At 64.4% G+C, this 57,671-nt stretch carries 41 protein-coding genes, 3 pseudogenes and 1 riboswitch (2 of these 45 cut by a window edge); of the genes and pseudogenes, 22 read left to right on the forward strand and 22 right to left on the reverse strand.

Annotated elements, in window-relative coordinates; genetic code table 11:
• On the reverse strand, nucleotides 1-1,114 hold the 5' portion of the coding sequence (gene pdhA / locus DX923_RS13930) for a pyruvate dehydrogenase (acetyl-transferring) E1 component subunit alpha (RefSeq protein ID WP_205413051.1). It extends 101 nt beyond the left edge of the window; only the first 1,114 of its 1,215 coding nucleotides appear in the window; its start codon is at nucleotides 1,112-1,114; the stop codon falls past the left edge of the window.
• Between the two features lie 314 nt (nucleotides 1,115-1,428).
• Between pdhA and DX923_RS13940 the strand changes: the two genes are divergently transcribed.
• Nucleotides 1,429-2,004: a hypothetical protein gene (locus DX923_RS13940; protein WP_162873012.1), complete on the forward strand. Its 576-nt coding sequence runs from the start codon at nucleotides 1,429-1,431 to the stop codon at nucleotides 2,002-2,004.
• A 62-nt stretch (nucleotides 2,005-2,066) separates the two neighbouring features.
• On the opposite strand, the gene hisC is transcribed toward DX923_RS13940, so the two are convergent.
• Entirely contained in the window at nucleotides 2,067-3,182 is a 1,116-nt protein-coding gene (hisC, locus tag DX923_RS13945; protein ID WP_116115716.1) for a histidinol-phosphate transaminase, read from the reverse strand.
• Between the two features lie 228 nt (nucleotides 3,183-3,410).
• Between hisC and DX923_RS13950 the strand changes: the two genes are divergently transcribed.
• Entirely contained in the window at nucleotides 3,411-5,042 is a 1,632-nt protein-coding gene (locus tag DX923_RS13950) for a methyl-accepting chemotaxis protein (protein WP_116115717.1), read from the forward strand.
• Between the two features lie 17 nt (nucleotides 5,043-5,059).
• On the opposite strand, the gene DX923_RS13955 is transcribed toward DX923_RS13950, so the two are convergent.
• The 5 genes from DX923_RS13955 to DX923_RS13975 form a co-directional block, all read right to left on the reverse strand.
• Nucleotides 5,060-6,850, reverse strand: coding sequence for an ABC transporter permease subunit (locus DX923_RS13955; protein ID WP_162873013.1), 1,791 nt, complete (start codon nucleotides 6,848-6,850; stop codon nucleotides 5,060-5,062).
• On the reverse strand, nucleotides 6,847-8,346 hold the full coding sequence (locus DX923_RS13960; protein WP_116115719.1) for an ABC transporter substrate-binding protein: 1,500 nt from the start codon (nucleotides 8,344-8,346) through the stop codon (nucleotides 6,847-6,849). The genes DX923_RS13955 and DX923_RS13960 overlap by 4 nt, the downstream gene beginning before the upstream one ends.
• A 130-nt stretch (nucleotides 8,347-8,476) precedes the next feature.
• Nucleotides 8,477-9,301: an ABC transporter ATP-binding protein gene (locus tag DX923_RS13965; RefSeq protein ID WP_116115720.1), complete on the reverse strand. Its 825-nt coding sequence runs from the start codon at nucleotides 9,299-9,301 to the stop codon at nucleotides 8,477-8,479.
• Nucleotides 9,298-10,143 carry an ABC transporter ATP-binding protein gene (locus DX923_RS13970; protein WP_116115721.1) on the reverse strand — a complete coding sequence of 282 codons (846 nt, stop codon included), beginning with the start codon at nucleotides 10,141-10,143 and terminating at the stop codon, nucleotides 9,298-9,300. The genes DX923_RS13965 and DX923_RS13970 overlap by 4 nt, the downstream gene beginning before the upstream one ends.
• A gap of 227 nt (nucleotides 10,144-10,370) precedes the next feature.
• Nucleotides 10,371-13,391, reverse strand: a complete 3,021-nt coding sequence (locus tag DX923_RS13975) for a glycine--tRNA ligase (protein ID WP_240322847.1) — start codon at nucleotides 13,389-13,391, stop codon at nucleotides 10,371-10,373.
• A 216-nt stretch (nucleotides 13,392-13,607) separates the two neighbouring features.
• Between DX923_RS13975 and def the strand changes: the two genes are divergently transcribed.
• Nucleotides 13,608-14,369 (forward strand): peptide deformylase, encoded by a 762-nt coding sequence (def, locus tag DX923_RS13980; RefSeq protein ID WP_116116354.1) that lies wholly within the window; start codon nucleotides 13,608-13,610, stop codon nucleotides 14,367-14,369.
• Between the two features lie 40 nt (nucleotides 14,370-14,409).
• Here the strand turns inward: def and DX923_RS13985 are convergent, their stop codons facing one another.
• On the reverse strand, nucleotides 14,410-14,700 hold the full coding sequence (locus DX923_RS13985) for a YciI family protein (RefSeq protein WP_116115723.1): 291 nt from the start codon (nucleotides 14,698-14,700) through the stop codon (nucleotides 14,410-14,412).
• 315 nt (nucleotides 14,701-15,015) lie between these two features.
• Here DX923_RS13985 and DX923_RS13990 point away from each other — a divergent pair, with 315 nt between their 5' ends.
• The 11 genes and pseudogenes from DX923_RS13990 to DX923_RS17215 all read left to right on the forward strand — a co-directional run bounded on the left by DX923_RS13990 (nucleotide 15,016) and on the right by DX923_RS17215 (nucleotide 26,556).
• Nucleotides 15,016-15,939, forward strand: coding sequence for a polyprenyl synthetase family protein (locus DX923_RS13990; RefSeq protein ID WP_205413052.1), 924 nt, complete (start codon nucleotides 15,016-15,018; stop codon nucleotides 15,937-15,939).
• Between the two features lie 110 nt (nucleotides 15,940-16,049).
• Complete coding sequence (locus tag DX923_RS13995) at nucleotides 16,050-17,051, forward strand: Rieske 2Fe-2S domain-containing protein (protein WP_240322848.1); 1,002 nt, start codon at nucleotides 16,050-16,052, stop codon at nucleotides 17,049-17,051.
• Nucleotides 17,051-17,368, forward strand: a pseudogene (locus DX923_RS17205) (Rieske 2Fe-2S domain-containing protein); the annotation flags it as partial. The gene DX923_RS13995 and the pseudogene DX923_RS17205, both read left to right, overlap by 1 nt.
• A gap of 189 nt (nucleotides 17,369-17,557) precedes the next feature.
• Nucleotides 17,558-18,094 (forward strand): hypothetical protein, encoded by a 537-nt coding sequence (locus tag DX923_RS16870; RefSeq protein ID WP_240322648.1) that lies wholly within the window; start codon nucleotides 17,558-17,560, stop codon nucleotides 18,092-18,094.
• Nucleotides 18,075-18,332, forward strand: a pseudogene (locus tag DX923_RS17210) (Rieske 2Fe-2S domain-containing protein); the annotation flags it as partial. The gene DX923_RS16870 and the pseudogene DX923_RS17210, both read left to right, overlap by 20 nt.
• Nucleotides 18,333-18,383: 51 nt before the next feature.
• The gene (locus tag DX923_RS14005; protein ID WP_240322649.1) at nucleotides 18,384-19,148 is read left to right on the forward strand and encodes a hypothetical protein; all 765 of its coding nucleotides are present in this window, start codon (nucleotides 18,384-18,386) and stop codon (nucleotides 19,146-19,148) included.
• Nucleotides 19,141-21,597 (forward strand): PEP/pyruvate-binding domain-containing protein, encoded by a 2,457-nt coding sequence (locus DX923_RS14010; RefSeq protein WP_116115727.1) that lies wholly within the window; start codon nucleotides 19,141-19,143, stop codon nucleotides 21,595-21,597. The genes DX923_RS14005 and DX923_RS14010 overlap by 8 nt, the downstream gene beginning before the upstream one ends.
• Entirely contained in the window at nucleotides 21,594-22,574 is a 981-nt protein-coding gene (locus tag DX923_RS14015) for a lysylphosphatidylglycerol synthase transmembrane domain-containing protein (protein WP_162873015.1), read from the forward strand. Before DX923_RS14010 ends, DX923_RS14015 begins: the two co-directional genes overlap by 4 nt.
• Nucleotides 22,571-23,029, forward strand: coding sequence for a protein-tyrosine phosphatase family protein (locus DX923_RS14020; RefSeq protein ID WP_116115729.1), 459 nt, complete (start codon nucleotides 22,571-22,573; stop codon nucleotides 23,027-23,029). Before DX923_RS14015 ends, DX923_RS14020 begins: the two co-directional genes overlap by 4 nt.
• 924 nt (nucleotides 23,030-23,953) lie before the next feature.
• The gene (locus tag DX923_RS16495) at nucleotides 23,954-25,423 is read left to right on the forward strand and encodes a hypothetical protein (RefSeq protein WP_205413054.1); all 1,470 of its coding nucleotides are present in this window, start codon (nucleotides 23,954-23,956) and stop codon (nucleotides 25,421-25,423) included.
• A gap of 878 nt (nucleotides 25,424-26,301) precedes the next feature.
• A complete protein-coding gene (locus DX923_RS17215; protein WP_162873016.1) occupies nucleotides 26,302-26,556 on the forward strand; it encodes a helix-turn-helix domain-containing protein in 255 nt (84 codons plus the stop codon).
• Here DX923_RS17215 and DX923_RS14050 read toward each other — a convergent pair.
• A complete protein-coding gene (locus tag DX923_RS14050) occupies nucleotides 26,485-27,309 on the reverse strand; it encodes a transposase family protein (protein WP_116115733.1) in 825 nt (274 codons plus the stop codon). The genes DX923_RS17215 and DX923_RS14050 overlap by 72 nt on opposite strands.
• A gap of 973 nt (nucleotides 27,310-28,282) precedes the next feature.
• Here DX923_RS14050 and DX923_RS14055 point away from each other — a divergent pair.
• The 6 genes from DX923_RS14055 (at nucleotide 28,283) to DX923_RS14080 (ending at nucleotide 36,037) form a co-directional block, all read left to right on the forward strand.
• Nucleotides 28,283-30,094, forward strand: coding sequence for a toxin (locus DX923_RS14055; protein ID WP_162873017.1), 1,812 nt, complete (start codon nucleotides 28,283-28,285; stop codon nucleotides 30,092-30,094).
• Nucleotides 30,095-30,786: 692 nt separating this feature from the next.
• Nucleotides 30,787-31,575, forward strand: a complete 789-nt coding sequence (locus DX923_RS14060) for a S1 family peptidase (protein ID WP_162873018.1) — start codon at nucleotides 30,787-30,789, stop codon at nucleotides 31,573-31,575.
• A gap of 134 nt (nucleotides 31,576-31,709) precedes the next feature.
• Nucleotides 31,710-31,908, forward strand: a riboswitch (cobalamin riboswitch).
• Between the two features lie 140 nt (nucleotides 31,909-32,048).
• Entirely contained in the window at nucleotides 32,049-33,098 is a 1,050-nt protein-coding gene (locus tag DX923_RS14065) for a homocysteine S-methyltransferase family protein (RefSeq protein ID WP_116115736.1), read from the forward strand.
• Nucleotides 33,099-33,319: 221 nt separating this feature from the next.
• Nucleotides 33,320-33,880 (forward strand): hypothetical protein, encoded by a 561-nt coding sequence (locus tag DX923_RS14070; RefSeq protein ID WP_116115737.1) that lies wholly within the window; start codon nucleotides 33,320-33,322, stop codon nucleotides 33,878-33,880.
• Nucleotides 33,877-35,010, forward strand: coding sequence for a PrsW family intramembrane metalloprotease (locus DX923_RS14075; protein ID WP_116115738.1), 1,134 nt, complete (start codon nucleotides 33,877-33,879; stop codon nucleotides 35,008-35,010). The genes DX923_RS14070 and DX923_RS14075 overlap by 4 nt, the downstream gene beginning before the upstream one ends.
• Nucleotides 35,011-35,200: 190 nt before the next feature.
• Complete coding sequence (locus DX923_RS14080) at nucleotides 35,201-36,037, forward strand: S1 family peptidase (RefSeq protein ID WP_162873019.1); 837 nt, start codon at nucleotides 35,201-35,203, stop codon at nucleotides 36,035-36,037.
• 73 nt (nucleotides 36,038-36,110) lie between these two features.
• Here DX923_RS14080 and DX923_RS14085 read toward each other — a convergent pair whose 3' ends face one another.
• The 4 genes from DX923_RS14085 to DX923_RS14100 all read right to left on the reverse strand — a co-directional run bounded on the left by DX923_RS14085 (nucleotide 36,111) and on the right by DX923_RS14100 (nucleotide 41,712).
• Nucleotides 36,111-37,493, reverse strand: coding sequence for a tyrosine phenol-lyase (locus DX923_RS14085; RefSeq protein WP_116115740.1), 1,383 nt, complete (start codon nucleotides 37,491-37,493; stop codon nucleotides 36,111-36,113).
• A gap of 219 nt (nucleotides 37,494-37,712) precedes the next feature.
• Nucleotides 37,713-38,999, reverse strand: coding sequence for an MFS transporter (locus tag DX923_RS14090; protein WP_116115741.1), 1,287 nt, complete (start codon nucleotides 38,997-38,999; stop codon nucleotides 37,713-37,715).
• Between the two features lie 64 nt (nucleotides 39,000-39,063).
• Nucleotides 39,064-40,437 (reverse strand): D-arabinono-1,4-lactone oxidase, encoded by a 1,374-nt coding sequence (locus DX923_RS14095; protein ID WP_240322650.1) that lies wholly within the window; start codon nucleotides 40,435-40,437, stop codon nucleotides 39,064-39,066.
• 63 nt (nucleotides 40,438-40,500) lie between these two features.
• The gene (locus tag DX923_RS14100) at nucleotides 40,501-41,712 is read right to left on the reverse strand and encodes an alanine racemase (RefSeq protein ID WP_240322651.1); all 1,212 of its coding nucleotides are present in this window, start codon (nucleotides 41,710-41,712) and stop codon (nucleotides 40,501-40,503) included.
• 229 nt (nucleotides 41,713-41,941) lie between these two features.
• Between DX923_RS14100 and map the strand changes: the two genes are divergently transcribed.
• Nucleotides 41,942-42,715 (forward strand): type I methionyl aminopeptidase, encoded by a 774-nt coding sequence (gene map, locus DX923_RS14105; protein ID WP_116115742.1) that lies wholly within the window; start codon nucleotides 41,942-41,944, stop codon nucleotides 42,713-42,715.
• Between the two features lie 48 nt (nucleotides 42,716-42,763).
• Here map and DX923_RS16345 read toward each other — a convergent pair whose 3' ends face one another.
• On the reverse strand, nucleotides 42,764-43,459 hold the full coding sequence (locus DX923_RS16345) for an AMIN-like domain-containing (lipo)protein (protein ID WP_162873020.1): 696 nt from the start codon (nucleotides 43,457-43,459) through the stop codon (nucleotides 42,764-42,766).
• A gap of 229 nt (nucleotides 43,460-43,688) precedes the next feature.
• On the opposite strand from DX923_RS16345, the gene DX923_RS14120 reads away from it, so the two are divergent.
• Nucleotides 43,689-45,107 (forward strand): glycoside hydrolase family 1 protein, encoded by a 1,419-nt coding sequence (locus DX923_RS14120; protein WP_116115744.1) that lies wholly within the window; start codon nucleotides 43,689-43,691, stop codon nucleotides 45,105-45,107.
• 451 nt (nucleotides 45,108-45,558) lie between these two features.
• On the opposite strand, the gene drmB is transcribed toward DX923_RS14120, so the two are convergent.
• The 8 genes and pseudogenes from drmB to DX923_RS14160 all read right to left on the reverse strand — a co-directional run.
• Nucleotides 45,559-47,469, reverse strand: coding sequence for a DUF1998 domain-containing protein (drmB, locus tag DX923_RS14125; protein WP_162873021.1), 1,911 nt, complete (start codon nucleotides 47,467-47,469; stop codon nucleotides 45,559-45,561).
• The gene (locus DX923_RS14130) at nucleotides 47,466-50,966 is read right to left on the reverse strand and encodes a helicase-related protein (RefSeq protein ID WP_116115745.1); all 3,501 of its coding nucleotides are present in this window, start codon (nucleotides 50,964-50,966) and stop codon (nucleotides 47,466-47,468) included. The genes drmB and DX923_RS14130 overlap by 4 nt, the downstream gene beginning before the upstream one ends.
• Nucleotides 50,963-52,675, reverse strand: coding sequence for a nuclease-related domain-containing DEAD/DEAH box helicase (locus tag DX923_RS14135; protein ID WP_240322652.1), 1,713 nt, complete (start codon nucleotides 52,673-52,675; stop codon nucleotides 50,963-50,965). Before DX923_RS14135 ends, DX923_RS14130 begins: the two co-directional genes overlap by 4 nt.
• On the reverse strand, nucleotides 52,663-54,174 hold the full coding sequence (locus tag DX923_RS14140) for a hypothetical protein (protein WP_162873022.1): 1,512 nt from the start codon (nucleotides 54,172-54,174) through the stop codon (nucleotides 52,663-52,665). Before DX923_RS14140 ends, DX923_RS14135 begins: the two co-directional genes overlap by 13 nt.
• Nucleotides 54,171-55,103: a hypothetical protein gene (locus DX923_RS16875; RefSeq protein ID WP_240322653.1), complete on the reverse strand. Its 933-nt coding sequence runs from the start codon at nucleotides 55,101-55,103 to the stop codon at nucleotides 54,171-54,173. Before DX923_RS16875 ends, DX923_RS14140 begins: the two co-directional genes overlap by 4 nt.
• A 121-nt stretch (nucleotides 55,104-55,224) precedes the next feature.
• Nucleotides 55,225-56,256: a DNA cytosine methyltransferase gene (locus DX923_RS14150; RefSeq protein WP_116116362.1), complete on the reverse strand. Its 1,032-nt coding sequence runs from the start codon at nucleotides 56,254-56,256 to the stop codon at nucleotides 55,225-55,227.
• An 89-nt stretch (nucleotides 56,257-56,345) separates the two neighbouring features.
• The gene (locus DX923_RS14155; RefSeq protein WP_116115747.1) at nucleotides 56,346-56,543 is read right to left on the reverse strand and encodes a helix-turn-helix domain-containing protein; all 198 of its coding nucleotides are present in this window, start codon (nucleotides 56,541-56,543) and stop codon (nucleotides 56,346-56,348) included.
• A gap of 301 nt (nucleotides 56,544-56,844) precedes the next feature.
• Nucleotides 56,845-57,671 (reverse strand): annotated as a pseudogene (locus tag DX923_RS14160) (IS481 family transposase); its annotated part runs 159 nt beyond the window's last position; the annotation flags it as partial.

A 57,671-nucleotide genomic window follows, 5' to 3' on the forward strand; every position in this document is an offset into this window, starting at 1 on the left:
ACATGTCGGTGACCGGCGGATCAGGTAGCTCCTGCACCTTCCGGCGGATCGTCCGAGCCAGCTCGTCCGCTTCGGCGTCGACCTCGGCGAAGAAGGACTCCTCGGTGGCTCCGCGTGCCAACAGGAAGGTCTTGATCCGTTGGATCGGATCACGTTCCCGCCACAGGTCGACCTCGGCGGAGTCGCGGTACTTCGTCGGGTCGTCGCTGGTGGTGTGCGCACCCATCCGATAGGTGAAGGCCTCGATCAGGAAAGGCCCTTGCCCGGTACGTGCGTGCTCCAACGCCATCTTCCCCACGGCGTAGCAAGCCAGGACGTCATTGCCGTCGACCCGCACACCGGGGAAGCCAAAGCCACGGGCCCGCTGGTACAACGGGATCCGGGTCTGCCGTTCGTTCGGCTCCGAGATGGCCCATTGGTTGTTCTGGCAGAAGAAGACGATCGGGCACTGGTTCACGGCGGCGAAGACGAAGGATTCGTTGATGTCTCCTTGGCTGGTCGCTCCGTCCCCGAAGAAGGTCACCACTGCGGTGTCCCGGCCGGGGTCGCCGGTGCCGACCTGACCGTCGCGTTGCACCCCCATCGCGTATCCGACGGCGTGCAGGGCCTGGTTGCCGATGACGATCGTGTACAGGTGGAAATGGTGTTCGTTCGGGTCCCAGCCGCCCAGGCTGGTGCCCCGGAACATCCCGAAGATCGCCAACGGGTCCACGTCCCGGCAGTAAGCGACGCCGTGTTCCCGGTAGCTGGGGAAGGCGTAATCCTGCGCGGCCATCGCCCGCCCGATCCCGACCTGAGCCGCCTCCTGACCCACCAGTCCAGGCCACAGGCCGAGTTCGCCCTGCCGTTGCAGAGCCGTCCCTTCCGCGTCGAGCCGTCGGATCAACACCATGTCCCGGTAGAGGTCACGGCCGTCCTGATCCGTGAGGGCGTCGACGATCGGGTCGTACTCGATGTTGACCTCGTTACGTATCCGGTGCCCGTCCTTGTCGATGAACCGGATCGTCTCCGGCCCACCATCAGTGGACAAATGGGGCGTCCCGACCGTGGAAACGTGATGGTCGACGCCGGAGAACTCACCACCGAACGCCCGGTGAACAGCAGAATCGCTCACTGGTACTCCTTCGTACCTATCGGGGCCCAGGGTCGCCGGGCCCACAGCCTCCCACCGGCCTTGTCACTGCCTGCGGGTGCGCGCCCGCCCTGGTGCGGGCGAGGTGCTCGCTTCCCCGCCACGCTACCCGACCGACCCCACCCAGAGGTCCTGATCCGCAGGGCTGTCCGAAGCGAAGAGTTCCCCAGCACGACGCCCTCCCCAGGAGGGCCGACGACTTCGCAGGTGAGCGCCCACTGACGAAGATGAAGATCGCCCGTCCACAACAACGAGCCCTCTGGTCAGGTGACCTACCGAGCCGCCGATAGAAGAGCATGGATCAGCACACGCCGTACGGCACCCGTCGTCCACGGTCGTCTGCTCACAGTGGACCGGGGCACGCCATCGCCTTGGCCGTGGTCGCCGCACTATGTCTTCTTCTGTGGGCCGCCACCGTCCCGAGGATCGGTGCCGCCATCACACAGACCGGCCGTCCCGGGTACGACGCGCAAGTCGTGTCCTGCCCACAGCCGGGGGGATTCGTCGGGCGATGCGAGATCAGCGTCACCCGGGACGGCCAAGACGTCCGCACGAGGCTGGCCGACCCAGGGCTCATGATCCCGGAAACCGGTGACCGGCTGACCGTCACCCTCGACCAGGACGGCACCGCCCGCCCCGGAGGATGGCGGCCATGGGTGACCGTCGCCCTCTTGACCGGGCTGAGCCTCTTCATGACCCGCGCCACGATCACCCGGATGAAGGAAGCGATGCTCGCCTACGCCGTCGACGACGACTCCGACGACCTCGGCCTCCGCCAGGAGTTCGACGCGCAGACCGCGCAGACCAGCACCGGACGTGCGGCGAACGAACCGGGCTCACCACGCTCCCGATCGGACCAGGACGCCGCCTGACCTGCGGGGATCAGCCGACCAGCACCACCGGGCGCACCCACCGCTTACTCACGGTCATCGATTCATCGATGCTGACCACCGCGGGAGGTGAAGGGCGCCAATGCTTCAAGAAGCGCGTCATTGGCCTCAGTGCTGTCGATCGAACACCGAAGCCCCTCACCGGAGAAAGCACGGACCGACAGACCCGACTGCCCCAGAGCAGCGGCCACCGTGTCCGTGCGCTCACCGGTGTGCAGCCACACGAAATTCCCTTCCGTCTGCGGCGGATCCCACCCCTGCGCAACCAGCGCCGCCACCACCCGGGAACGCTCAGCCACGATCCGTTCGACCCGTTCGATCAAGGCTGCCTCCTCGTCGAGGCTGAACAGCGCGGCTTCCTCAGCAACCGCACTTACCCCGAAAGGAACCCCCGTCTTACGGATGGCGGTCGACACCGGGGCGTGGGCGATGCCGTACCCGACACGCAGCCCAGCCAAGCCGTACGCCTTGCTGAACGTACGCAACACCATCACATTGGGGTACTCCCGGTAGAGCTCGATCCCCTGGGCGGCCTGCCCGTCGCGAACGAACTCGACATAGGCCTCGTCCATGACGACCAACACGTGCTTGGGCACCTTGGCAAGGAAGTCACGCATCTCCGCGCCGGTGACGACCGGCCCGGTGGGATTGTTCGGGCTACAGACGAAGATGACCCTGGTACGAGGGCCGACCGCCGCAGCCATCGCCGTGAGATCGTGATGTCCCCGCTCATCGAGCGGAACCTGCACGGAACGTGCACCGGCCAGGCCGACCATGATCGGATAGGCCTCGAAACTCCGCCATGCGTAGACGACTTCGTCGCCCGCCTCGCACAAGGCGAGCACCGTCTGCTGCAGCACCCCGGAAGAACCGGTGCCGATGATCACGTCCTCCTCAGGAACCTGACATTCATCGGCGAGCCGCTGGGTGAGCTTGGTGCAGAACATGTCCGGATAGCGATTCATCCGCCCGGCCACCTGAGCCACCCGCTCGACCACCCCAGGTAGCGGCGGATAGGGGTTCTCGTTGCTGCTCATCTTGTGCGGAGTGACGCCGTCTCGAGCTGTCGGCTGCCGTCCGGGACGATAAGCAGGGATGCTCTTCAACGCCGCGCGAGTGGGAACGCTCGTCGGCGTTCGGGACTGATCGGCATCGCTCATGAGACAACTCTAGGCGTAGCCAGGAGAATTCCCGGCACGACCCGGTGAATCTCGCCCCGTCACCCTGAACACACCTTCTCCGCCCAGGACCGACCGACGCACCTGCGACACCGAACGGTGATCGAGATGCCCGCCGTACGGACAGTGTGCGGGCGAGGCTCAGCCGCGCTCTCCCCCGGCCGATAAGGGCTCTGCCCTTCTCGCCGTCCACGTTCCAGAGGAATACAGATGCACCTCCCTCCTGTTCTTCAACGCCTCTCGACCGTGCGCAACCAAGTAGCAGGGGTGGGAGCGATCGGGCTCCTCGGTGCTTGTGCCCTCGGCGGGCTGGCCCTGAGCAGCGTCTCTGAGATGCGGGAGGCGAACACCGAGCTGGGCCGCTTGCAGTCCTTGTCCTACGCCGTGGAGGAATTGCGTTTCAGCAATGCCGACACCAACGGCTGGCAAGGTTTCTACGCGTGGAGCACCCGCTTGGAGGACCAGGTGGAGGCGGTGAAACCGACCCCGAAGTCCAACCGCGCAGGTTTCGAGAAGGCTGCCAAGGAGACCCAGCAAAAAATCGACAAGATGGACACCTCCGCGATGACGACCGCGGAGAAGACCCAGTTCGAGATCATGAAGAAGAGTTGGAAGAGCTTCATGGACGGGGACACCGCTGCGGTGAAGGCCTTCGCCACCGGCACCCCTGAAGGTTTGGAACGAGGCACCAAGATCATCAACGAGGAGGTCTGTGTCACGGCCTACGAGGACCTGGACAAGGCCGGGCGTGACCTGAACGACTCCGTCCTCAAAAGGGTGAGCGCTCAACGGGCCACTGCTGATCAAGCCGCCGACCGGACGACCAAAACGTTGTGGTTCGCCCTTCCGGTGCTGGCCGTGGCCATCCTCGGCATAGCCTTCCTGACCGCGAACCGGATGGTCCGCGGGATCCACAGCGTGCACCGCAGCATCAATGCCCTCGGCCAGGGCGATCTGACCGTCCCCGCAGTGGCCTTCTCCCACGACGAGGTCGCCGAGATGGCACGGGACACCGAACGTGCCCGGCTCTCGATGCGAGAGGTCATCGGTTCGGTGCGGGAGGCCTCCACCCATGTGGCGCACTCCTCGGCATCACTCTCAGAAGTGTCCTTGCAGCTCAACACGTCGGCCGATGCCACCCGAAACCGCTTGGAAGAAGTGAGCACCGCTTCGGACAAGGTCAATTCGACGGTCGACACGGTCGCGTCCGGCACCGAGGAGATGACTGCCTCGATCCGTGCCATCGCCGACAATGCGAACAATGCCGCCGCCGTGGCCAGTCAGGCAGTCACCGCGACGGCCCGAACCAATGAGACGGTCAGCAGGTTGGGTGCTTCCAGCGCAGAGATCGGCGATGTCATCAAGGTGATCGGTCAGATCGCCGGGCAGACCAACCTCCTGGCGTTGAATGCCACCATCGAAGCAGCCCGGGCCGGGGAATCCGGAAAGGGCTTCGCCGTCGTCGCCAACGAGGTCAAGGAACTTGCCCGGGAGACCAGCGAAGCCACCGAGAGCATCTCGGAGAAGATCACCGCGATCCAGACCGAGACCCAGGAAGCCGTGTCCGCGATCAGCGCGATCAGCGCGATCATCTCGACGATCAATGACACTCAGAGCACCATCGCAGCAGCGGTGGAGGAGCAGACCGCGACGACGAACGAGATGGGCGGCAATGCTACGGTCGCCGCCCAGCAGACCGCCCAGATCTCCGAACGGGTCCGCGATGCGGTGATGACCGCAGCCGATGCCACTTCCGCAGCCACGACCACGTCATCGGCTTCCCAGGAGCTGGCTGACAGCGCAGCAGAATTGCACGAGCTGGTCGGCCGGTTCCGGCTATGAGGACCAGCTGACCCGGTTCAGTCCTCCCCGGCCAGGTTGGCGACGAGACCCAGCAGCACCAGCCCGACGGCGGGGGCAGCCATCGCCCACGGGGCTCGTTCCAGATGGACGACGGAATCAGCGAGGAGCTTCCCCCATTCCGCGGAGTCGTGGCCTGCGCCCAGGCCGAGGAACCCCAGACCCGTCAAGGCGAGCGCGAGACGGGCCAGTCGGACGACGGCGTGGCCGGTGACCGGGCGGATGACGCCGGGCAGCAGGTGCCGGATCATGATTCTTCCGCGGGTCGCTCCGGCGACGAGTGCGGCCTGGTGGAATCCGGTGGCTCGGGCTTCGGCGGCGAGGGTGCGGGTGTGGACGGCCAGGGGGATCCAGCCGACCAGGCAGATGGCCAAGGATGCGCTGAGCAGCCCTGGCCCGAGGACGGCGGCGACGACCAGGCCGAGGAAGACCGAGGGGATGGCGTTGAGTACGTCGGTGATCCCGGCGGAGGCGTGTGTGGCGACCAGTCCGACGGTGAGCCCGATGACCAGGCAGATCAGGCTGACCAGGATCGCGGGTCCGATGGTGAGCAGTGCGCCTTGGCCAACGCGTCCCCAGACGTCTCGGCCGACGTGGTCGGTGCCGAGGGGGTGGAGGAGGGATGGCGCGAGGTGGCGTTGGTCGGGGTGGATCTCGACGGTGCGGAAGAGGCCGCCCACGATCAGTGCGGTCAGTGTGATGGCGCTGATCAGCCAGGGCGGTGACGGGGTGAATCGTCCTTCGCGGCGGGTCGGTGTGCTGCCGTGGCCGTCGGTCAGTGCCGGGCTCATCAGGGTCCGGTGCAGTGCGGCCCCCAGGAGGCCGACCGTCGTTCCGAGGACGACGAGGGCGGCGACGGCCCCTTGTACCACGGGGAGGTCTTGGGCGAGTGAGGCTTCGAGGGTCACTCTGCCCAAGCCGGGGATGGCGTAGACCTCTTCCACGATGACGGCGGCGCCGACGATCCCGGCGAAGATCAGCATGACTTGGGGGAGTGCCACGGCGATGGCGCGTCGAGCTATCGAGCGGGCGATCCGGGTCGGTCGGGCGCCGTTGGCGCGCCAGGTGTGGACCCAGTCCTCGTCGGCGACGGCGGTCACTGCGGACATGAGGATGCGGATCAGGACTCCGGTGGCGCCCAGGGACAGCGCGGTCACCGGCAGGATCATGTCGCGTGGTTCTCGCCATCCGCTGGAGGGCAGCCAGCCCAATTGGACCGCGAAGACCGAGACGAGAAGGACGGCGACCACGAATCCGGGTGCGGCGGCAAGGATCGCGGCCAGTGCGCGCAGCCTGGTGGAGGTGGCGGGCCGGCCGAGCCCGGCGCCGATGACTCGGGGAGCGACCAGCAGGACCGCGACGACCAGTGAGGTGAGTGCGGCGAATCCGGCGAGGTTCAGGGAGACGGCGAGTGCCGAGCCGAGCGTGTCGGCGACGGCGCGTCCGCTGACCCAGGAGACGCCGAGGTCGCCTCCTGCTGCGCGGCTCGACCATCGGAGCGCGCCGACCAGGGGTGAGCTCGGCAGGTCGAGGTCTGCGCGGATCGCGGCCAGGGCGGCCGGGTCGGCGTCTCGTTCGACCTGCCGGGCACGCAGGACCGTCCGGGCCGGGTCTGATCCGGTGAGCCAGGGCAGGCTTCCGGCCAGGAGGACCACGGCGACGACCGATGTCCCGACCAGGGCGAGTGGTCGCAGCAGTGTGCGGACTTGTGCTGCGCCCCACCGGCTGAGGTGGGTGATCCCTGTTCCGGGGTCGGTGGGGCGGGTGGCCTGGGCGGGTGACGTGTTCATCCGGCGAGGGTGGTCCGGTGGGTGATCCAGGTCCATTCCAGCGGGTCGGCGGTCAGGCCGTCGACCTTCTTGGTGCGTCCGATGCGGACCACTTCGTGGACGAGGGGGACGTAGGCGCCGGAGCCGAGGACGGTCGCTTCGATGGCGGCGGCCCGGGTGCGGCGTTGGGTGACGTCGGTGATCTCGGCGGCTTCGGTGAGTTCTTTGTCGAGGGCTTCGTCGCAGTAGAAGGCGAGGTTGTAGCTGCCCTTGCAGCCGAAGTCGGACTGGAGGACGGAGATCGGGTCGTTGGCCTTGGACATGTACATGCGGGAGCCGATGACGGCGTCGTACTTGCCGGCCATGATCTCGGGTTCGAGCACGTTGTATGCCTTCACGACGGGGGTGGCGACGGTGAATCCGGCCTTGCGGAGTTGGTCGGCGACCAGGGTGAGTGCTTCGGGGAGTTCGGGCCGGTCGTCGTAGGTGGCCAGGGTGATGGTGCTGCCCTTGGGGTCGGCGGGGGCAGGGAACTGTGGTGCGGGGCGGTCCTTCGTCCAGACGGTGTCGCCGCGGAAGTATCCGGTGGCCGGGTCTGCTTGGCCTTCGAAGACGCTGTTGGCGACGGCTTTTCCGTCGATCGCTTTGGCGAAGGCCGCGCGCATGGCCGGGTCGGTGAAGGGGCCGCTGCGGGTGTTCAGGGAGATCCCGGTGGTGCGTGGGACGGGCCGGGTGTCGACGGTCTGGTCCTTGATGTTGCCGACCTGGGCGATGGGGACGTTCTGGATGACGTCGAGTTCCCCGGCGCGCAGACCGGCGACACGGCTGTCGGCCTTGCTGATGAATTTCACGTCCAGACCGCCGAGTCGGGGTTTTCCGCCCCAGTAGGACGGGTTGGCGTCGGCTTTGACGGCGGTCGCCCCGGTGACCTCTTTGAGGACGAAGGGGCCGGTCCCTGCCCCGAGGGTGTCGGGTTTGGACGGGTTCTTCTCGTAGGCCTTGGCGGCCAGGATCGACATGTCGGGGTTGCCGAAGCGTTGCATGAGGATCGGGTCGGGGGTCTCCGAGACGACCTTGACGGTGTCCTCGCCTTCGGCGGTGATGGTGAGTTTGCGTCCGCTGACGGTGGCCGGGGCCGGGGTGGCGCCGAGGGCGTGGTTGAGGCTGGCGGCGGCGGCTTTGGCGTCGACCTTGCTGCCGTCGTGGAAGGTCACCCCTTTGCGCAGGGTGAAGGTGGCGGTCGAGGCGTCGTCCATCGTGAATTTCTCGGCGAGCCCGGGCTGGGGGGTGCCGTCCTTGTCGAAGGTGATCAGGGGTTCGATGACCCCCAACCGGGTGAGGCTGACGGCGTCGTCGGTGTAGGGCGAGAGCTCGGCGCGGGGGGTGAAGTTGAGGGCGACACGCAGTCGGGCTGTGCCGTCGGCGGAGTTTCCGCTGTTCCCTTGGACCATGCATCCGCTCGCGGTGAGGGTGAGGGTGGTGGCGGCGGCGAGGGCAGCGAGTGTGCGGCGGTTCATGGTTCTCCTTGACGGCTGTGCCGGACCGGCGGCGGTGGTGAGGTGGGCGGTCCGGACTTCGTCGTCGTGGACCGTGGTCGATGTCGTGTGGTCGGCGGGATGGCCGACAGGTGGGCTCTGCGCGGGGTGTTCATGCAGCGGGTGCTGGAGGCAGCGTCGGTACGGCGCGGAGCAGGGCTTCGGTGCGCGGGTGCTGCGGGGTGCTGAGGACGTCGGCGACGGGTCCTTGTTCGACGATGCGTCCGGCGTCGAGGACGACGACGGTGTCGCACAGGTGGTGGACGATGCCCAGGTCGTGGGAGACGAAGACGAGGGCGGGGCCGTCGCCGGTGCAGGTCTCGCGCAGTGTGCGGGTGACGTGCAGCCGCGCGGAGGCGTCGAGCGCGCTGACGGCTTCGTCGGCGATGACGACTTCCGGCGAGGGCGCGAGAGCACGGGCCAGAGCCACTCGTTGGCGTTGCCCGCCGGAGAGCTGGGCGGGATATCTGCTGGCCAGACCAGGGTCGAGGCCGACCTGGTGAAGGCATTCGCGTACTCGGCTGTCGTGGTCGCCGGGGACGGCGAGACACTGGAGGGGTTCGGCGATGCTGTCAGCGATGCGCAGGTGCGGGTCGAGCGAGTTGGACGGGTCCTGAGGGACGAATTGCACGAGTTTGCGGTACCAGGTCAGGTTGCTGCGGGGATGTACGGCCCGACCGCGGTAGGTGACCTGCCCGGAGTCGGGGGTCTCCAGGCCGAGGAGCAGCCGCATGAGGGTCGATTTCCCGCAGCCGGAGCCACCGACGACGCCCAGGCGTGTACCGGTGGTGACAGTCAGGTCGATGCCGTCGACGGCGTGGACGACGCCTCGTCCGCGGAGACGGTCCGGCCAGTGCGGGGCAGGGTAGGAGCGGTGGAGCGCGCGTGCGGCGAGCAGCACGGTGGTTTCGTCCTCACGAGGCCGGCCGGCGGTCATCCGAGCCCTCCGACAGGTTCGAGTTCGCAGGGTTCGGTTGCGGGCTGCGGAATTTTCGTGGGGAGCTCGGTGGGAAGCGCCGTGGCCCGGGAGGCCTCGAGGAGCTCGGCGACATAAGGGTGTGCCGGTGCGTGGAGGACGCGGTGGAGGGGACCGGAGTCGACGACCTCTCCGTGGCGCAGGACGACGAGGTCGTCACAGACGGTGGCCGCGACCGCGATGTCGTGGGTGATGAAGAGCAGAGCCCGTTCCTGGCTGATCTCGGCGAGCAGGGGCAGGATCTCGGCCTGGACGCAGACGTCGAGGGCGGAGGTGGGTTCATCGGCGATGAGCAGGTCCGGCCCAGCCGCGAGGGCCATGGCGATCCCGACCCGTTGCCGTTGCCCGCCGGAGAGACTTCCGGGGTGCCTTCTGGCCAGTCGCGACGCTTCAGGAAGTTTCACCTGTTCGAGGAGTTCGACGGCGCGGGACCACGCTTCGGCGCGCCCCAGACCTCGGGCCCGCAACGGTTCGGCGACCTGGTCTCCGACGCGGACGAGAGGGTTCAGTGCGGTGCGGGGGTCCTGGGCGATCAGCCCGACGGTGTGCCCGCGTTCTTGACGCCATTGGCGTTCGGGCGCACCGAGCATTTCTTGACCGTGCAGGAGAATTGATCCGGTGGCAGTGGCTTTCTCAGGGAGGAGGCCGAGAAGTGCGCGCGCGGTGAGGGTTTTCCCGGAGCCGGATTCGCCGAGGAGGCCGAGCCGTTGCCCTGCGGTCAGTTCGAGATCGACTCCGTGAAGAATTTCTTGCTCTCCGAAGCAAATTCGCAGGTCACAGACGCGGGCGACCTGCTTGTTCATGGTTTCTCCTGGGTGACCGGCACGGCGCAAGGATACTGATAGCCGTTATCACCAATCAAGCCGAGCGCGGCGATGACCACGGAGAACACTTTCTCGTCCACCCACCAACTCGCACCACGAAGTCAAAAGCCGAGGCACGCCAGGCCTTCCGCCGAAAATCACACCGGATACGCCGTCGGGGGCTCCTGAACGAATCCAGAAACCCCCGACAGTATTTCGCAGAAGACTCAGCCCAGCGCGATGTCCAGCGCCCGCCAGTCGACCCCGTCGGGCGCGGTCGCCCGCACCGTCGCCAGCAACCCCAGACGGGATGCCTTGACGTCCTCCTCCTTGGCCATGACGAGGATGTCGTCGAAGAACCGGGCCACCGGAGCGATCAAGGCGTCGGCTTCGACCGCATAGGCGGCGACGGAGCGACCGGGCCGATGCCCGACAGCCTCCACCGCGGCCCGCAGCTCGACCTCGGCCGGTTCTCCGAGCAGTTCGGCCCGGTAGGTGGCCTCGGTACCCGCGGGGACGATCCGGTCGATGCGCTGCAAGGCGGCGACCACCTGACGGAAGCTCTCGTCCGCAGCGAGGGACTGCATGTCGGTCAGGGTGGCAACGGCCCGCCCCGGCGACCCGGCGCCAGGCAGGATCGCCTGGACGAAACCGGCCGGGATTCCTTCGTCCCGGAGCAACTGGGCGAACCGGCCGATGGTGAATTCCTCGGCCGCGTCGACCGCGTCGGTGGACACCTCGACGCCTTGCCCACGCAGCCGGGTCGCGGCGGCTTCCAAGCCGTCCCGCAGGGTCAGCGTGGCCAGTTCCTCGCGTTCACGTAGGATCCGCAGCACCCCGAGGGCGGCCCGCCGCAGACCGTACGGGTCGGACGAGCCGGTCGGTTTCGCGCCCAGGGCGAACATCGCCATCAACAGGTCGAACCGGTCACCCAGGGCGAGCAGTGCACCCGGCGTGGACGCGGGGATCGCATCGGCCTGGGTGTGCGGCTGTTCCATCTCGTACAGGGCGTCGGCGACGGCTTGGGTCTCTCCCTTGCGCACCGCGTACTCCCGAGCGACGAACCCGGCCAGCGAGCTCATCTCGACGACCATCTGGGTGGCCAGGTCGAACTTCGCGAGCTGCCCGGCACGCTCCAGGGCCGCGGTGCCGTCGGCATCGAGCCCGGCGCCGCGTCCGGCGAGCAGCCCGGCCAGCGCGGCGGAGACGTCCTTGATCCGGGAGGCCCGTTCCCCCACCGAACCCAACCGGTTCTCGAAGGTGAGCTTGGCCAGCCCGGGTACGAAGTCGTCGACCTTCTCGGTCTTCAGGTCGGCATTCCAGAAGAAGAGCGCGTCCTCGTACCGGGCCCGCAGCACGGACTCATTGCCCCGGCACACCACGTCGTCGTCGCAGTCGCCATTGGCCATGGTCACGAAGTAGGGCATGAGCGCGCCCTTGTCGTCGCGCACCGGCAGGTAGCGCTGGTGCTTGCGCATCACGGCGGTGAGGATCTGCTCGGGCAGGTCGAGATAGCGGGCGTCGAATCCGCCGATGATGCCGTGGGGTTTCTCCACGAGGTTGGTGATCTCGTCGATGACGGAGGATTCCGCGTCGATGTCGACCCGGCCGTCGTAGCAGTCCGCGAGCCTGGTGGCCTGTTCGACCACGGATGCGCGACGGTCGGCGATGCGCACATCGATCCCGGCGTCCTGCAGGCAGGAGAGCAGCTCGTCGGCCTGGGCGATGTCCACGTGGGGTCGTTCGGCGCCGCGCAGTACATAGGTGGTGCGTCCGGCGGTCAACCGGGAGACGGTGACCGGTACGACTGCGGGGCCCCACAGGGCGACCAGCCACCGGATCGCCCGGGAGAAGGCCAGGTCGGGGTCGTTCCAGCGCATGTTCTTCTCGGCGCGCAGCCCGGAGACCGTCTCGCCGAGCACCTGGGTGAGCACCTCGAGCGCGGGGCGACCGGTCTGGGTCACCTCGACGACGGCGTGTTCATTGCCGCCGATCTCCGCTTTGACGACCTGGTCGACGGTGGCTTTCTGCCCACGCATGAACCCTTCGAGGGCTTTGGTGGGTTTGCCGTCGCCGTCGAAGGCGGCCTGCCATTTGGGTCCTTTGACCTGGCGGATCGCGTCGGGTTCCTCGGGGGCCACGTCCTCGACGATCGCGACGATCCGGCGCGGGGTGCCGTCGACGGTGATCGCGCCGTGCGTCAGGCGGGTCGCCCCGAGTTTGTCGGTCAACGCGGCCCGGACCTGCTCGACGGTGTCCGGCAGGACGTGCGGGGGCAGTTCTTCGACGCCGATCTCGAAGGCGAGTGTCTGCGGGGTCGTGGGCAGCGGTGTGCTGTCCAGGTCGGGTACGACCTGGAGGTCGGGGCCGTCCTCGCGGATCAACGGCAGGCCGAGTTCTTCGCGGCGTTCGACCCACAGGGTGGCGGTGTCGCGCATGAGGCGGCGCATGGTGGCGAAGGCCTTGGCGCGTTCGGTGGTGGAGATCGCGCCACGGGCGTCGAGCACGTTGAAGGCGTGGCTGGACTTGAGGATGTACGAGTGCGCGGGGACGGGCAGACGCGCTTCGACCATGCGGGTGGCCTCGGCGACATAGCTCTCGTAGAGCGCCCGGTTGGTCTCGACGTCGGCGTCGTCGAGGTAGTAGCGGGACATCTCGTACTCGTTCTGACCGAAGGCCTCACCGTAGGTGATGGTCTCCCCGGAGGGTTTGGTCGCGTAGACGATGTCCTTGAAGTGGGTGACGCCCTGCACGGCCATGAGGATGCGTTCCATGCCGTAGGTCAGTTCGACCGGGATCGGGTCGAGGTTGTGCCCGCCGACCTGCTGGAAGTAGGTGAACTGGGTGATCTCCATGCCGTCGAGCCAGACTTCCCAGCCCAGACCCCAGGCACCGATGGCCGGTTGGGCCCAGTTGTCCTCGACGAAACGGACGTCGTGGGCGTGCAGGTCGATACCGAGTGCTTCGAGACTGCCCAGGTAGAGCTCCTGCGGGTCACCGGGTTCGGGTTTGAGGATCACCTGGAACTGGGTGTGCATCTGCAGACGGTTGGGGTTCTCGCCGTACCGGGAGTCGTCGGGGCGGACGCTGGGCTCCACGTAGGCGACGTCCCATGGCTCGGGGCCGAGCACCCGCAACACGGTGGCCGGGTTCATGGTGCCCGCTCCCACCTCCGTGTTGAAGGGCTGCACGGTGAGGCAGCCTTTCTCGGTCCAGTAGTCGGCCAGTTTCCGGAGGGCGTCTTGCATCGTCAGCACGTTCCTAGGCTACCGGCGGGTGTCCGGGCAGATCGTGCGACGAGGGGACGACGAGTCGGCACGGCAGCGGCGTCGTGCGGGCTTCGCCTGACGGCCGGTCATGGACACGCTGCGCCCGGTGTGCCCGTACGAGGGAGGAAAGGCCCGCCACCAGGCAGCATGCGTGTTCGGTCGGGTTCTCCGTACCGGATCGGCCATGATGGGGGCATGACTTCGGTGTTCGGTGCTTTCGGTTCGGTACAGCGTGGAAGACAGGGACCTGCCGCCCCGGCGGATCGGCGTCCGCGGATCGACGGGATCCCGGTGGACCGGCTACCCGAGATCCTCGCCGAGACCCGTCGCGGGCAGCGCCTCCGGGTCACCACGGTCGGCGAGGACGTGCTGGCGCGTCCGTGCCGGGAGATCACCGAGTTCGGGGGCGCGACCCTGCGTTCTCTGATCGACGACATGTACGCCACCATGGCCTGCTGCCACGGTGTCGGCCTGGCGGCCAACCAGATCGGCGTCGACCTGCGCCTTTTCGTCTACGACTGCGATGACGCCTACGGGGTTCGGCATGTCGGGCATGTCATCAACCCGGTGCTCGAGGTGCGTGACCGGCGGTCGGCCGACCGGGAGTCGGACGAGGAGGGCTGTCTGTCGGTGCCGGGCCCGATCGCCGCGGTGAACCGCCCGTCGACCGCTGTCGTCCGCGGTGTCGACATGTACGGGAAACCTGTGGTGGTCAACGGGACGGGCATGCTGGCCCGCTGTTTGCAGCACGAGTGCGACCATCTCGACGGCAAGTTGTACATCGACCATTTGAACGGTCGCGAGCGCCGCCGGGTCCTCAAGGCGATGGAGACGGAGAAGCAGGACACCTGGGACCGGTGGGAAGAGCGCGCTCTGGCGTTGGGGAAGACCCCGGCTGCCGAGCTGTCCCCCGAACCGCCGAATGTCGAGGACTGCGTCACGGCGTCCGGGCAGTAGTCGAGGGTCAGCCGCGGCGTACGGGCTTTGGGGGGGTGGGTCAGGAGACGTAGTCCTTGAGCACGCCGAGGAGGGGGTTCCATTCGGTGACGGTGTGCGCGGCGACGAGCCCTTCCTTCTGGAAGGGGTCGCCGGCCAGGAAACTTTCGACGGCTTCGGTGGATTCGGCCGTGAAGATCAGTAGTGCCTCGCTGACCCCGACGTACGGGCCGGAGGCCAGCAGGTGCCCGGCTTCGACGAGTTCGGCGAGGTAGGCGCGGTGGGCGGGCCGCTTCTCGGCGATGGTGTCGGTGTCATCGGTGTAGGTGTAGTGCACGGCGTAGATCGACATGGAGTCACCCTAGTTGTACTGACCGGACCCACCAGGCGCACGCCCTGTTCCTTGGCCTGGCCGAGCGGCTACTCGGCCAGTTCCTTCTGATCGATGCCCTCTCCGGTCACGGGATCGATCATCGCTTCTGTTGCTTCGGTCGGGGACGCTGACATGACCGTCTCCTTATCGAATTAAGGCGGGCGCTAACACCCGTTTTTCTTATCGCCCCTCACTCCTTGAATCATCAAGTGGGGAAAGACACTCGCGCACTCCTCCGCCGCTATCGCGCGCTCCTGCGTCACTATGGTGAGGTCTTAATGAGGAGGTTGGAGCATGTCACTTGCCGGTATTTCTGCCGCGCCTATGTCAAAGAGCTGGGACGCCGAGAAACAGACGGCTGGCTTCCGACAGCTCGTAGACCACGCATTGGAACAGGCTGTCAGCCCTGGCCAAGACAGCGCACTGTACGCCTCGATGCGGTACACGCTTCTGGGTCCCGGGAAGCGGATCCGACCGGTCCTGTGTCTCGTGGCAACAACGATGTTTGGCGGATCCGCACAGTCTGCCCTACCCACAGCTTGCGCCCTCGAGATGCTGCATGCCGCCACTCTGATCCATGACGACCTACCCGCTATGGACAACGACGACATGCGACGCGGTCGGCCGTCGAACCACAAGATATTTGGGGATGGCATGGCCCTCCTGGCGGGGGACGCACTCTTGGCGTATTCCCTCGAGTTCATTCTCACGTCTACGAAAGGTGTGGAGCCTCAAAGGCTCCTCCGGGTCATTGAGACGCTTGTCCGGGTGGTTGGGGCGGAGGGACTGACGGGGGGGCAGGCACTGGACATTGAGGCAGACGCTCAAGGCGCCGTCGACCTCGCCCAGCTCGAGATCATGCATTATCGAAAGACTGCATCGTTGATCCAAGCGTCCGTGCGCACCGGGTGCATCCTTGCCGGCGTGGAAGACGAGCACATGGAGGGGATCATGTCGTTTGCGGGCAAGGTCGGCTTAGCCTTTCAGATCGTCGACGATGTCCTGGACGAGACGGGTACCGACGACCAGATTGGAAAACCCACTGGCAGTGATCGGGCCCGAGGCAAGATGACATTCCCCAGCGTCATGGGAGTGGATGCTGCGATGGCGCGCGCTCATAACCTGTTGGCCGAGTCGAAGCGCGACCTTGAGCCGTACGGAGCCAAAGCGTACCCGCTATTGCTGATGGCCGACTGCATGATCGATCGCACCTCATGACTGACATTCCTACCCGACAGCCCGTGCCGGACTCCGGGGTGACGACCGGGCTCTCGGGGCTTCCTAGGAACCCTTCCGGGCTTAACCTTGCGGCGTCTTGGTACGTCGCCATGAAGTCGTCCCGGCTTCGGCGTGGTCCGGTCCCGCTGGACCTGTTTGGCGAATCCCTCGTGGCCTGGCGAGCCGCGGATAGGCGGGCGATCGTGGCCTCGCGTTTCTGCCCACACCAGGGGGCCAGCCTTGCACTCGGCTCGGTGAGCGACGGAATGCTGCGGTGCCCCTTCCACGGCTGGTGCTTCGACGGCGACGGCAGGTGCGTCTCGATTCCGGGAGTCGATCAGATCCCCCCAACAGCCCGGACTCGTACCTATCCAGTGGTAGAGAGGTACGGCTACATTTGGGTGTGGTACGGCTCCGATGAGCCGGCGCACGGCTTCCCTGACTTCCCCCCGCTCGGCGCGCGGCAATCGGAGTACATCGGTTTCCGGTACCGGGACGTGACGACCGGAACCGTCCGGCATCTACTCGAGAACGCGGTCGACTACTACCACTTCCTCACTCTGCATGGTCTGCCGCTGCGCGACATCGATTTCTCTGTGCTCGACGATCAGTCAGCAGCCACTGCGAACGGGTTAGCCATCACGCCGCGCGAGGCCTGGTTCGGGGCCCGAGTCCACGGCTCGTTGCCGCGACCAGACCCCGCCCGGCGACCCTACGAATGGCTAGTCTCGGTGCTGTCCACCTTCGGAGCAGGCGAACAGTTCGAGCTCTTAGTCGACGGATGGCCGGGCGGGCAGCGGTTCACCTTCTCCGTGAACGGACAGGAGATCTACAAGGTCCTGATGGGGACGACGCCGGTCAGTGACCGAGTAACGGCCCAGATCGGCTGGGCCGGTGTGCGGAGGACGGGAACTTGGTGGCGAACCGCGTGGCACCTCCTTCTGTTCTACGTGCAGAACCGAGCTGGCACCGCCCAAGACGTGCCTATCTACGACACAACCGTCACTGATAACAACGCGCTATATGTCCGCTATGACAGCGGAGTGGTGCGCTTCCGCCGCTGGTATCAGTCCTGGGTAGCTCGCGCGGCGGCGGATGGGGCGGGACGATGATGTCCGGCCGGACATCCGCTACCACGGATTCCTCATGCTTTTTCCGACCGACGGCGCACTACCCCGCTCTGGCCTCTGCGTGGTATGCGGCGGTGCGGGCCGATGCCCTCGGACGTCGGCCCGCACCGCTCGAACTGTTCGACCAGTCCCTCGTGGCGTGGCGCGGAGCGGACGGCAGGCCGGTCGTGATGTCCGGTAGGTGCCCGCATCAGGGTGCCAGTCTGGCCCTGGGGACAATTGTCGAGGACACCGTACGTTGCCCCTTCCACCACTGGCGGTTCGACGCTAGTGGCAAGTGCATCGAGGCCCCAGGAGCCGCTCGCACACCGAAGCTCGCGCGCGTCCGTAGAGTCTACCCGACTATCGAGCGCTACGGACTGGTCTGGGCTTGGTACGGCAGTGATAGCCCTGCCTACGACCTGCCAGCATTCCCGCCGCTCGAGACGGACGGATTCCGGTACCGTCGGTACCGATTCCGGTACAACACAGTGGCCTCGCCGCGGCGCGTGCTCGAGAACGCCTTCGACCCGGTCCACTTCCGCAGTGTCCACGGGCTCCCGACGGTCGGCCCGCTCGCGCTCATGTGGCTCACCGAGACCGATCAGGCTGCGCAGAATGGTCCGCCCCCGCCGCGTGAGGCCTGGGCAGGTGCGAGGCTGGAGGTGCCGTTGCGGCTCCCCGGCACGCGTCGTCTACGGCCGGTCACTCTCCTCGTCGATGGCTGGCCCGGAGGCCAGCGGCTGACCTTCCTGGACGGCGACCGGCCACTCGCCAAGGAGCTGCTGGCGATCACACCCGTACGCCCCGGTCACACGGTCTTCCAGGGGTGGTCGCTCGTACGCCAGTCTCCCGGACTCACTGGATCGGCCCCCGCGTTCTGGGCTTATCGTTACCAGCACTGGTTGGGCACCCGGCAGGATCTCGCGATCTACCGTGACGCCGTCGATACCGATGGATCCGTCAACGAACCTCACGATGAAGGCATCCTGCGCTACCGCCGCTACTACCGAAAGTGGGTCGAGCATGCTCACGGTAGCGGCTAGGAGCGCCAAGGGGCGCCGTGGACCGTGGCCGGCAGCCTCGGCTTCCTTCAACCTGCCTCGAGGATGGTACGTTGCTCTGCGCTCGACCACCCTGCGCAACACACCGGCGCAGGTGACGCTGTATGGGCGCCCATACGTAGCCTGGAGAAACGACGATGCTCGAGCTGTCATCATGCCGCTGCATTGCCCGCATATGGGAGCAGCGCTTGACGGCGGACGTGTCATCAGTGGCACCTTGCAGTGCCCGTTCCACCAGTGGCGATTTGACGCCGACGGGTGCTGCGTGTCAGTGACCAGCGGCCGCCGACCGCCGACGGCCTCGACGTCCCCGGCCCTGTGTACGACCGAGCGGGACGGCTATGTCTGGGTGTGGTTCGGACCCGCAGAGCCGGACTATGCACTCCCCGGCCCGCCGCTGGATGACCTCGGGATGGTGAAGTTTCACAAGCACTTTCAGCTCGAGGACTCAGTAGCCACGTCGCCGCGCAGGATCCTGGAGAACACCTTCGACCCGAATCATCTAGTAGCGCTTCACGGTCTCACTGTCCGCGGCGGAGTGGCCAGCGACCTGCTCGACGTTACCGGAGCCGAAGCGCTCTTCGGGCCAGCGGACCAGCCGACTGCCCGCCTGGGGGCAGTGTTCTCCTGGTCGTCCTACACCGGATGGCTGGGCCGCCTCTCCGATCTCGCGGGACTCAATGCAGAGCGGTTTGAGCTGAGGGTGGCGGCTTGGCCCACCCTTCAGCACGTCTGGTATCTCGCCGACGGCATACAGGTTTACCACCTGGTTCTCGGCGTCACGCCTGTCGCCGAGGAGCAATCCGTGCAGCACATCAGCGTTGCCGTCCGGCGGAACCCGGGCCGTGCGATCGACCTACTGAGATACGCCATACACCGTGTCGAGGTGACAGCCGCTGCGCGGCAGGACCTCCCTATCTTCAACACCATACGCTCTGGTGACCATCACGGTATCTATGTGTCCGGCGACCGGCCGCTTCGCGAGTTTCGCCGTTTCTACCAGCGCTGGGTCGATCAAGAAGGCCTAGATGACTGATCGAGTTGCGTTGATTCCGCTCGTCGAGGCTGGTGTGCAGGGGGTTTCACAGGTGGGTGGCAAGGCCGCGCGGCTAGGTGTGCTGCTTGCCCAAGGGTTTCCTGTGCCACCCGGGGTCTGCGTGCCTACCGGCGTCTACGCCTACATCGTGGCGCCCGTGGTCAAACAGACCCGTCGGCTGATGCTTGGCAGTGGGCACAATTCACCTGGCGAGATCGCGGCGGCGGTCCGAGAGGCCGTGAGAGCGGTCCAGTTGCCGGACCACCTCGTCGCCGACCTGGCCCTGGCAGTGACGGATCTTGACGACGGCAGAGGTGTCGCTGTCCGTTCGTCCGGCACGGCAGAGGACGTCGAGACTGCGAGCTGGGCGGGGCTCTACTCGACGACCCTGCGCGTGTCCGGCGTTGAGCAGGTAGTGGCGGCGGTCCGGGAGTGCTGGGCATCGCAATGGAGTGACGAAGCACTCGCCTACCACGCTGGCCTGACCGGGAGCGAACGCATGGCGATCCTGATTCAGAGCATGGTGGACGCTCACGCAGCAGGAGTCATGTTCATTCCCAAGGAGCCCGGTGGCGCCGTCATCGTGGAGGCCGTCCGCGGCGTAGCTGACAGGCTCGTGGACGGAACTATCGACCCTGAGCGCCACGTATTGCACCCAGGCGAGCTGCCAGCGAGTCCAGTCGCAACCGGCGCCCACCACATCCTCGGCCGGGAGGACTTGGCCGCGCTCAGGGACCTCGGCACTCGGGTGCGCGCGACCCTCGGAGGCGGCCAGGACGTCGAATGGGCCTGGCCGGACGGCGGCGAACTCCAGCTGCTCCAGGCCCGGCCGATCACGAGAGACGTCGTGGTTCCGCCAGCTGCACGGTGGGAAAGTCCGGTCTCTGGAGCCGCTTGGGCACGCATCAGCATCTGTGACTCCTGGCTGCCAGGCCCCCTGTCTCCCTTGTTCGCGACGACCGTCTTCCCAGCACTAGTGGAGCGGTGGGCGGCGAATTGGGCCGGGTCGCGGAATAACCCCCTGGTCCCGCATCCCATGCATGGGACCGTCGAGGGGTACGCCTATTTGCGTATCGACTTTCCGCTCAACCGGCACCCGTTGCTCGCCGCACGCCTCATCCACTCCTTCTTCCGGTTCCACCTGTCGCCGGTGGAGCGAGTGTGGCGCGATGACCTCTTGCCCCGCCACCGGCGTCGCATCTCCGAGCTGGCGGAGATCGATGTTCGCGGACAACGTCCGCAAGCCCTGTTGGACGTTGTAGACGAGCTGACTGACCTCAGCGCCCGCTACTGGGCCCTGATCGGCGGGCTCGCTTGGTACTGGAACGTGGGTGAATGGGTCTTGGCCCGTCTCTTCCCCAGACAGGAGATTCTGCGACAGCACGGAGCGCAAGCCGAGGAGTTGACATACACGACGCTACTCCAAGGCCGCGACTCTTTGAGCCATCAGGCACAGTGTCTGCTCCACGACATCGCCATGGGCTGCCCCGACGACCTCGAGACCGGGTTGGACGAGTACCGACGCAGGTTCGGGCACCTCGTTTACCATCTCGACATCGCCGAGCCCACGCCGGCCGAGGACCTGAGCGCCGCTCGGGAGATCATCCGTGCCTTTCGGGACGGCGCGACAGTCGATCCGCGGCAGCGTCACGCGTTCCTGGAACGTCGCCGACGTGAAGCTCTCGCCGACGCCCGCCGGGCCCTGCCTCGATTATCTGTTCGACGGCAGCTGTTCGAGGCAACGCTGCGCTGGTCTGAGCACTGGAGCGATGTCCGCGACCAATCATTGCACGGCTTCACTCTCGCCTGGCCTCTCATCCGCGAGGCTTATCTTGAGCTAGGCCGACGCGCCGTGGCCACGGGAGCGCTGGTTGCCGCGGAAGATGTCTTTTTCCTCCGCGGGGACGAGCTCCGTAGCTGGGTCGCCGACCCTCAGCGGACGGACACGAGCCCCTGGGTTGAGCTGGTCCGGGACAGGATAGTCGAGCGGGAGCGCCGGAGGCTGCTGACTCCACCTATGACAGTCCCACCCGATGTCAGGGTGCAGCTGGGGCCCTGGAACATCACAGGTCTCGCTCTCTTCGGACAGGAGGGCACTGCAGCGAGCGAGACCCAGCTGCGCGGCTCCGGGGTGAGCGGAGGACGAGTACGTGGCCACGTCAGGCGGCTCCAGACCGTACAGGAAGCACACGATGTTACGACCCGAGTTGTTCTTGTCGTCCCCCATCTCACACCCGCCTGGTCGCCGGTCGTCGCACGTGTGGGGGCTGTGGTCACCGATGTCGGGGGCTCGCTGTCGCATGGCTCAATCGTTGCCCGCGAGCTCGGCGTGCCGGCGGTGATGGGCACCGGCTGCGCCACGAAGGTGCTGCGTGATGGCGATCAGGTCGAGGTGGATGGCACACGCGGTGTCGTGACCCTCTGCGGCAGAGAAGACCCTCCTCCGTGACCGAAAACACCACGGCTTCCACCCATCGCATTTACGGGGTCTGCTTGCAGCTCACCGGCTTGGGGATCGGCGCTCTGGCCCTCTGGTGGCTGATCCACAGGATGAATATAGGCCCCGTATGCTCCACGATGCAGATGGTGCCTTGGCCGGTGGTCGTCGCGGCACTGTGCTTGAACCTTGTCAGTCAAGTTCTTCGTGCGAGTGGCTGGTGGGTGCTGTTGGGCCCAGCGCTACGGCTGCCCCTGCACCGCCTGGTCTACTACGAGGTCGCGGCGCAGGCCGCAACCTCGCTGACTCCTGAGGGCTCGGGGGAAGCCCTGCGTATCTGGTGGCTGCGTCGAGAGGGAGTGCCTGCGGCTACGACGACCGCGATCATCATATCCAAGAAGCTCGTTAGCAGTCTTGGGCTCGTCCCTTTCGCTCTGCTGGTTCCGCTCCTCGTTGACCTCCCGACGTGGATCGTCTGGATCACCGCAGGTTACTCGTCGCTGTTCATCATCCTGGGAGGGTTATTGCTGTGTGTCGTGCGCCAGCACCGCAACAGCGGGCGCCTCACAGGGCCGCTGGGTCGCTTCCTTGCCGCGTTGCTGGACGGTCTCGCGCCCTTGCGCAGAAGTGGCGTTGTCTTCGCTGCCTTGGGCCTCGCCTGTACGACGCGCGCCACCGACATCATGGCTGCCTGGATGCTGTGTAACGGGCTCGGTGTCCCCGACGGAGCCGCCGCTGCCACCCTTTCCCTCCTCCTGATCGAGATCTCCAACGTGCTGCCAACGGCACCAGCTCAGATAGGCAGCTTTGACGTGGCAGCCGCCATGGCTCTTGGGGTCATCGGCTCGCCGCCTTCCGTCAGCGTTGGCTTCGCCGCGCTATTCCATGCTCAGCAGCTCGTCCCCCAGCTCGTCGTCGGCCTCGTCCCCCTGTTCTACGTGAGCCGGGCTGACGGACACCGGCCTCACCAAGAAGGAGCACAGCAATGAGTGACGCGTGGGAGTCCACGGCCCCCGGGGTGGTCACGTTCCCGTCGGGGCGCAGGGTCCGCGGTCGAGGGCTGCGCGCCGGGGTGCCTGAGGGTCCTCTACCAGGCTTTGGCGTGTACCTCACCACCCGCGAACCATCAAGGCCTTCGTGGGACTCACGCTGGGTGCGTTGGCCGGACTTCTGGGTTCCCCGATCAAGACCGGATGCGGTGGCGGCTCTCGCAGAGGCGTGGGGACGGGCTACCACCGACCGCGTCGAGATAGCGTGCGGGGGCGGAGTTGGACGGACCGGGACGGCTCTGGCCCTCCTTGCCGTCTTCGACGGTGTGGAGCCGGACAGGGCCGTGGCTTTTGTACGCGACCACTATGACCCTCGCGCCGTGGAGGTCCCGTGGCAGCGCTCCTTCGTCGAGCGGATCGGCGCCGGGGTCCGACGGGGTCAGCCACATGACTGACAATGTCGTGCTGCTGGCCGACGACGGCACTCTCGTCGGGTCGGCACCGAGAACAAACTTGGACGGGTCGAATACCCCGTTACACCGGGTCTTCTCCTGTTATTTATTCAGAGGCGGCGGCTGGGTGCTGGTCACGCGACGAGCACTGAGCAAGCGTGCCTGGCCCAGCGTCTGGACGAACTCGTTCTATGGTCCCCCCTGGCGAAGGTCTTGCGGCTGCCGTGGTCCACCGCGCACACGAGGAACTAGGCTGTGCGGTGGCGCCGACGATGATCATCCCGGATTTCCGATATCGCAGCGTCGATGTCGGGGGCGTCGTAGGGAACGAGTCCTGCCCGGTCTTCGCCGACGTGATCGATCCTGGTGATCCGGAGGTCGCCCCGTCGGATGCAATGAATCGCCATTGGGCCAGTCGGACCGGCCTCACAAGTGTCGCGTGCCGCGCGCTCTGAGCGCTCAGTCCTTGGGCCGCGGCCCAGGTAAGCCACCTCGACAGCCAATGGAACGGCATTCCATCAGAGTTCGCGCCATGACAGCCCCCCCCGAGGAGGCCTGTTCGCGGTGGGTGTCGCCAGCTTCATCATCCTGGCGGTGTTCGTCTCGGACCGGTGGTCGATGCTGCTTGCGGCCTCGATCCACCCCGCTCTCCTTCCCGTGACGCGCTGCGTCTCGACTGCACTAGGGCCAGCGGCCTGGCGCATCGCGATGCTTCTCTACGCGATTCTCTGCAGTCCTGTTACCCCAGTCCTTGTGTGCATCGGCAGTACCGCTAGCTCATGCATCGAGTACTTCGCTTGAGCATCCCTCGTTGAAAAGGAGATCATCGTGAGACCTCTCGTCAGGGTAGGTTCCTCTCTCCGGCGACTCGCAAGAAGGACCCCGTTCGTTGCCCAGTTCGTCGATGCCTGCGAACAAACGCCGAGCGTGAAAGCATCCAGAATCGTCCGCGACTATATGTCGCGCCTTTACTTTCCCGTCGACGAGGTCCCGTTGTCGCGGCGTGTGGCAATCACCCCTGTCCTCCTGGCCGTCGAGTACCTCGTGTACCGCATCGATGCACTCGCGGAACGTAACAGTGCCGTGGATCTGGAGGCTGAACGCGGACCGGCCTACGAGAAGTTCCACCGCTATCAGCACTTGTTCGAAAGGCTGTTGCGAGCGGTGGGTGGGTGGAACGACGAGGTCGCGCGCCAGTTCGAGGAGGGTGAGCGATTCATCCGACTCGAAAACGCCGTCAGTGCGAGCACGAGGCCGACACATGCGGAGGTCATCGCGCTGGCCGAACTGCGGCCGGCCGACGTCCGGCTGTTGCACGCGCTCAGCGCAGCCCTGCGTGGCGCGGAGACAAACCCGTTGGTGCGCGATTTGCTCTGGCCAGTCGAGGTACTGGCTGACATCGCCAACGACCTCGCTCACTACAAGCAGGATGTGGCAGCAGGCACGACCAATGTGTACGCGTCGTTCATCGATCTCTACGGCGCCTCGGCCGGTCGCCAGTTGCGCAAAGAGATCCGTCGCTACACGGCGCTGTATGCCCAGCGTCTCGAGGCCATGCCTGCGGAGCGCCGTGAGGAACTCGACCGACTGTGTCGCCGCCGCTTCTCGACGGTACTAGGACCCTTCCCCGCTCCGGTCACGTCACAACCGCGCCGAACCGCCCGCGAACAGGCGCCCCCCATCTCGTGGTCGGTTTTCGCCACAGGAACGCTCTGCGTCATCGCCTGGATCATCACGTACGCTGCGGTGATTAATCGGGGAACGGTCGACAAGTCTTTCGGCATGCCCATTGCTGCCCTTGCAGCGAATCTTGCCTGGGAGTTTGTCTACGGCTTTCTGCTCGATCCGCTCGGCGACTACATCCATATCCTGAGCATCCCGTGCTTTCTCATCGATGTGATCATCGCTTCGCAGTGCTGGAAATACGGCGCGGACGATTTTTCGTCGCCTTTCCTCCGCAAACACTTCCGGGCGCTCTTGGTCGGAGCGATCCTCTTCTCAGTACCTGCCATGTACATGGGCTTCGTCGAGTTCGACGATCCCGACGGTGAGTACACCGGGTTCGGAATCAACCTCATGATGTCTATCCTTTTCATCGCCATGATGGAGCGGCGTGACTCGGTTGCCGGACAGTCGATGTACATCGCGGCGTCCAAGTGGGCAGGCACCCTGCTGGCATGGATGGCCACGGCCCTCACTGTTACCACGTCGCCTAGCCAGCCGCTGCCGCGATCGTGGCGGGAATTCTGGGGGACGTCGCTACGACATCGCTCCTATCCCCTCACACCCCTCATCAACGTCATGTACTGGGCCACCTTCGTCGTGGACGCCGTTTACTCAGTGTCGCTCTATCGTCGGCTGCGGGCCGCTGGGATCTCTCCATGGCACCGGTTCTGACGGCCTAGCGAAGTTCGACATGGGTGCGTGACTTATGTCGGGGAACTGACCCACTGGGTGAACGTCAATGGCAACGCCCCGATACGGGGGTCCCTGACCAATCTTGAGGTCAAATTCCTCGTTCACACCCTCTGCCGGAGTCTTGCCGACCCAGGGTCGCGCGGGTCAGGAACCATCAATGCCGGACAGCTGAGGACGTCCGCAGGCGGGGAGACTGGCGATACGAGGCCAATGATCAGTCTCCTGATTACCGGATTCGCCTGGTTCGTGCCGCTCTGGCTGACTCTCAAGGTTGAGTTCTACACAGCATAAACGGTACGCGTGACCTACTTGGAGTCAGCGTCTCGCTGCGCGGCTATCACGGGCATCTGTAGTTGGCTTGGCCATCAGAGGTCGACTTCCGTCAGGTGCCCGTCACTTGGGTTGCGACTGGGATATGAAGTTGTGTCGCGATTGGGGTGTAGAGATCGACGCCTTATTCCTTGGTCTGGAGCGACAAGGTCAGTGCGTACCGGATCGGAAGGTCGTGTCGGTCTTTCCGGGTGTTGCTCTTTCACCAGCCACCGACCGGGCAGACTGCCAAGTTGTTAAAGTGGGCCAGTTCGGCTCCTGTTCCGTTCCATTCGTATTGATGAAGAGACCCCAAGTGCCGACCTCGTTCTCCGAGGAACCATCGATCAGACTCACTGACTCGTGAGCCGCCTTCTTCGTTCTGGCTTTCCCGGATGATGCGGTCGACGAACTCGGCTTGGTTCTCTAAGAGGCCCTGGAGGTCAAAGCGCAATCCGTGAGAGGCGTATGAGTACTTGTTGCGCCAGCCCCGACGAGAGACAGAAAAGCGCCTCACCACTAAGTAGGTGGGCCTGTGCCCTTACACCATGCTCCGGCGACTACGCCTCCAAGAAGCAGTGGAGTGGGCGCGCAAGAACTCCCACAAATCCTTGGCTCCCATCGCTGCCCACTTCGGCTTCACCGACCAAACACACCTGAGTCGCGAAACGCGAACCGTGGTCGGACTGTCACTCACGGACTACCGCCTGCACCCGGTCCGGGAGCCTTTTTCATCTGGCGGGTTGACCTGCGGTGATGAGGGTGGTGACGGCGGTGACGATGGGCGTGGCCTGTTCGGGTGAGGAGCGTAGGCGTCGGAGCACGTGCCAAGACTTGAGTTGGGTGTTGCTGCGTTCGCTGCAGGCGCGCAGCCGTCCGTGGGCGGCGTTGTAGGCCTTCTCGTTGCGCGAGAGGTCGCGTCGTTCGAAGTGGCCGGTGGCCTGGTTGCGGCGGACGGCGCGGATCGGGACGGGGATCCCGGAGCCGATACCGAGGTAGCCACGGTCGGTCAGGACCGCTTTCCTGGCGGTGGTCAAGGTCGCTAGTTTCTCGGGGAGTTGATGCTGCCGGGCGGCCGTGATGTCGTGCCGGGCGCCGGGTAGGGCTGCTGAGGTCCACAGCAGTTCTCCGAGGGGGCCGGCGATGACCTGGACGTTCATGCCGTGGTGGTGGACCTTACCGGAGAAGTACTCGCGGTCGGTGCCGTGCTTGGTCATCCTGACCCGGTCGGTGGGGATGACGGTGTCGTCCAGGACGAGGTAGGCCTTCGCTTGCGCCACGACCAGGGCCTGATCGAGGGTGGGAGCTATCGCGGCCAATACCTGGCAGGCCTCGCGGATGTACCAGAAGACGGTCGCAACGCCGATTCTGAACCCGGCTGCCAGGGCGGTGTAGGTCGGATTGTCATGCAGATAGGCCAGCACCAGCAGGGCTTGATCGCGGGCTGAGAGCCGACGCCAGATCACTTTGGCCGCGGCCCGATGCCGGTGCAGCGCGTTGGTGAGCAGATCCAGGGTGGTGGTGGACATGGCCAGACCGACGGGGTAGACAAGCATGACGGGGCTCCTGGCAGGGGTGACTGAACTGACAATCACCGCTCCTACCAGGAGCTTCGTCATCTCCCCGGATCACACGCCACACGAGACCCAACCGTCACACAGGATGGAAAAAGCTCCAGCGAAGGTAAAAAAGGAACAGCCTCGATCAACCTGCCCGGTCAGTACACCAGTCAAGGCTTTTCTCTGCGCCGTGCCCTCACCTGGCTCCTTTCTGGACTCGCCGAGCAGGACCGGGCCGACAGCGCCCATGTTTCGCTGGTGGGTAACGCCGTCTGAGGGCGGCGGATCTGATTCAGTGCAAATGGCTTGCGATGGCTTGAGAAAGTTTTGCCATGCGGGCCTGACATGACCGGCGCGGACATTTCTTGATTTCGCATCCTTGCTGTCGGATATCGATTTCCTTTTTCTTGCCACCGTTACAGTTGGCTCACTCCAGTCATCGCCCTCCGTCAACATTTCCCAGCCTGATCACTGAACCGAAGGCCAGTGGCAGCACCGATCTGTGAATTGCCTTGACCTCCAAGGCAACAGCCTCAACTCCCCCAAATGCCCGATTAAAAACGTTCATGCTTAATCCAGCTATTGAGCGATCTATGTGAATAGTAACTAAAGCTGCCTTAGAGCGCTTCGGGCGAAAACTGGGAGATCATTGAGAAATCAAGCATCGATCTGACCGATTTACAGCGATTTGCACGGTTGCTTTTTCCCTCAGATGTAGTGCTATCCTCCATGCTGCGGAATATATGATGCATATATACAGGAAGGAGAGGCCTGAAGAGAGACCATCACAGCCATGGCGGGTCGCCATGACACGCTGACGCCTGCCTCAGTGCAGCCACTGAGGAGTTGAGAGCACTTTCTCTCGACCATGAAGGACCCGCCATTTTTTGATGCCCTTTTTCATAGGGCACCACCCGAGCTGCGAGCGAACGGAAAGAGACCGCTCACAACGCTCCCCCATTCATCCCACGTGCCTGAATTCGCCATCCATCCTGAGCACCATCATCTGGCGACACAGGTTCATTTCTCCGTGCCCTTTTACCGTCACATTCCATCCACCATCGAAGGAAAGATCATGAAAGCTACCCTCAAACCCGTCGCCGGCCTGACCGCACTCAGCCTGATGACGGTCGCCCACCTGATCGCACTGCCTGCGGCCTATGCAAATGATGCTGTCATCGCTGATCAGTCCAAGACTGTAGACAGCTTTACCTCGTATCACGGAGCAAAACCCGAGTCATTCGAATCTGTACTGGCAGGAATTAAAAAGCCGGAGAGTGGATCCCAGGGCAACCATGATCCTGAGTGGAAAGGCTTCTACACGACAGACAACAAGCATGCCGCCGCAGGGTACACCGTCAGCGATGAAAGCGTTATGACAGGAAAGGCAGGCGGAGTAGTCAAGGTAACCTACCCTGGAAAAACCAGGGTTCTTGCAGTCAAGCCGCTGTCCGCGACAGAACTAAAAACTTACCTAGGGCTCGCGGCAGACAAACCCCTTATCGACCAGTTAAATAATAAAGATTTCATTAATAAATTTGGCGAAGGGGCAAGTAGGGTTGTCCTACAAATGCCTTTTGCTGATGGAACCAGTGATGTCGAATATATTCACAATTGGGAAGATGCCACTCAGCTTCAAGTAGCCACAGAAGTTCGTTTCGACAATCTCGGCAAGCGCGGGCAAGACGAGATGAACAGATATATGAATCTCGCAAACTGCCCGAGCGTTTCAGCAGTTCGAGTTAAGAGAAATCCAGCAAAATTGTGCCTTTCTAAAGTCAAATGGGAACAGGTCCGCGAAAAATCAAAAAAGATCATTGATAACGTCAAAGATAATCCGGAGTTCATGAAAAAGCTCTCGGCGCACCATGAACGGGGATCAGCTCCTACCACCGAAAAAATCACTGCTCTTCACAACGAGCTCCTCGACCACGAATCTTTCTCAGCACTGAAGGGCGCTCGCTCTTCCGCAGGCACAGCCGCAACCGCTGCTTCCGCAGCTGCTTGGGGGTTGGCTGTTGCCCAGGCTTTTACCAATCCGAAGGCCGATGATCTGACGAAGGCCACGGCTGTACTGAGCGCAGTTCCTGGCCTAGGGCAGGCCTTGGGAATTGCTGATGGAATCAAGCATCACAATACTGAGGAAATTGTTGTTCAGTCGATTTCTTTGACTGCGCTGATTGCCGCTCAGGCTATTCCTGTCGTCGGTGAACTTGTAGATTTTGGTCTCCTGGCCTATCAGCTGGTGGAGAGCATCATCGACTTGACCCGGCAGCTGAGTGTGATCACCGCCAACCCGCCCACTGAGGTGACACACTCCTCCAAGCTGGCTAAATCCAATGGTCTTCTTGCTGGCTGGAAAACCGATCAGGATGGCGTGCTCAGCCTTGGGGCACCTCACGGCATGAAAACCCAGCTCATCTCAATGAGTGCCGAGAAGGGTCAGGAGATTCCGTTCACTGGAGCCATGATTGCGGTCAAGAAAGATTTGCTGACCGTTAACACCCCTCGCGTCTTCGTTGTGCAGAACGGCATCAGGATCCCGCTCAGGTGTTCGGCTGCCGGAGAAACGTTGACTTTCTGCCGTCCTAACCACCCGGTCTGGCTGAGCGAACAGCATCAGGCAACCCTGCATCTGTCCTATGTGACACAGGAAAACGAGAGTGAAAAAATCGATAATCCCACTGTCGACATCCTGGGACAGAAAATTGTGGACAACAAGGTCAGCACGGCGAATAAAGTCTCGCTGGTCTATGAGGTTGACCGCTCAAACAAGCTCTGATCTGGGCCTCTGAGGCAGAGCCTTCTCTTCATCCGGTGGTGGGTCGGTGGTCCGGCCTGCCCATCACCGGGTTGCATCGGCGCTCCCCTGTGCGCCGCCCCCTGGCGGGCTTCGACTCTCCATCGACGAGTCGAAGCCCGCCACCCGCGCTTTCGCGAGCGCATCCCGACCCGCATCCCGACCCGCATCCCGACCGTGGAATGATGCCGGACCCGTGCTGCTGCCAGCCGGTGGTCTTTTCTTCGGCTTCTATCGCCGCATCTTAAATACATCAGATGAATAATCGACGGAAACTCTTGAGGGTCCTGACCGCCCGCCAAGTGTGCGGAAATCAGGAAAGATATGTATCCATACATTCGTTCGAAAAGCTTTTACAGCCAGATCATCGCTGGTCAGAGACCGGCGGGGGGATATTTCAGACCCAAGAGCACTCAGTCAACATCCGTCACTTTCGCGAAATACATACAGATTTCTCTCTGCATATTTTCAGAAAGTCATGCAATATACCGGCCAGATCAAAGAGTCCCCCGACATCAGTAAAGAAGGTCAAGGAATCGGCTGTATCTCGTGACAATCAGAATCATTAATGCTCATGATTTTTGCGTCCACAGTCATTCAGCAGATCGGAGTTCCAGCACATGTCTACCTCCAGGCCTATCGGCCGCATCCTGGGCATGGCCGCAGCTGTAACTATGATCGGAGGCACACTCGCCTCAAGCACAGCCCTTGCCGCTCCACCAAGCGGAGAAGCAGACGCCTCGACACTCATCGTCGGTGGCACCCCCGCCAAAGACGGCGAGTTCCCCTTCATGGTGTCGCTCCAGCTCAACGGCGAATCATTCTGTGGTGGTTCCCTGATCAACTCCACCACGGTGCTCACCGCAGCACACTGTGTGAACGACGAAACCGCTGAAAGCGCCAAGAAGATCACCCTGGCCATCGGGCGCACCGTCCTGTCCGACGAGACACAAGGCGTCGACCGGAAAATCCGCTTCACCGGCGGGTCCCCCGACATCACGACCCACCCGTCCTACGGCAAGAAAGTCGGCTACGACGCTGCCCTGATCCGTCTGGACAAACCGGTGAACAACATCACCCCGGTCGACCTGCCCGAAGCCGGATCGACCGCCCTGTACAAGCCCGGATCCATCGCCACTGTCATCGGCTGGGGCACCACCCGAGCGACCTGGCCGCCGAAGTACCCCGACCGGCTTCTCAAAACCAATGTCACCATCCATACCCCGGCGCTCTGCGCCAAAGCCGGTGGCGACGACTACAACGCAGAAACCGACTTCTGCGCCAGCGCCGAAGGCAAGGACTCCTGCCGAGGTGACAGCGGCGGCCCGATCATGCGCAAGGTCGCCGGACGCTACTACCAGATCGGCGTGGTCTCCTGGGGCAAAGGATGCGCGCAGAAGAACAACCCCGGTTTCTACACCTCCACCGCCTCCGAAAAGGTGCGAGAGGGACTCGGTTTCTAAAAGGAACACCCGCACCTCACCGGCCACGTGCAAGGGCAGCCGACCTTGCTCTGCCGACCCACACAACACAGGACATGCCCGCCTCGTCTGCACTCCGACGAGGCGGGCATGTCTGCTGAAAATCTTTCTTCCTCAAATGATCTGTCACATAAGGCGAGCCTTATACTTGTTGACTCGGTGCAGAAACGGGAAGTCGGTGCAAGCCCGACACGGTCCTCGCCACTGTGACCGGAGAGCTCCGCCTCGACGATGCCACTGAACCACCAGGTTCGGGAAGGCCGAGGCCAGCGTTCGATCCGGGAGTCAGGAGACCGCCTGCACCGGCACCCAGATGCCGAACCACGAGAGATGGCCTGGCCATGACGACACCCGTCCGCAGTACGCAGCCCCTCAGGCCGCGCCCTCCGGCAGGGCCCGGGCACAGGCTCCTCTCCCACGGGGAGGCAACGACCATCGTTGCCGAGGAGAGCAGCATGAGCGACCGACGAACCCTGACCGAACGACTCGACACCGGGCCGGTGATCTGCGCCGAAGGATTCCTCTTCGAACTGGAACGACGCGGCTATCTCACCGCCGGTGAGTTCGTCCCCGAAGTGGCCCTGGAGAACCCCGACGCCCTCCGCACCCTGCACACCGACTTCCAACGTGCCGGATCGGACATCGTCGAAGCCTTCACCTACAACGGGCACCGCGAAAAGATGCGGGTCATCGGCAAAGAAGACCTCCTGGAACCGTTGAACCGGGCCGCTCTGCGCATCGCCCGAGAAGTGGCCGACGCCCACCCCGGCGACCTCATGGCCGGAAATATCTCCAACACCAACATCTGGGATCCCGCCGACCCGGCCCGGCAGGCCGAGGTCCGCGGCATGTTCGAAGAAATGGTGGGCTGGGCCGTCGACGAAGGCGCAGACCTGATCATCGGCGAAACCTTCTACTACGCCGGTGAAGCAGAGACCGCACTCGAAGTCGCCGCCGCCAGCGGACTACCCGTCGTGATGACCCTCGCCCCGATGGCCGGCAACCGGATGTCCGACGACGTCGGCATCGTCGACACCGCTCGACGCCTCGAACAAGGCGGCGCGCAGGTCGTCGGCCTCAACTGCTTCCGCGGCCCGCGGACAATGCTGCCCTGGCTCCAACAGATCCGCGAAGCCGTCAGCTGCCATGTCGCCGCGCTCCCCATCCCCTATCGCACCACCGAGGAAGAACCCACCTTCTTCAATCTCTCCGACCCGACCGCCACCACCCCCTCACCGCACGGCCGGACCTTCCCCACCGCACTGGACCCGCTGTCGACCAACCGGTACGAGATCGACGCCTTCGCCCGGCTCGCCTACGGCATGGACGTGCGCTACCTGGGCGTGTGCTGCGGAGCCTCACCGATGCTCATCCGCCAGGTCGCCGAAGCCGTCGGCCGGACGACAGAAGCCAGCCGGTTCTCCGAGCGCATGAGCAACCACTTCATGTACGGCACCCACGACCGCCTGCCCGAGCACATCGCCGCGCTGGGCGCCCGCGCCTGATCACCCCCGTCGTCGCCCCGGTGCCCCTACCGGGGCGACGACGGCCCGCGCCCCAATAGCCGAAATGTCTTGCCCCGGATGGACATTTGTTCTCCCTGGCGTTGCATGAGGAGACCTGTCCGAGTCAGGTCAGCCCAGTTCACCGGAACTCCGATCCGCACCGAACCGTTGCCCCTTCTGCTGTCCTGCACCATATTTTCACTGTTCGGCAAGGACCTCTCATGCACAGAATCGGTAAAGAACTGCGCGACCTCAGGGCCACAGCTGCGGTCCTCGGCATCTTGGCCATCGGGGTCGCGGTGCCAACGCTGTCAGCAGCTGCTCTCGGCACTCCCAGCGATGCCGTCACAACCGGGCAACGAGACCGACTCACCGTCGATGCCACTGGCACCCACGTCGAATGGGCTGCCCCCGAACACTGGCAGCGCCAGGAGCAGGTGCGCCGGAAATATGCCCGGTATGTCGACGGGGAACGAGCGCTGTCCCTGACCGTGATCAGTTCCGTCAAGGATCAGCAGACCGCCATGGAACGTCAGGTCCGCTCGGCCGCCGCCTCCGGGCAGAACCTACGACTCACCGAACAGAAGATCTCGACTGCGAACGAGTTCTCCGGCTTGTCCTGTGAAGTCACCGGCGGAAACGGAGCCGGGCAGGGCCGCTGCGCGATGGTCGGGCGCGACGGTTTCCTGATCGTCATCACCTCGACCGCACCGACGGACAAAGAGCCTCTGGACATCACCACGCTGATCGACTCCCTCACGGTCAAGAAGGAAAAGGCATGAACGACCTCCGCCGCGGAGAACGCCTGGCGACAGCGAACCAGAAGCCCGGCGACGAGTTCTACCGCCCCCGGTCAGCTCTGTGGTGGTTCTATCTGATCAGCTGCGCACTGTGCGGAATCGCGCTCGCCGTCTTCCTGTGGCCCCGGGTCGCCCCGCCAGCGGGGACGCTGCTGTTGACCTCGCCGTTGTCCCTGGGAGGTGTAGCGCTCTTCGTCCTGGCGATGGCGGCCTGTGATCCCTACCGGGCCCGTCGCCCCCGGATCATGCTGGCCGCCTTCGTCAGCGGGGCCACGATCGCCGCCTACCTGTCCGTGAAGGTCAATGCGGCTCTCCCGGTCGTCGTCCTGCACCTGCTGGGCGAACAGTCAGCCCAGCAATGGTTCGCCGGATTAGTGGGGCCGACGTCCGAGGAATGGATGAAGACGGCCTGCATCCTGCTCGTGATGCTCATCGCCCGGGAAACGATGACGAGACCGATGCACGGGCTGATGGTGGGTGGTTTCGTCGGTCTCGGTTTCCAGGTCCTGGAAAACCTTTCCTACCTGGCCAAAGGCGCATTGGACAGCCCGGACAGCGATATCAAGGGGCTCCTCCTGGTGGGATTCGTGCGCTTCTTCAGTGGTTTCACGTCACACCAGCTGTACAGCGCGATCATCGGGGTCGGGGTCGCCGTCCTGCTCGGTCGTGTCGTCGGAGACAAGTGGTCCTTGAACCGTCGTCTTCTGGTCTTCACCGGTTTCTACGCGCTGGGTTGGTTCATCCACTTCCTGTGGAACTCGCCGGCCCCGACAGCCTGGGGCAACGCCGGTGTCATCGCCTTGATGCCGGTCAAGATCGCCTGCTACCTGGCAATGCTCACGCCGGTGCTGCGCTGGGTATGGCGGCAGGAACGCGACTACCTCCGGGCCGCCGCGAGCGCGGTCACCGGCGATCAGCTGGATGAACTCGAAAATGCGGCGATCGGTGATCGGCGCACCCGTAGATCCTTCGTGAAGGAGACCCGACGTCGGGGAGGACGTAGCGGGGTGCGCCGTGCCCGTCATGAGATGCGGATCTACCTGGAGCGGCTCCAGGAGTGGGGCCGTTGCAGTGCTGGTGCCGACACGCCTGGCATTCGGAAGACCTTATAAGTCAACGGTTTTCGTTGAAAAATAGGATTTTGTCCATCTTTGGTGGAATGCTGGAATAGCTGCCCCCAAGGCCAGGTCTGGCCTCGGCAAAGAAAGACAAGATCCTGGCCGGTCCCCCGCTGCGCCGTCCCGGGCGCTCCTACTCTGTTCGCGTCCGAAGATGCACCGCAGCCGAGAGGAGCCCCAGCACATGTCCAAGTCCAGCAGGAAAGGCCGCCTCCTGAGTGTGGCAGCAGCAACGATGCTTGTCGGTGGATTGCTCACCCCCTGCACCACCCACGCCTCACCACCAGCAGACCCGACGCCATCGCCTCGGATCATCGGCGGTGTTCAAGCCGAGGAGAACGAGTTCCCGTTCATGGTGTCGATCCAGGCCGGGGAACGGCACTTCTGCGGGGGGTCGCTCATCGACGCGAACACCGTACTGACCGCAGCCCACTGCGTCAGCGAGAGGGTCGGCAGCACAGCCCAGGGCGTGAACCTGGTGATCGGCCGGACGACTCTCTCCGACTCCTCCCAAGGAATCACCCGCAAGATCAAGGTCGTCAACGGTCAGGCCGACATCACCATCCATCCCCGGTACGCCGTGATCGCCGGTTACGACGCAGCGTTACTGCGGCTGAACGAACCTGTCCACGGGATCACCCCGGTAGCGCTACCCCCGCGAGGAGCAACCGGCCTGACCACCTCCGGTCGGGCGACCGTCATCGGTTGGGGAACCGTCGACCCGTCAGGTGAACGAGACATGCCTGACGGGCTGCGCAAGGTCACCATTCCGCTGCACTCGACAGCGGCCTGCGCCGAGGACGGCGGCCACGAGTACAACGCAGCCACCGACCTGTGTGGCGGGTCCGCCGGTAAGGGGGCTTGTTTCTCCGACAGCGGCGGCCCCTTGGTACGTCGGCATGCCGGTCGTCTCTACCAGATCGGGATCGTCAGCTGGGGCAAGGCCTGCGGGCATGCCGAGCACCACTCGTTCTTCACCTCGACGGCCTCCTCGACATTGTGGAACACCTTCAGGTCGTGACCATCGGCTGATCGATCGCGAAGGTGGGCCTGGCCGTGCCGGTGCACGGCCAGGCCCACCTTGACGAGAGAGCTCAGGTCAGCGGCTCGAACCGGCTCGTGAAGAAACGCAGAGTAGGCGACTCGTAGACGAACTTCAGGCCCTTGATGTGCTCACGGTTCCGGTAACACTCGATGACCGCATCGGCCACGACATCCATGTGCCGGTCGGTGTAGACCCGGCGCGGGATCGTCAGGCGCACCAGCTCCAGGGCCGGGAAACGGTCCTTGCCGTCGGCCCCCCGCCCCGAGGACACATTGCCGCGCTCCATCGAACGCACCCCGGACTCGACGTACAGCTCCGCGGCCAGGGCCTGCGCCGGATACTCCTCCTGGGGGACGTGCGGCAGGAAGCGGCGCGCGTCGAGGAAGACCGCGTGCCCGCCGATCGGCTCCACGATCGGGATGCCCGCTTCGAGGAGACGTTCACCCAGGTAACGGACCTGTCCGATGCGGTGCGCCAGGTAGTGGTCGTCGACGGCCTCGCGCAGCCCGACCGCCATCGCCTCCAGGTCGCGCCCGGCCAGCCCGCCGTACGACGGCATGCCCTCGAAGACGACGACGAGTTCGCGGGCTGCGACGAGGATCCTCTCGTCGCGCATGGCGAGGAAACCACCGATGTTGACCAGGCAGTCCTTCTTGCCCGACATGGTCAGCCCGTCGAAATAGGACAGCTGTTCCTTGACGATCTCGGCGCAGGACTTGTCGGCATAGCCTTCTTCACGTTCTTGGATGAAGTAGGCGTTCTCGGCGAGCCGGGTCGCGTCCGACCACATGATGATCTTGTGGTCGTCGCACACCCTGCGGACGGCGCGGATGTTCTCCATGGAGACCGGCTGCCCACCGGCCAGGTTCACGGTGAGCGCCACATTGATGTAGGCGATCTTGTCGGCGCCGACCTCGTCGATCAATTTCTGGAACTTGTCCAGGTCGACATTTCCCTTGAAGGGGTGCGGGGCGGTGGGGTCGTGGGCCTCGTCGATGATGACGTCGTGGAAGGTGGCACCGGCCATCTCCTGGTGCAGGCGCGTGGTGGTGAAGTACATATTGCCCGGCACGTGCATGCCCGGCTTGATGAGGATGCGGCTGATCAGATGCTCGGCGCCCCGCCCCTGGTGGGTGGGGACGACGTACGGGAAGCCGTAGACCTCTTCGACGGCCTCCTTGAGCAGGTCGAAGGACTTCGCCCCGGCGTAGGCCTCGTCGCCGACCATCATGTGCGCCCACTGCTGGTCACTCATCGCGGAGGTTCCGGAGTCGGTGAGCAGGTCGATGTAGCAGAGCTTGGAAGGCAGCAGGAAGGTGTTGTATCCGGCGTCCTTGATGGCCTGTTCGCGCTGGGCGCGAGTGGTCATCGTGAGGGGCTCGACGGTCTTGATCCGATAGGGCTCAGCGGCCTGGGTGCGTACGGGTGACATCACAGCCTCCTGACATGTGCACGGGGCGAAGGATTTTCGGGCACTTCACGTATCTCGATGCCACTCATCCTGGCATTGCGTCCACTCTTTCGTCAGCAGATTGTGCAGGTTGTCCACAACATCGGCGTGTCAGCTCGAAATAGTGTGCATTGCGTTCAGCCATAGCGACCAGCGCAACCGGCACCCTGGCGAATCGACCAGGAAAATACTTCTCAGACATCAGTTTTCACTTGATGTCCGGGGTCCGCCGACCTTCTCCGGCCACTCCCCCCGAGAGGACTCCCGCACCGCAGGAACAGCCGCGAGCGCCACGATCAGCAAGGCCGAAACCACCCCGAGCGCGCGCAAGACACCGACGTGATCGCCCAGCCATCCGAGGCCGGGCGGGCCCATCAGGAAGGCCCCGTAGGCGATGGTGGAGACGACGCTCATCCGGGTCGCGGCCCGGGCCGGATCGTCGGCGGCAGCGCTCATCCCGACCGGGAAGCCCAAGGAGACCCCGATCCCCCAGATCGCCGCCCCGAGGTAGGCCAGTGGTGCGCTGCCGAAGACCACCAGGAGTGACCCCGCCCCGGCGAGGACGAACAGCGACCGGAGGACAGGTACCCGGCCGTACCTGTCGAGCAGAGGCGCGCCGAACCATCGTCCGGCCGTCATGAACCCCAGGAAGACGGCGAACCCGAGCACGCCGGCCCACTGCGGCAGGTGGTAGCCGTCGATGAAGGCCACCGACAGCCAGTCGTTCGCGGCCCCCTCGGTGAAGGCGGCGACCATGGTGACCAGGCCGATGAGCAGGGTGCGCGGCTCGCGCCAGGCCGATCCGCCCGCCGATGGGTCGACTGCCGTCGTCGCGGACGGCTCAGGTTCGTACGGCTCAGGTTCGTACGGCTCAGGTTCGTCCGTCTCTTCAGCGCGGGGGAGGAAGGAGCGCACGCAGAGGGCCACCGCGAGAAAGATCAACGGCGCCGCCACCCAGAAGTGCGCCACGATCGGCACCCGAGCGGCGGTCAGCCCGGAGGACAGGAGCGCCGAGAGCACCGTGCCCAGGCTGAATGCTGCGTGATAGCGAGACATGATCGTGCGGCCCAGGTGGTGTTCGACTGCGGCACCTTCGATGTTCATCGAGACGTCCCAGACACCGATGCCGAGCATCGACAGGAAAAGCGGCAGCATCGTGGCCGGGACGGAATGATGCACCCCGGCGGTGAATCCGACGACCATCAGCGCGGACAAGGTGAGGGCAGCACCTGTGCGGACCGACCAGGCCGCACCATAGCGATGCACCAGGCGGCCGGCGAAGGGCAACCCGATGAGTGAACCGGCCGACCCGATCAGCATGAGCAGGCCCAGCTGCCCTGGCGTCAGCCCCAGGTCTTCCCGGAGGGTGGGGATCCGCCCGGCCCAGGTCGCGAAGGTCCACCCGTTGATCGCGAAGACGAGGCTCGTGGCGACCTTGGCCGCTTCGAGCCTCTCCGGGGCGTGACCGGGCAGGGGCACGACTGTCATCCTGTCAGGTCGAGTCGTTCCCGCAACCCGTCGATGCCCTCGATGCCCTCGAAAAGATGGGTGTTCACTCCCCCAGGACGCGATCCAGGTACGGGTTCGCGAAGAGCCGCCCCGGATCGACCCGGTCACGCACTCGCACCGCGTCACCGAACCGCGGATACAAAGCCGCCAACCGCTCTGCTGTCAACCGGTGCAGCTTGCCCCAGTGCGGGCGGCCGTCATGACGCTCCATGACGTCCTCGAAGACGCGGAACACCCGGGTGTGGTCCTGACCGACGTACTGATGCACCGCGATATAAGCCGTCTCCCGCCCCGACCCCGTCGACAACCACAGATCATCCGCCGCCGAATAACGCACCTCCAAAGGAAAAGTCACCGGCTCTCCCGTCCGTTCGAACCAATCCCGCAGGAAAACCAGGATCTCCCCGACCGCATCCCGCGGCACCGCGTACTCGCTCTCCCGGAAACGAACCGTCCGCGGCGAGACGAACACCCGATGCGACACATCGGTGTACTCCCGACGGGAAATAACCTTCGCCCCTATCTGATTCACCGCAGGCACCCACGACGGACGCAGCGTCGCAGCCCGATTCGCCGCCGCGAACAAACGGTTGTCGACGACGTCGTCGGCCCACCGCCGACGCCACTCCGGCAGAGGAGCACCCGACCGGTCCTCCGGAGGCAAGCGGTCGTTCCGCTTCACCAGGCAGGAATCCGTGTGCGGGAACCAGAAGAACTCCACATGGTCGCGCTCCGTCATCACCTCGTCCAAACGAGGAAGCAGCTCCGAAAGCTTCTCCGGCGACTCCACCGCCCGCACCCGGAAAGCCGGCACGCAGCCGAGCTCGACCTCGACGACGACGCCGAAGGCCCCCAGGCCCACGCAGGCCGCCGCGAACAGCTCCGGCTCCTCCGTCCGCGAACACGCCACCACCCGCCCGTCGGCCATCACCATCCGCAAACCCGTCACGAAGGAAGACAGACCACCGAACACGGCCCCGGTACCGTGAGTGCCCGTACTGATCGCTCCCGCGATCGTCTGCGCATCGATATCGCCGAGATTCGGCACCGCCAGCCCTGCCTCGTCCAGCAGCGCGTTCAACGCGTGCAATGTCGTCCCCGCCCCGACCCGCACCCGGATGCCCGCCTCATCGACCACGACCTCCCGCAGGCCTGCCACCCCTGACAGGTCGAGGAGGACCCCATCGGTGTATGCCGCCCCGGTGAACGAATGCCCCGCCCCGACCGCTTTGACCCGTAGCCCTTCCGCCGCGGCCTCCGACAACACGGCCGCAACCTCGTCCTCGTCCCGAGCAGACACCCGCCGAGCAGGGAAAGCCTCCACCGTGCCCGCCCAATTACGCCAGGGCGCCACCTCCTCGGACCACGAAACCCCCTCCGTCGCGAAACCACCCGTCGACAACGACCCACGCATCATTCCTGTACCTCCTCGTCAGGCCCGGCCACCCGGCAACCGGTATCCGTCGTATACGGCGACAACTCAACCGAAAGAACGCCCCTCCCCCCGATAGGTCGGCACCATGCCGTGCCATCGGCCGCCCTCCACCAGAGAGACCTGGCCGAAACGCTCCAGGGGCTCCCCCGCCTTCGTCGGACGCAACCACACCAGCTCCCCCACCTGCGGAATATGCGCACCCCGCGCCACCCGCAGCGGCGTCTGCACCTCCCCTGCCCCCTCAGCAGCCGTCAACCGCAGACCAGTCGGCCACACCGGACGAGGAAGCCGCGAGCGCCCCGCCGCGCCCGAGGCGACATATCCCCCTCCGAAGACCGTCACCATCCCAGGAGCCGGACGGCGCACCACCGGCACCACGACGAACAACGCCGGACGCGGCGACCATCCCCGATAACCGTCGAAAGCCGTCGGCGCATACAGCCCCGACCCGGCTGCGACCTCCGTCAGGCACGGGTCCGCGCCGGTCACCCGCAGGCTTCCCGACCCGCCACCGTTGACCAGACGCAGCGGCGGCACGCCCAACCGCTCCAGTTCAGCCGCGACCGCTGCGACCACCTCGCCCCGGCGCATCCGCAATTCCCGATCCGACAAAGCCTTGACCGCACGCACCGCCATCGAACGATCCGGCAATCCTGCGATCTGGGCGTCGTAGAACATCAACCCGGCCACCTGGCATCCCGGACGGGTCGCCACCCGCCGGGCCAAGGCCACCACCTGCTCCGGGGTCCGCAGCGGCGAGCGCCGTGCCCCGAGATGGGCCGGGCCGATGCGGAGGGAGGCGTCGACGTCGAGGCAGATCTGGACCGGGGCTGCGGTGTCGGTGGTGTCGCCCAGTTGGTTTTCGTCGTCGATCATGACGGTGATCCGTTGGGCGGCTGTGGCGGAGGAGGTCAGTCGGGCCCAGGCAGTCCGGTCCGTGCTCGGGTAGGCGACCAGGACGTCGTGGAAGGTGCTGTCCGGGCTGTCGGCGAGCCAGAGTGCTTCGGCCAGGGAGAAGGCCATCAGTCCGGCGAATCCGGGGAGTGCGAGGGTTCGTTCGAGGAGTGGTCGGCAGCGTACCGATTTGGTGGCGACCCGGATGAGGCGTCCGGCGGCGCAGGTGCGGAGGAGTTCGGCGTTGGCGGTGAAAGCGGTGAGGTCGACGACTGCGGCCGGTGCATTGACGCGTCCGGTGGCGTGGGCGGTGTGCACGGCGGCGCGGATGTCCTCGCCGGGTTCGCCGCGGTGGGCGTTCACGGGGGGGTGGCTCCTTCGGCTGGGGATGTGCGGCCGGTTGGGCACAGCGTACGGTGCGTCGGCCTGTCGTTCGACGAGTCGGCGCGTCGGTTAACGTGATCGGTGGGGTCCGGTGCGCTGATCCGCCGGGGGTGGTGTCCGGTGGCGTGGCTGCGGGTGGGGTGCGGCCCGGTGGCAGGTGGGCCCCTCGAAGGCATCCGTAGATCCGTTGACCCTGGAGGGCAGCCGAGTGGCTTACCGTCGTTCACCGAAGGAAATCGAGCAGATGCGTCCGGCTGGTGAGTTCGTGGCGCAGGTCCTGGAGGATCTGTGTTCTCGGGTCGCGGTGGGGACCAATCTGTTGGAGATCGACGAGTGGGCTCATGAGGCGATCCGGGCCCGGGGTGCGATCAGTTGTTATCTGGACTATCACCCGTCCTTCGGGGGTTCACCGTTCGGGCATGTCATCTGCACATCGGTGAATGACGCTGTCTTGCATGGGCTGCCGCACGATTACGCCTTGCGGGACGGTGATCTGCTCAGCCTGGATTTCGCGGTGTCGGTCGACGGCTGGGTGAGTGATTCGGCGCGCAGCGTCATCGTGGGCACTCCGCGCCCGCAGGATCAACGGTTGATCGCGACCACGGAGGAGGCCTTGGCGGCGGGGATCGCGACGGCGCGGGCGGGAAAGCGGTTGGGGGATGTGTCGGCGGCGATCGGTGCGGTGTGTCGTCTGGCCGGGTATTCGGTGAATCTGAAGTTCGGGGGGCACGGGGTGGGCCGGACGATGCATCAGGAGCCGCATGTGCCGAACAACGGTTTCCGCGGTCAGGGGATCACGTTGCGGCCGGGGCTGGTGCTCGCATTGGAGCCGTGGCTGTTGCACAGCACTGCGCAGGTGGTGACAGACCCTGACGGGTGGACCTTGCGCAGTGTCGACGGGTCACGGGGCGCACATTCGGAGCACACGATCGCAGTCACGAAGGGGGATCCTCTCGTGTTGACCGCCCGTCCTGGTGCGTGACCGGGGGTTCAGCGGTCGGGTGCGTCCGATGTGGAGTGTGTCCGTCGGTCAGCTGAACCGTTGGTGGGCGACGTCGATGACGAGTCGTACTTTGCCGCCCTCGTCGATGACGTGAACGTTGAAAGGCAGTTCTTCGCGGACGCCGATGCCGATGGTGGTCATGCCTTCGAAGCTTCCGGCCCAGGCGACCTGTTTGAAGGCGGCGTAGCCGGTGACATCGGAGAGTTCGTTCTTGTCCGCGGGGATGAAGGTCGGCTGGGCTGAGGCGTCGTAGGAGGCTGCGCCGACCCCGACCGTCAAGAAGGCTCCTCCGCGGAGGGTGACGGGTTTGCCGGAGCCGTCCTGCAGGACGCGGGGCACGTACCGCACCTGATAGCCGGGTTTCTTGCTGGCGTCGCCGGACAGGTCGATGACGAGCCGGTCGAAGCAGTCCTGTTTTCCGGTGCGGACTCCGGTGACGGTCAGTTTCGACAGTGCGGTGTCGCCCGGTGTGGTCAGCGCGCCCTCGAAGGTGCATTTCTGGGTGCTGCTGGTCGTGGCACCGACCGTGGGCAGGGAGGACGAGGAGGTGGAGCTGCTGGACGACGAGGTCATCGACGAGGTCGATGCCGTGTTGGCCATCTTCTCCTGCCCGCCACCGCAGGATGCCACCACCAGTGGCAGACAGATCACGGCGAGGGCTCGCGCCAGCCGGGTCGCAGCTGGGATGCGCAGAGCGCGTGGTGTTGCCGTGCTCGTGCTCACCTGGTGAGTGTCGCACCTCGTGCTCATCTCGGACTCCTCCGTGGTCGACGTCAGCCGGTCAGGCGTCGTCTTTCATACCAGAATCGGCGTAGGCTCCCGGCACTCTCAAGCGCGTGGCAGTGATCGTGACGCCTTGGTGACCTGACTGCAGCCATTCGGTGACCGTTATCGCCGTTGATCGAACGGGGGCGATGATAGTTGCCCGACCCCCTGTGAAGGAGCTGATCCCATGTCCGACACGCTGCTTTTCCCCGACGATTTCCTGTGGGGCGGCGCAACAGCCGCCAACCAGATCGAAGGCGCCTACGACGTCGACGGGAAAGGCCTGTCGATCCGGGACGTGATGCCGCACGGCGGGCTGGCCGGGCCGCCCAGCGAAGCACCCACCGAGGACAATCTCACCCTGGTGGGGGTCGACTTCTACCACCGGTACGCCCAGGACATCGCCCTGTTCGCGGAGATGGGATTCACCGTCTTCCGGTTCTCCATCGCGTGGTCGCGGATCTTCCCCCGCGGTGACGAGAGCGAACCGAACGAGGCCGGGCTGGCGTTCTACGACCGGGTGCTCGACGAACTGGAGAAGCACGGTATCGAGCCGCTGGTCACCATCAGTCATTACGAGACGCCCCTGGTGCTGGCCCGCGAGTACGGCGGATGGACGAACCGCCGACTGGTGGACTTCTACGAACGGTACTGCCGGGTGCTCTTCGAACGGTACGGCGAGCGGGTGAAGTACTGGTTGACCTTCAACGAGATCAACTCGGTGGTGCATGCGCCGTTCATGTCCGGGGGGATCCCCACCCCGAAGGAGGAACTGACCGCCACCGACCTGTACCAGGCGATCCACCACGAACTGGTGGCCTCGGCGCGAGTCACCCGGATGGCCCACGAGATGATCCCGGACGTGCAGGTCGGGTGCATGATCCTGGCGATGCCGACATACCCGTTGACCCCGGACCCGCGCGACGTACTGGCCGCGAAGAAGGCCGAAGAGGTCAACTACGCCTTCGCCGACGTGCACTGCCGCGGCGAATACCCCGGCTACCTGCTGCGACGCTTCCACGAGGAGGGCATCGAGCTGGACATCACCGAACAGGACCGGGCAGACCTGAAACACACCGTCGACTTCGTGTCCTTCAGCTACTACATGAGCGTCTGCGAGACCGCCGACCCGGCCAAGCAGGTGCGCGGACAGGGCAACATCATCGGCGGGGTACCGAACCCGACCATCCCGGCCAGCGAATGGGGTTGGCAGATCGACCCGGTGGGCTTGCGCATCGTGCTGAACGACTACTGGCAGCGATGGGGCAAACCGTTGTTCGTCGTGGAGAACGGCCTCGGCGCGAAGGACGAACTCGTCCAGGTCGACGGGGCGTGGACGGTCGAGGACGACTACCGCATCGCCTATCTGAACGATCACCTGGTGCAGGTCCGTGAAGCGCTCGCCGACGGCGTACAGCTGCTCGGGTACACCACGTGGGGGCCGATCGATCTGGTCAGCGCATCGACGGCGGAGCTGTCGAAGAGGTACGGCTTCATCTACGTGGACCGGCACGACGACGGTTCAGGCACCTTGACCCGCTATCGGAAGAAGTCCTTCGACTGGTACCGCGAGGTGATCGCCACGCGAGGCGCTTCGCTGCGTTGACGGCCGGTCGCCGGTGGCCGGGTGACCTCGCGGGGGCGTCCGGCCACCGACGGCGTCATTTCTGGAGGAGCAGCCCGAGGCGACGCCGCGCCAGCCACAGCCCGCAGGCCCCCATGACGGCCAGGTAGACCACGGAGACGACGCTCGCCTGGAAGGACCCCCAGCTGACGGACTACCGCCGAAACTGACGGGGTGTCCGCGTAGGCCAGCACGATCTTTGAGCGCTGCACCAGCCGCGCCGGAGATGTCGGACGGCGTACCAACCCCGCGAGGACCGCCCGCTCATGATCGGTCAGGACAAGCGACTTCGCGACAGGACCCGGCGTACCCTAATCCTGCCCAATGACTAGCGAATTAACGACTCATAACACTAGCACTGTTGAGAGCATGAAGATGTGGCGGATGTTGTCGAAGAAATTCTGGAGACCGTTGTCGCCCAACGATTCGGGAACTACGAAGAAGTCGAAAAGTAACCCAAGGTCGGATCCGCAAATGTTCCGACGACGAGCCCGCGGTCGAGGAAGCGGTTGAACTCCTCGCAGCTGGTTTCGGGCAACAGGGCGCAACCATGACAGGCCGCCAAGTTGCAGGAATCCGGACCCTGTCCCTTGTCACCAGCATCCATACACACCGGGTCGGCGGAACACCAGCGGGCATCCGAGATCGCCGAGGCGAACACCGACAGCAGATTGTCGGGACGGGCCATCCGGACCAGACCTCCCATCGTTCCTTCGGAGTCGCCAGCGGCTGTGTAGATAAGGAGGCCTGCCATCTCGCGCCCGGAGGTGGTCGAGACGTAGAGCCGCTCACGGAGCGAAGCAGAGCTGTAGCCGCAGGCAAACACCAACTGGTTGATCAACAAATGTCCCAGCGTGTGCAGCAACACGAAGCGCGGCGTTAGGGTGCGCTCTTGGAGGCCACGCTGGGAGGCCACCTGTCCATAGTGGTCAGTAATCTGTTGAGCGCGCGCTTGGACCTCGGCGCGGGCTTCCCAGCCTCCCAGCCGAACCGGGTCAAGCTCGAAATAGATGCCTTCACCCTTCACCACGTAAGCCGGCAGCCAGTCCTGGACGGGCGGCAGTGGCTGTCGGCGCAGCAACGCCTTGCCAGCGCTCAGCTTCAATACATCATCCCGAACTCGGGTGAAGCCTCTGAGTGCTCTGGTCTCGCGGAGAACATCGACCGAGCGGACTCGCTCCAGATAGGGGTTGAGGTTTATGTGGATGCCAGGGTTGGTGGCTGTCAGGTAGTCGTCCTTGGGGACTTCCCGGATGTGTTTGAACTCGGGGTAGCGCCATTCGTCATCTCCGGTGAGGACTTCGGCATCAGAGTTTTCGCCAGACTCGGGTTCCTCTGCTCCGACGCCGAGGAGGTCGAGGTATCCAGCGATCAGTTCATCGTCAGCGATTGGGACAAATAGCTCCGGCGGAACATTCTTGAGCAGCTGGGCTCGCAACATCTCAACCTCGAGTTTCTCCCCGAAGATGCTATGCAAGGTTCGCATTGTCGTGCTAACTGCCGGGTGGCGCATCAATTCGTGCATTTCGGCACTGACCGCGCCTTCCTTGCGCGGCAGGTAGATCGAGGACTCGACCTTCGGGAAGTACACGTTTCCGGCAGCGCGCAGAGCGCCGCGCATGGGCTGTTCGCAGGCTCCGTCAGGCAGGCCGAGCCACGGCCGGGCGCCCGTGCAGAGGTAGGGGTCCTCTGGTGAGCACAACTGATCGCTGAGGTTTGTTCGCTCTTCCCCATTGACGAATCGGGCCTCGGTGATGCCGCGTAGCGTCCGTTCTTTCTCGCAGCCATCACAAACAACCCGCTGGCCTTCGAGTCCGCCTCCACCGACTGACTTCAGGCGCAGCGTTCCCGTACACGAGGGTCGGCGGGCGCGGTGAACCCATTTGTCGAACGGGAAGTCATCGAGATGACCGGCGGCGCAGACGGCCACGAAGGGCACTTGTGACATGCGCGGCTTGTACTTCCAGTCAGCGTGTTTCTTGTCCTTGCAGACGACCGCCTGCTGCATTGTGAGAGTCGACAGTTCAAGGCGTTTGCAGAACATACAGAAGCACCAGCGCGGGAATCGAAGCACCGGCACAGTGAGCTTGACATTACGGTTGTCGTTGCCTTGACCTTGGTAGCGGTAGTCCGGCGGGAGTCGGAACTCCGAGACACGGAGCCGAGCTTCTAGCCGCCAGTCATGCTCTTGATACTCCTCCAGAGCCAGACTGCTTTGATCGTCCGTCTCGAACCAGTGATCAAGGCCCCCGGTGATGACGGAAGTTCCATTTACGAGGACGCTCATGGCGCCGACGCCGAAGGGGCTGACGAGCTGGGCTCGCCTCATTGCACCGGTACTCATAGTGTGTCCTCCACTTCGGCATCGGCGTGCGCGTATGCCATTGAAATGGCCAGTCGGCACTCGGCATCGACATTGCGCATGCTCGTGGGCACGTCCCAGATGGTGGCCTTGCTGTCGAGATCAGGCAACGTTCCCGCGAATCGCATGAGACCTTGCTTAGGGTCTCCCCACGGAGCCGGGTTGGCCTCCCAAATGGTGCGTTCCCAGCCATCCCACTGCCTGGCCCGCTTGTCAGCCATCCTCTCCAGCACAGGCACCTCATCGGCGTCGGCGACGAGAGCGCGCTGTCGGAGCAGTTCGATGGCTTCCTCGTACTCGGTCGAGGGGAACGGGTACGGCGGGAGACCTTCCGGTGTGACCTGGCGGACGTACGCCACCGCGGCAGCGTGCAATGCCCTGCGAAGCACCGGAGTGGCAAACGGCGTCACCGAAGTGGGTTCGACCTGAGCGTAGAGCTGCTGGTGGTAGGTCAGGAACCGCTCGTAGTGACTACGGTCGCGAGGCTTCGCTGCCCCGTAGACAGTGATCACCAATCCGGGACTGACATCCGCGCGACGGCCAACGCGACCCGAGACCTGGATGTACTGAGCGGTGGTCTTGGGCTGTCCCACGATGGTCATGAGGCCGAGGCGGTCGATGTCGACACCCACCTCGATGATATTAGAGGCGAGGCAGATGTCGATGGCCTCTTGACGGTCCTGGCCAGGGAGGTAGCGGGATTGGAGCTGTTCGATGGCCTTGGGGATCTCGTCGGAGCGGCGCCGGGAAGTGAGTTCCATCGTTCGGTTGGGCCAGCGAGGATCGATGCCGTCGCGGCGAACCAATCCGGTCAGGTAGTCGGGTACGTCAGACTCCAGTAGCGAGACGGTGTTACCGAGCTCGCGCAGGGAGTTAAGGAAGTTCAGATTCGTCCAGTACCCGTCGCGATCCTCTTCAGGCACTTTGGTCACCGCCTGCAGGGTCGCGGCGGCCACACGGGTCTGGACGGTCTGCATCGAGCCAAGCGAGGCACTCATGACTCCGATGTAGCGGCGCCCTGGTTCGAGCGATCCATCCGCCAACCGCGCGGGTTCAGCGAAGAACGAGCGGCCTTCCTCGAGGCCATGCGGCGGGAAAAGTGCAACTTCTTCGCGGCCGAAGAGTCCCTTGATCTGGTCTTCGTAACGGCGGATAGTTGCCGTGGAGGCGATGATCTTCGGCGGGATGGGTTCTTCACCTCGTCGGTCGGTGCATAGGTCATCGACGACAGGCTCGTACAAGCCGACCATCGAACCGAGCGGCCCGGAGATCAGGTGCAGCTCGTCTTGGATGATCAGGCCGGGCGGAGAGACGACACGATCGCCCTGCTCGTCCAAGCCGAAGAGGCTCCTGGCTTGGGGACGCCAAGCCATCATGGCGAACTTGTCAACAGTCCCGATCACGATCGAGGGACGTACCTCGTAGATGTCCTCGTCGACCACATGAACCGGCAGTCCGGAACGCCGCGAGAAGCGGCACTGCGAGTCGACGCAGCGCAGCACAACCCGGTCACGACCGATCTGCTCGTAGCCGACGACGTCCTGCCCACCCCTGCCCTTGGGTTTGGTGCCCATCTGGGCTCCGCACCACGGACAGCGCAGCAGCAGGAACAGGTTCTGCTCGTAGGGGTTGCGCCGGAGCCGCGCGAGAACGTCGACTGCCTTCTTCCAACTGTTCGGGGTCGACGAGCCTCCGAGCCAGATGCCAATACCGAACGGCGAGGTGCCCAGCACATCGGGGTGGTCGTCACGGATCGCTTCCAGAACACAGACGAGCGAGGCGGCACGCAGGAACTGCTGGGCGGTCAGCAGTCGCAGCGTGTACCGCATCAGGGTGTCGGTGCCCGCGTCATCGGGGTCACGCAACCGGCGTGCCAACAGGCTGATAGCGCACGCCCCCAGGTATGCCTCGGTCTTGCCACCACCGGTCGGGAAGAAGATCAGATCCACCAAGGAGCGAGTCTTACGAGAGGGGTCAACCAGCTCAGGCAGGCTGGCGAGGATGAAGGCGATCTGGAAAGGACGCCAGGTCCCCCTGCCCGGCGGAATCATCGGCACGGGGTGCGTCCCCTTGACACGAAGCACATCGTCTTTGCCCCGCTCGACCTCACGCAGCGGGAAGTTGGAACGCACCTGCTGAAAGAGCATCGCCTCGTTGGCCCATCGGAACGCCTGCTGCGCCGTCCGATCCGAGCCAACCAATTGCCAGCCCGTCTTCATGCGGTCGAGGGCCGTCTCTCCCAGCGACAAGTGCCGCCGGGCCGCGTCACGGAAGCGTATGGGGAGATCGTCAATCTCGGCCTTCCGCGCATCGATCCATTCACCATATAGACGCAGTACGGTTTCCACCTGAGCCTGCCCGTCGGCAGTCCCGTCGGCCAGCTCCTTCATGCTGACGGTGACCGCCTGACGCTGCCCTTCCGCGTCTAAACGGAAACTCCCGTCCTCATTGGTCAGGTAGATGTTCGGGGTCAGGCTGACCACCTCATAGGCCGGCAACGCCACAGCGCGCACCAGCGGGACGGGAGCGTCTGCACCGCCTTCCCACTCGGCGGCGCAACCATGCCCGATGGCGTAGGTGCGCTTGTTCCGGTACAGCAGATCGATCGACTGCTCTTCCTGGTCACGGTCGGGTAGCTCGACCTCGGGGTACGGTTCGATAACCAGACCGCCAGAGGCTGCGACGGTGAAGCCCATCTGGAACAGGGCGCTGCTCGGCCCAGTGCCCATCACCTGATTGACCACCGCCACCGTCACCAGGCGCAGTTCCGGATCGTCGACTCCAGGTACTGGGCGGCTGAAGAGACGCGTAGTCGGCGCGATGCCAGGTGGGTCGCCTTCCGGCGCGGTGTCGACGATCTTGAGGCAATGGGTCTCCTTGACAAGGACACTTGCCGGTATCGACCCAGCAAGCGTGAATGGACGGCGGCGCCACCAGTCGACCGCCTTCGAAACCCCCGGGATGTGGACGCTCAGCTTCTCGTAATGGGCACCAGTTACGGTGACGCTCAATGAGCCGTCGTCCGGTATACGGCACTGGAACGAGATCGCCATCGCCGAAGGCTTGAAGCTGTTCGCGTCGGTCAGGTCGAAGTCATCGGAGTCGGCCTCGTCATGCCGAAGCGAGCCTTGGATCTCGACGGGCGGCCCGTCGGGGTCCTCTTCATTGCGTGCAACACCAGGGATGCCCGTCAGGTCGACATCCTCAGCGCCAGACTCCGCTATTGCTGTTCCCCCGATGGAGGCTCCGCTGTAGAGCACGCCAATGCCGTAACGTGTGAGAGGCGTCCCGATGGTCAGGATCTCCTGCAGCGTGGTGCTGTCATGGAACTGTCCTCGGCCTTCTTCGGCCGTTGCGAAAGTGAGCGTGCCACTCGAACAGTCGACTGGCTTCCCGGTCGGGTCTTCCGAGCCGAGGGGGCCGAACAGTTCGCGCCGGAGTTCGGCTTCGACTATGGCGCGGGCCTGAAGTCCGCTCATGTGGTTCCTCCTACGGCGTGACGGAGTGTCCTGGCTTCGATGAGTGCGATCAGACGGTCGGTGGCTCGGGTGAGCCCGACGTAAAGCAATGAGTCGAAGTTGTCCGTGGTAGTGGCGGCGTCGAGGTCAGTCACTACGATTGCGGGGGCTTCTAGTCCCTTGAAGGCATGGATAGTGGAGTACCGCACCTGACCGGCACGGGGAGCGAGCCCGTTGGCAGGCTTCAAGATCTGCCGGAGCCACGGGTCGGTTGTGGTGGCTGCGGTGGACGCGTCGCGAAGAGGACTGAGGACGACGATCTCGCTGAGTTCATAACCGTCGCCTTTGAGCCCGCGAATCGCTGTGGTGAGGAGCGTCGTCTGGTCTTGACCGGCCTGGTACTGGCAGAAGATGGGGTCGATGCCATCGTCTTGTCGACGGAACTGCTGGTAGCCAGGTTGCAGGTGGCTCAGCAGATTCACTTGGTAGCCGATGCGCGGCAGGTTGCGGCAGTTCTGCATCAGCTTGTGGGTCGACAGGTAGGGCGCGCGTGATCGCAGTCGGCCTCGTCCGGCCTCGCTGTCGAAGATGGCCTGTCGTTCGAAGTCACCGAACAGGAGCAGACGCCCCTCCTTCAGCCCTCCAGTGACCATGAGGTCAAGGACGTCGAGGTATAAGTCGGTGGCGACGTCTTGAGCCTCATCGATGATGAGGAAGTCGGAGACCAGCGAACCGTCACCGTCAATGAGCGATTCCATCGCCCGCTCGGGCAGCTCCTGACCCCAGAACTGGGGTCCAGCAGCCTCCGGGACACGGTCCACCGCTGCCAAACGCAGCAGCTCTTGGTGGAACGTGCCGACGTGGAGCCCCTCAAGGTGCGCCAGATCGCTGGTGAGTCGTTTGCTGAGGAAGCGGTTGAAGCACAGCAGTCGGCCCTGCTTCCCGGTAACGACCTCGCGGCGGGCGGACTCCATCGCTAGGAACGTCTTGCCCGATCCCGCTGGTCCCGTAAACAGGACGGAGTGGTTGTCCGAAGCCACGTCGAGTGCCAAGTACTGTTCTTCGACGAAGGTGACGAGCTGGGACTCACGGGCACGTCGGCGATCCCCGGCGACCGTGACCAGCTCAAACTTGGGACGGAGGAGGCGGACGACCCGCTCAGCCGTCTCAGGGCCCGGCCCGACGCCACCGTAGGAAAAGTGCTTGATCTTGTCGTCGAGGTGCGCGGTGCCTGCCGCGAGGGTGCGCAGGATGGCAGCAGGTGCGGACTTTAGGTCTTCAGAGTCCATGACTTGCCAGTCGTGCCATTCGGGGCTCGCGGGCAGCATGGTTCGGGCGCGCACTCCCGTGAACCAGGCGGCCGAGAGCATCGGGATAGAGCGGAGGTCGACGTTCTTCTTCTCCAAATAGGAGCGCAGGCTGTGCATCGCCTCACTCGCCTGCTGGAACGGTCCGCGCGATGTGGGAGCGTCGTTGCCGAGCTTCCAGGTCCCGTCCGATCTCCGGTCGATTGACTGGTGGGACTTGACCTCGATAACGAGGATGCCGGTGCCGGGGACGATGACTACGTAATCGGCCTCGCCCTCGACCTGACGGACATGGTCGGCGATGCTCAGTGAATGGAGCACCAACCAATCCTCGGTGTCCTTGCTGTAGCGCAGCGCGGCATAAATGGCCTTCTCGCCCGGCGGGGCGTCGTCCGGGCAGAAGGCAGGCATCATTCGAGCCATTGCCCGCTCCGATCCTCAAACGGCACCCTTGCATCGCGCCGCGCTACGATCTCGGTGAAGGGAGAAACGGCCAGAACCCGAGTGGCAAGGATGCCGCGGAAACCTTCCGTCTTGATGTCAAGCCTGAGATGTCCACTAACGTCCAGCTCAGACAGCTCCGCGGCGGCGACAGCAGCTTCGAGTTGCCTGCCGATCTCGGCGCTCACCTGGTACAGAGTCTTTCGAAGCGTGGTGGCGTAGTCGAAGGCTGGCTGCACCGGGATGCCAAGCCACCGTAGGAGTCTCTCGAGGTCCTTATCGTTGGCCGGCCGGATCAGGCTGGGATCAGTCCAGGCTCGCGCTCGGTCAGCGGTCTTGACCCCAACGTCCCGCAACTGTCGGACTACTTGTCCGTAGCCAACCGCATGAATGCGCTCCGCCAATAGCCGCTTCCACGCAGCTTGCGACCCGTCGACGGCATCGCCGTGAGGAAGCCGCGCGATCGCTCCTTGGTAGAGCGCACTGCGTTCCGTCTCACCCTGCCGTAGCAGCAAGTATGTGCCTGGCCGGACCGCGGGAACGTCCATATAGGTGACGCGCTCACCGGAAGGTTGGTCAGGGTCGAGGGAACGAATGCGATCACCATCGTCGAGCCACATCGCGAGGTTGCCACTGAGGAGCAGCTTTCGTGCCTCAACCTCCTCACTCGTGGGCTCCCGCTCGCCTTCCCGTCGGCTCCCCCAAACTGGCTGCGGCAGGTACTCGTCTTCGTTATCCTCGCCTGGCAGATCAACGACGGGTTCGGAGGTGTCACCCTCTATGAACACTCGTGCCTTAATGCGAATGGCGCCCTCGGCATACGGTGCGATCGCTGAGCAAGGGACAGTACGGTCGCCGAACCATGCAGGCAGCAGGAAACTCACCATCTCCGTGACAGGGGCCGTGACAAGCGACGAACGGTAGAACCTCGGCGGCCCGACAACATATGCTTGCTCGCGCTCCGGCTGCTCGCGCTCGAGTTCACCCGCCGTCAGGACAAGGACTCCGTGGTCGCGAAGCCACGGCTCAAGTCCCGTCGCAGCGGCCCTGCTCGCGGCAACGACAACGCACGCGTCCACCCCCACCTCGCCGATCGACCTCAGAAGGGCCGACCCGACCTCGGAGTCCGTCTCGGCTAGCACGCTTGCAGAGGAAACCAGTTCATCGAGCAGGGACTGATCCCCGATCGCGCCACGCAGGCGACGTGCATGCTTAATGACCTCCGTAGCGAGATGCTCGCGACCGGGGTTAAACGAAGCTGGCTGAGGCTGGGTAATCTGCCGCCATCGCAACGCCTTTGCCGCACCCACGAGGTCGTCGAAATAGGCGCCGCCTTCCTCCCGTACGAGCCCGAGTAGTCGGCGAACGGCGACGTTGAAGCGCGCACCAGCGGGGTCTCCGATTGCTACGATCTCGACGCCCTCTTGCGCGAGGCTGGATGAAGCGGCGTAGCGCTGGTTCAGCGCGACGACCCGGCTCATATCCCCACCGTAAACGCCAGGGCTTCAACGCCGCCAGGGAGCGGCCAGCCGAGGTCATCCGCAAGTGACAGTGGCTCGCCGCGCGTGTTCCTCAGCTGTGTAATGAGTTCGGCGGCAGTTTCGTCCGCGACCGAGCGATCGAGAACGCAGATCACCACTGGGGCTTCAATCTCCCCGAGATACCTGGTAGCACCGTTCCCATCCAGAATGACGGCCTTCAGATCTGTCGGGAGCGGCAGGTGGTCGGCCAGGCAGGCTGAAGGAAGCACACGTGTGTACCAGGTCGCAGCCTTGGTTGTTTTCGGTTTGAGCAAGGCCCGGATCGAGCTTGGCGTGAGGCCATCTCCTTCCTTCGCCAGATAGGCGTCGAAATCCAACTCCAGCCACTTCAATGTGCCGACGATCGCGAGATCGGCGGCCGGACGCGCCAGCCGTGCGTCCCACTTGAGGTCCATGCGGGCCATATGTTCGATGCTTCCGGGCTCCGGACGAGTTTCGCGTTCGGGCGTGTCCAGGTCCGTGAGAGGAGCGAGCGCGCGGATGCCTTCGACACGCCACCTCGAACCTGCGAAATGTGCCTCCGGCGGATATGTCATTTCGTCGAGGTAAGAGAAGGTCCCAGTGACCACTTGGCCACTGTTGACAGCGCGCAGCGCCTGCCCGGGTTGCATCGCCCTCAGCGTGTCAAGAGGGTCGGGCAAGACAGGTGCGCTGCTCGTGAGCACCCAGCCGCAACCAATCAGCGCCGCCGCGTAGTTCCGACTGGGTACAGAAATCGCGATGATCAGCTGCCGGTCATGACTGAGTTGGTACCGCGCCGCGCGGCTTCCCAATGCCAGCATGGGACCGATCCAACGTGCGGCGTCTGCGGGCTCGTCGAGGCTCTCCGAAAGGGCGAGTCGAGTCGGCTGGCGGCTAGGAGACGCCATGTCAGGCACCTCTTTCAACTCGATCTCGCCTCGAATGCGCACAGGCAAACCTAGCCAGTGCCACCAACGGCATGCGACTCCGTGCAGCGTGTGGCCACGGGACCCAGGGCACCAACACTTGTCACGCGCTGAGCGCTTCACCCGCCGACGATCGGTGCCCTGCTTTACGCATCGCCGCCTTGATTGCCGTCGCCAGCGCCTCGGCAAGCGGAGGCGGAACGGCGTTGGAGACCTGTTCGACCTGAGACGAAAACGTCCCCTCGAGCACGAATTCAGGCGGGAACCCCTGCAATCGCATGGCCTCGAAAATGCTGAGGCGTCGGCGCCCATCCGGATGGACGTGGATCTCGCGGTGCCCGTAAGCAACCGTGGGGCTGGGCTTGTCCCACTCCAAGCGCCGAAAGCTCCGTCCTGCGCGCTGCGCACCTTCGGGGGCAGAGAAGCGCTTCGACACCGGCCTCATCGTCCAGTGATTCTCATGGTACGGAATGGCTGACTTCTCAAGACCACGAGCGAAAAACGTCGGCTCCGGCAGGCCCCCGATGACAGACCGTACGGTTAGACCCTTTGCAGCACCCCTGTTGGGTTTGAAACCGCGGGCGACCACCTCATCTCGGAAGCCAGAGATAATGACGCGGTTTCTGGTCTGGGCGACCCCAAAATCGAGTGCCGAATACTCATCTACTACTGGCGTCAGGCCGATCTCTTTGAATTTCGACATAATGCCACTGAAAGTGACGGCATGCTTGGCGTCCCGGATCCCGACGACGTTCTCGAAGAGGACGAACTCCACTCGGTACTTGGACTGGAGTGCCTCCACGATTCGGAGATACAGCAGTGGAAGTTGGTTGCGCGGATCGTTGGGAACTGAGCCCGTGTTCGCCCTCGAAAATCCCTGGCACGGAGGACCACCGATCACTCCGATGGGTTCGCCCGGCGCTAGGAGGTCCTTCAGCTGCGCAAGGACTCCGTCCGGACCCAGTTGCTCTAGATCTGCCGCGACTGAAACCGTGTCGACGAAGTTTCTCCGGTGTGTGCGAATAGCAGCAGGCGAGAGGTCCACGGCAAAGGCGAGTGGAAAGTCAGCGTTTCTGAATCCCAGATCCAGCCCTCCCGCCCCTGAGAAAAGACTGACAATTTTCGGGAGCGACATGCCACTTCCGCTAGGACCCGGGATCTGCGCGTGGTGGTCCTTCCCGGCGGACTTCTGCGAACAGCTCTGGTCGGCGCACTTCGAGGGCATCACGAACCAGTGCCCTCACTCGTCATGCTCCCTTGGTCCTGACGGACCCAGTCGTCAACCTCGTTGCTCTGGAACTTCCACAGACGACCCACCTTGTGCGCGGGCATGCCGCGATCGCTGATCCACGCGTACACCGTGTCCTTAGTGACACCGAGGTGGACCGCGATCTCTTCGGCGCTCAGCCATGGCTGCGACATCGGAGACTCCTGACTCGGGTTCTGCCAAGCCTAACCCGGTATAGCCGGGTTTGCTTGACTTTGGTGGGAGCGCGCGCATTTGGGCCACCAGTCGCGGCCCAAATGCGCAGCAACCTGCTGCACAAATCGGCTAACGTGCCGTTGCCGAATCGGGGTCCGCCTCCGGCGACTGGCGTGGCTTCATCGCGCAACGAGGCCCAGATCCCTCCTCTGGATACAGCCACGCGCCTGGGAGCGGGAGATGAGCCCTTCCCATAGCTGCCCACCTTTCGCTTTCACTAGACGGTATGTGGTGACCGCCGACGCTGGTGTGGAGGCGTGAGGCTGGGGACTGGTCGCCGCAGGCGGTGTGGGATCGATGGTAGTTGTAGTGGTGGACCCAGATCTCGATGGCGTTGCGTCGTTCGGCTTCTGAGTTGTCGGCGCGGGCATAGAAGCACTCGTTGGTCATCAGTCGCTGGTAGCGCTCGATCTTGCCGTTGTGGTGGGGCGCGTAGGCCCGTGTGCGTTGGTACCGGCCGATGAACGCGTTGATCGAACGACCGAAAGCGTGCGAGGTGCAGTTCGCGCCGTTGTCGGTGATCAGCCGGGTGGCCTGCGTGATGCCATGAGCGGCGAAGAAGGCTCGGGCGCGGTGGAAGACCCCGATGGTCGTGGCTGCCTTCTCGTCCTGGAGTGCTTCGGTGTAGGCCAGTCGGGAGTGCCCGTCTTGCATGGAGTGGAGGTAGGTGTAGCCGACCTTCTGCTTGTGCGCACGTTTGCTGGCCAGTGTCTCGATGCTGCCGCGGCCATGGGTCCACCAGCCGCTGCTGTCGGGGATCTTCCCGACCTTCTTCACGTCCATGTGGACCATGTGCCCGGGGTAGCGGACGATGATCTTCCCTGGTTGGCGCAGGTCCTCACCATCAGGAGTGATGTCGTGGATCCGGTTCGGCCTTAGGCGGTCCGGCCAGCGTGTCACCGTCCGCATGCAGCACCGCAGGTCATGGTGGTCAGCGAGCTCGCGAGTGATCCGGCGAGCGGACCACTGGTGTTTGCGTCGCCAGTGCTCGATCAGTTCGACCACCCACGCAGCCAGCAGTGACGGACGCCTGACAGAGGCGGGCTGGATCGGTCCTCAAGACCAAG

Origin of the sequence: Austwickia chelonae (assembly GCF_003391095.1) — a bacterium.
Lineage (GTDB): Bacteria > Actinomycetota > Actinomycetes > Actinomycetales > Dermatophilaceae > Austwickia > Austwickia chelonae_A.

Coding starts and splice junctions, on each gene's coding strand:
- DX923_RS13940 (WP_162873012.1), top strand. CDS start 1,429: ATGGATCAGCACACGCCGTACGGCACCCGTCGTCCACGGTCGTCTGCT.
- hisC (WP_116115716.1), bottom strand. CDS start 3,182: ATGAGCGATGCCGATCAGTCCCGAACGCCGACGAGCGTTCCCACTCGC.
- DX923_RS13950 (WP_116115717.1), top strand. CDS start 3,411: ATGCACCTCCCTCCTGTTCTTCAACGCCTCTCGACCGTGCGCAACCAA.
- DX923_RS13955 (WP_162873013.1), bottom strand. CDS start 6,850: ATGAACACGTCACCCGCCCAGGCCACCCGCCCCACCGACCCCGGAACA.
- DX923_RS13960 (WP_116115719.1), bottom strand. CDS start 8,346: ATGAACCGCCGCACACTCGCTGCCCTCGCCGCCGCCACCACCCTCACC.
- DX923_RS13965 (WP_116115720.1), bottom strand. CDS start 9,301: ATGACCGCCGGCCGGCCTCGTGAGGACGAAACCACCGTGCTGCTCGCC.
- DX923_RS13970 (WP_116115721.1), bottom strand. CDS start 10,143: ATGAACAAGCAGGTCGCCCGCGTCTGTGACCTGCGAATTTGCTTCGGA.
- DX923_RS13975 (WP_240322847.1), bottom strand. CDS start 13,391: ATGCAAGACGCCCTCCGGAAACTGGCCGACTACTGGACCGAGAAAGGC.
- def (WP_116116354.1), top strand. CDS start 13,608: ATGACTTCGGTGTTCGGTGCTTTCGGTTCGGTACAGCGTGGAAGACAG.
- DX923_RS13985 (WP_116115723.1), bottom strand. CDS start 14,700: ATGTCGATCTACGCCGTGCACTACACCTACACCGATGACACCGACACC.
- DX923_RS13990 (WP_205413052.1), top strand. CDS start 15,016: ATGTCACTTGCCGGTATTTCTGCCGCGCCTATGTCAAAGAGCTGGGAC.
- DX923_RS13995 (WP_240322848.1), top strand. CDS start 16,050: ATGAAGTCGTCCCGGCTTCGGCGTGGTCCGGTCCCGCTGGACCTGTTT.
- DX923_RS14010 (WP_116115727.1), top strand. CDS start 19,141: ATGACTGATCGAGTTGCGTTGATTCCGCTCGTCGAGGCTGGTGTGCAG.
- DX923_RS14020 (WP_116115729.1), top strand. CDS start 22,571: ATGAGTGACGCGTGGGAGTCCACGGCCCCCGGGGTGGTCACGTTCCCG.
- DX923_RS17215 (WP_162873016.1), top strand. CDS start 26,302: ATGCTCCGGCGACTACGCCTCCAAGAAGCAGTGGAGTGGGCGCGCAAG.
- DX923_RS14050 (WP_116115733.1), bottom strand. CDS start 27,309: ATGCTTGTCTACCCCGTCGGTCTGGCCATGTCCACCACCACCCTGGAT.
- DX923_RS14060 (WP_162873018.1), top strand. CDS start 30,787: ATGATCGGAGGCACACTCGCCTCAAGCACAGCCCTTGCCGCTCCACCA.
- DX923_RS14065 (WP_116115736.1), top strand. CDS start 32,049: ATGAGCGACCGACGAACCCTGACCGAACGACTCGACACCGGGCCGGTG.
- DX923_RS14070 (WP_116115737.1), top strand. CDS start 33,320: ATGCACAGAATCGGTAAAGAACTGCGCGACCTCAGGGCCACAGCTGCG.
- DX923_RS14075 (WP_116115738.1), top strand. CDS start 33,877: ATGAACGACCTCCGCCGCGGAGAACGCCTGGCGACAGCGAACCAGAAG.
- DX923_RS14080 (WP_162873019.1), top strand. CDS start 35,201: ATGTCCAAGTCCAGCAGGAAAGGCCGCCTCCTGAGTGTGGCAGCAGCA.
- DX923_RS14085 (WP_116115740.1), bottom strand. CDS start 37,493: ATGTCACCCGTACGCACCCAGGCCGCTGAGCCCTATCGGATCAAGACC.
- DX923_RS14090 (WP_116115741.1), bottom strand. CDS start 38,999: ATGACAGTCGTGCCCCTGCCCGGTCACGCCCCGGAGAGGCTCGAAGCG.
- DX923_RS14095 (WP_240322650.1), bottom strand. CDS start 40,437: ATGATGCGTGGGTCGTTGTCGACGGGTGGTTTCGCGACGGAGGGGGTT.
- DX923_RS14120 (WP_116115744.1), top strand. CDS start 43,689: ATGTCCGACACGCTGCTTTTCCCCGACGATTTCCTGTGGGGCGGCGCA.
- drmB (WP_162873021.1), bottom strand. CDS start 47,469: ATGAGTACCGGTGCAATGAGGCGAGCCCAGCTCGTCAGCCCCTTCGGC.
- DX923_RS14130 (WP_116115745.1), bottom strand. CDS start 50,966: ATGAGCGGACTTCAGGCCCGCGCCATAGTCGAAGCCGAACTCCGGCGC.
- DX923_RS14135 (WP_240322652.1), bottom strand. CDS start 52,675: ATGGCTCGAATGATGCCTGCCTTCTGCCCGGACGACGCCCCGCCGGGC.
- DX923_RS14140 (WP_162873022.1), bottom strand. CDS start 54,174: ATGAGCCGGGTCGTCGCGCTGAACCAGCGCTACGCCGCTTCATCCAGC.
- DX923_RS16875 (WP_240322653.1), bottom strand. CDS start 55,103: ATGGCGTCTCCTAGCCGCCAGCCGACTCGACTCGCCCTTTCGGAGAGC.
- DX923_RS14150 (WP_116116362.1), bottom strand. CDS start 56,256: ATGTCGCTCCCGAAAATTGTCAGTCTTTTCTCAGGGGCGGGAGGGCTG.
- DX923_RS14155 (WP_116115747.1), bottom strand. CDS start 56,543: ATGTCGCAGCCATGGCTGAGCGCCGAAGAGATCGCGGTCCACCTCGGT.